48 protein-coding genes (1 of these 48 running past the window's edge) are annotated in these 57,671 nt (G+C 58.8%); 37 read left to right on the top strand and 11 right to left on the bottom strand.

Annotation, left to right across the window (positions count from 1 at the left end; translation table 11 throughout):
- Both AB1772_04435 and AB1772_04430 read right to left on the bottom strand, forming a co-directional pair.
- Positions 1–2,617, bottom strand: the 5' portion of a protein-coding gene (locus tag AB1772_04435; GenBank protein ID MEW5795590.1) for a hypothetical protein. Its footprint begins 68 nt before the window's first position; 2,617 of the gene's 2,685 nt are visible here — the first part of the coding sequence; the start codon lies at positions 2,615–2,617; the stop codon falls past the left edge of the window.
- Between the two features lie 98 nt (positions 2,618–2,715).
- Complete coding sequence (locus tag AB1772_04430) at positions 2,716–5,292, bottom strand: hypothetical protein (protein MEW5795589.1); 2,577 nt, start codon at positions 5,290–5,292, stop codon at positions 2,716–2,718.
- Positions 5,293–5,544: 252 nt separating this feature from the next.
- On the opposite strand from AB1772_04430, the gene AB1772_04425 reads away from it, so the two are divergent.
- The 14 genes from AB1772_04425 to AB1772_04360 all read left to right on the top strand — a co-directional run bounded on the left by AB1772_04425 (position 5,545) and on the right by AB1772_04360 (position 22,289).
- On the top strand, positions 5,545–6,561 hold the full coding sequence (locus tag AB1772_04425) for a DUF6599 family protein (GenBank protein MEW5795588.1): 1,017 nt from the start codon (positions 5,545–5,547) through the stop codon (positions 6,559–6,561).
- A gap of 14 nt (positions 6,562–6,575) precedes the next feature.
- Positions 6,576–7,478 carry a DUF362 domain-containing protein gene (locus tag AB1772_04420; protein MEW5795587.1) on the top strand — a complete coding sequence of 301 codons (903 nt, stop codon included), beginning with the start codon at positions 6,576–6,578 and terminating at the stop codon, positions 7,476–7,478.
- Between the two features lie 22 nt (positions 7,479–7,500).
- Positions 7,501–8,664 (top strand): dipeptidase, encoded by a 1,164-nt coding sequence (locus AB1772_04415; protein MEW5795586.1) that lies wholly within the window; start codon positions 7,501–7,503, stop codon positions 8,662–8,664.
- A 450-nt stretch (positions 8,665–9,114) separates the two neighbouring features.
- Positions 9,115–11,316, top strand: coding sequence for a cation:dicarboxylase symporter family transporter (locus tag AB1772_04410; GenBank protein MEW5795585.1), 2,202 nt, complete (start codon positions 9,115–9,117; stop codon positions 11,314–11,316).
- A gap of 182 nt (positions 11,317–11,498) precedes the next feature.
- Positions 11,499–12,359 (top strand): M48 family metalloprotease, encoded by an 861-nt coding sequence (locus tag AB1772_04405; GenBank protein MEW5795584.1) that lies wholly within the window; start codon positions 11,499–11,501, stop codon positions 12,357–12,359.
- A 62-nt stretch (positions 12,360–12,421) separates the two neighbouring features.
- Positions 12,422–13,741, top strand: coding sequence for a hemolysin family protein (locus tag AB1772_04400; protein ID MEW5795583.1), 1,320 nt, complete (start codon positions 12,422–12,424; stop codon positions 13,739–13,741).
- A 54-nt stretch (positions 13,742–13,795) separates the two neighbouring features.
- Positions 13,796–14,707, top strand: a complete 912-nt coding sequence (locus AB1772_04395) for a cation diffusion facilitator family transporter (GenBank protein MEW5795582.1) — start codon at positions 13,796–13,798, stop codon at positions 14,705–14,707.
- Positions 14,704–16,062, top strand: coding sequence for a 23S rRNA (uracil(1939)-C(5))-methyltransferase RlmD (gene rlmD / locus AB1772_04390; protein ID MEW5795581.1), 1,359 nt, complete (start codon positions 14,704–14,706; stop codon positions 16,060–16,062). The genes AB1772_04395 and rlmD overlap by 4 nt, the downstream gene beginning before the upstream one ends.
- Before the next feature lie 62 nt (positions 16,063–16,124).
- Positions 16,125–17,840: a DUF885 domain-containing protein gene (locus tag AB1772_04385; protein ID MEW5795580.1), complete on the top strand. Its 1,716-nt coding sequence runs from the start codon at positions 16,125–16,127 to the stop codon at positions 17,838–17,840.
- A gap of 394 nt (positions 17,841–18,234) precedes the next feature.
- Complete coding sequence (locus AB1772_04380) at positions 18,235–18,708, top strand: HIT domain-containing protein (GenBank protein MEW5795579.1); 474 nt, start codon at positions 18,235–18,237, stop codon at positions 18,706–18,708.
- A complete protein-coding gene (locus AB1772_04375) occupies positions 18,705–20,303 on the top strand; it encodes an aconitase family protein (protein MEW5795578.1) in 1,599 nt (532 codons plus the stop codon). Before AB1772_04380 ends, AB1772_04375 begins: the two co-directional genes overlap by 4 nt.
- A 232-nt stretch (positions 20,304–20,535) precedes the next feature.
- A complete protein-coding gene (locus AB1772_04370) occupies positions 20,536–21,192 on the top strand; it encodes an outer membrane beta-barrel protein (protein ID MEW5795577.1) in 657 nt (218 codons plus the stop codon).
- A 248-nt stretch (positions 21,193–21,440) separates the two neighbouring features.
- On the top strand, positions 21,441–21,566 hold the full coding sequence (locus AB1772_04365) for a hypothetical protein (GenBank protein ID MEW5795576.1): 126 nt from the start codon (positions 21,441–21,443) through the stop codon (positions 21,564–21,566).
- Between the two features lie 3 nt (positions 21,567–21,569).
- The gene (locus AB1772_04360) at positions 21,570–22,289 is read left to right on the top strand and encodes a site-specific DNA-methyltransferase (protein ID MEW5795575.1); all 720 of its coding nucleotides are present in this window, start codon (positions 21,570–21,572) and stop codon (positions 22,287–22,289) included.
- 308 nt (positions 22,290–22,597) lie between these two features.
- Here AB1772_04360 and AB1772_04355 read toward each other — a convergent pair whose 3' ends face one another.
- Both AB1772_04355 and purL read right to left on the bottom strand, forming a co-directional pair.
- Complete coding sequence (locus tag AB1772_04355) at positions 22,598–23,323, bottom strand: UDP-2,3-diacylglucosamine diphosphatase (GenBank protein MEW5795574.1); 726 nt, start codon at positions 23,321–23,323, stop codon at positions 22,598–22,600.
- 210 nt (positions 23,324–23,533) lie between these two features.
- On the bottom strand, positions 23,534–25,780 hold the full coding sequence (gene purL, locus AB1772_04350) for a phosphoribosylformylglycinamidine synthase subunit PurL (GenBank protein ID MEW5795573.1): 2,247 nt from the start codon (positions 25,778–25,780) through the stop codon (positions 23,534–23,536).
- Between the two features lie 231 nt (positions 25,781–26,011).
- On the opposite strand from purL, the gene tilS reads away from it, so the two are divergent.
- The 16 genes from tilS (at position 26,012) to mce (ending at position 44,470) form a co-directional block, all read left to right on the top strand.
- Positions 26,012–27,436, top strand: a complete 1,425-nt coding sequence (gene tilS / locus AB1772_04345; GenBank protein MEW5795572.1) for a tRNA lysidine(34) synthetase TilS — start codon at positions 26,012–26,014, stop codon at positions 27,434–27,436.
- On the top strand, positions 27,393–27,944 hold the full coding sequence (gene hpt / locus AB1772_04340) for a hypoxanthine phosphoribosyltransferase (protein MEW5795571.1): 552 nt from the start codon (positions 27,393–27,395) through the stop codon (positions 27,942–27,944). Before tilS ends, hpt begins: the two co-directional genes overlap by 44 nt.
- 94 nt (positions 27,945–28,038) lie before the next feature.
- On the top strand, positions 28,039–29,994 hold the full coding sequence (gene ftsH / locus AB1772_04335; protein ID MEW5795570.1) for an ATP-dependent zinc metalloprotease FtsH: 1,956 nt from the start codon (positions 28,039–28,041) through the stop codon (positions 29,992–29,994).
- A 124-nt stretch (positions 29,995–30,118) separates the two neighbouring features.
- On the top strand, positions 30,119–31,003 hold the full coding sequence (folP, locus tag AB1772_04330; GenBank protein MEW5795569.1) for a dihydropteroate synthase: 885 nt from the start codon (positions 30,119–30,121) through the stop codon (positions 31,001–31,003).
- A 3-nt stretch (positions 31,004–31,006) separates the two neighbouring features.
- A complete protein-coding gene (cdaA, locus tag AB1772_04325) occupies positions 31,007–31,756 on the top strand; it encodes a diadenylate cyclase CdaA (protein MEW5795568.1) in 750 nt (249 codons plus the stop codon).
- Between the two features lie 338 nt (positions 31,757–32,094).
- Positions 32,095–33,897 carry a translation elongation factor 4 gene (lepA, locus tag AB1772_04320; protein MEW5795567.1) on the top strand — a complete coding sequence of 601 codons (1,803 nt, stop codon included), beginning with the start codon at positions 32,095–32,097 and terminating at the stop codon, positions 33,895–33,897.
- 313 nt (positions 33,898–34,210) lie between these two features.
- Positions 34,211–35,821: a methylmalonyl-CoA mutase family protein gene (locus tag AB1772_04315; GenBank protein ID MEW5795566.1), complete on the top strand. Its 1,611-nt coding sequence runs from the start codon at positions 34,211–34,213 to the stop codon at positions 35,819–35,821.
- Positions 35,822–35,875: 54 nt separating this feature from the next.
- Positions 35,876–36,295 carry a cobalamin B12-binding domain-containing protein gene (locus tag AB1772_04310; protein ID MEW5795565.1) on the top strand — a complete coding sequence of 140 codons (420 nt, stop codon included), beginning with the start codon at positions 35,876–35,878 and terminating at the stop codon, positions 36,293–36,295.
- A gap of 38 nt (positions 36,296–36,333) precedes the next feature.
- Positions 36,334–37,476, top strand: coding sequence for an acyl-CoA dehydrogenase family protein (locus AB1772_04305; GenBank protein MEW5795564.1), 1,143 nt, complete (start codon positions 36,334–36,336; stop codon positions 37,474–37,476).
- The gene (locus AB1772_04300; GenBank protein ID MEW5795563.1) at positions 37,476–38,333 is read left to right on the top strand and encodes an MBL fold metallo-hydrolase; all 858 of its coding nucleotides are present in this window, start codon (positions 37,476–37,478) and stop codon (positions 38,331–38,333) included. Before AB1772_04305 ends, AB1772_04300 begins: the two co-directional genes overlap by 1 nt.
- Positions 38,334–38,346: 13 nt before the next feature.
- Positions 38,347–39,897, top strand: coding sequence for an acyl-CoA carboxylase subunit beta (locus AB1772_04295; protein MEW5795562.1), 1,551 nt, complete (start codon positions 38,347–38,349; stop codon positions 39,895–39,897).
- A 19-nt stretch (positions 39,898–39,916) separates the two neighbouring features.
- A complete protein-coding gene (gene accC / locus AB1772_04290; protein MEW5795561.1) occupies positions 39,917–41,446 on the top strand; it encodes an acetyl-CoA carboxylase biotin carboxylase subunit in 1,530 nt (509 codons plus the stop codon).
- Entirely contained in the window at positions 41,446–41,967 is a 522-nt protein-coding gene (locus AB1772_04285; GenBank protein ID MEW5795560.1) for a biotin/lipoyl-containing protein, read from the top strand. The genes accC and AB1772_04285 overlap by 1 nt, the downstream gene beginning before the upstream one ends.
- Positions 41,968–43,539, top strand: a complete 1,572-nt coding sequence (locus AB1772_04280) for a methylmalonyl-CoA mutase family protein (protein ID MEW5795559.1) — start codon at positions 41,968–41,970, stop codon at positions 43,537–43,539.
- Positions 43,526–44,047, top strand: coding sequence for a hypothetical protein (locus AB1772_04275; GenBank protein MEW5795558.1), 522 nt, complete (start codon positions 43,526–43,528; stop codon positions 44,045–44,047). The genes AB1772_04280 and AB1772_04275 overlap by 14 nt, the downstream gene beginning before the upstream one ends.
- A gap of 6 nt (positions 44,048–44,053) precedes the next feature.
- Positions 44,054–44,470, top strand: coding sequence for a methylmalonyl-CoA epimerase (gene mce / locus AB1772_04270; GenBank protein ID MEW5795557.1), 417 nt, complete (start codon positions 44,054–44,056; stop codon positions 44,468–44,470).
- Between the two features lie 24 nt (positions 44,471–44,494).
- Here mce and AB1772_04265 read toward each other — a convergent pair whose 3' ends face one another.
- From AB1772_04265 to AB1772_04240, 6 genes are all read right to left on the bottom strand, one after another.
- On the bottom strand, positions 44,495–45,163 hold the full coding sequence (locus tag AB1772_04265; GenBank protein ID MEW5795556.1) for a hypothetical protein: 669 nt from the start codon (positions 45,161–45,163) through the stop codon (positions 44,495–44,497).
- 117 nt (positions 45,164–45,280) lie between these two features.
- Complete coding sequence (locus AB1772_04260; protein ID MEW5795555.1) at positions 45,281–45,625, bottom strand: BlaI/MecI/CopY family transcriptional regulator; 345 nt, start codon at positions 45,623–45,625, stop codon at positions 45,281–45,283.
- 1 nt (position 45,626) lies between these two features.
- A complete protein-coding gene (locus AB1772_04255; GenBank protein MEW5795554.1) occupies positions 45,627–45,782 on the bottom strand; it encodes a DUF5668 domain-containing protein in 156 nt (51 codons plus the stop codon).
- A gap of 140 nt (positions 45,783–45,922) precedes the next feature.
- On the bottom strand, positions 45,923–46,798 hold the full coding sequence (locus tag AB1772_04250) for a hypothetical protein (protein MEW5795553.1): 876 nt from the start codon (positions 46,796–46,798) through the stop codon (positions 45,923–45,925).
- Between the two features lie 169 nt (positions 46,799–46,967).
- Positions 46,968–47,432 carry a GAF domain-containing protein gene (locus AB1772_04245; protein ID MEW5795552.1) on the bottom strand — a complete coding sequence of 155 codons (465 nt, stop codon included), beginning with the start codon at positions 47,430–47,432 and terminating at the stop codon, positions 46,968–46,970.
- Positions 47,432–48,436, bottom strand: a complete 1,005-nt coding sequence (locus AB1772_04240; protein ID MEW5795551.1) for a uroporphyrinogen decarboxylase family protein — start codon at positions 48,434–48,436, stop codon at positions 47,432–47,434. Before AB1772_04240 ends, AB1772_04245 begins: the two co-directional genes overlap by 1 nt.
- Before the next feature lie 106 nt (positions 48,437–48,542).
- Between AB1772_04240 and AB1772_04235 the strand changes: the two genes are divergently transcribed.
- The 7 genes from AB1772_04235 to AB1772_04205 all read left to right on the top strand — a co-directional run bounded on the left by AB1772_04235 (position 48,543) and on the right by AB1772_04205 (position 57,457).
- On the top strand, positions 48,543–50,048 hold the full coding sequence (locus AB1772_04235) for a sigma-54 dependent transcriptional regulator (GenBank protein MEW5795550.1): 1,506 nt from the start codon (positions 48,543–48,545) through the stop codon (positions 50,046–50,048).
- An 86-nt stretch (positions 50,049–50,134) separates the two neighbouring features.
- Entirely contained in the window at positions 50,135–50,563 is a 429-nt protein-coding gene (locus tag AB1772_04230; protein MEW5795549.1) for a prepilin-type N-terminal cleavage/methylation domain-containing protein, read from the top strand.
- Between the two features lie 630 nt (positions 50,564–51,193).
- A complete protein-coding gene (locus AB1772_04225; GenBank protein ID MEW5795548.1) occupies positions 51,194–51,568 on the top strand; it encodes a prepilin-type N-terminal cleavage/methylation domain-containing protein in 375 nt (124 codons plus the stop codon).
- Between the two features lie 128 nt (positions 51,569–51,696).
- The gene (locus AB1772_04220; protein ID MEW5795547.1) at positions 51,697–53,634 is read left to right on the top strand and encodes a hypothetical protein; all 1,938 of its coding nucleotides are present in this window, start codon (positions 51,697–51,699) and stop codon (positions 53,632–53,634) included.
- A gap of 307 nt (positions 53,635–53,941) precedes the next feature.
- Positions 53,942–54,877, top strand: coding sequence for a HEAT repeat domain-containing protein (locus AB1772_04215; protein MEW5795546.1), 936 nt, complete (start codon positions 53,942–53,944; stop codon positions 54,875–54,877).
- Positions 54,867–56,093, top strand: coding sequence for a ribonuclease H-like domain-containing protein (locus AB1772_04210; GenBank protein MEW5795545.1), 1,227 nt, complete (start codon positions 54,867–54,869; stop codon positions 56,091–56,093). The genes AB1772_04215 and AB1772_04210 overlap by 11 nt, the downstream gene beginning before the upstream one ends.
- Positions 56,094–56,149: 56 nt before the next feature.
- Positions 56,150–57,457, top strand: a complete 1,308-nt coding sequence (locus AB1772_04205) for an HDOD domain-containing protein (GenBank protein MEW5795544.1) — start codon at positions 56,150–56,152, stop codon at positions 57,455–57,457.
- Positions 57,458–57,544: 87 nt separating this feature from the next.
- Here the strand turns inward: AB1772_04205 and AB1772_04200 are convergent.
- A partial coding sequence (locus tag AB1772_04200) for an IS630 family transposase (GenBank protein ID MEW5795543.1) occupies positions 57,545–57,671 on the bottom strand: 127 nt, incomplete at its 5' end.

Genomic DNA, 57,671 nt, shown 5'->3' with positions numbered 1-57,671 from the left:
TCCCCGACACCACCAACTGCGCGTTGCGATTGATCAAATCCCAGGTGGCGTGATTGGCCAGGTAGTCATCGGGATCCACGTCGTGTTGAAGCTCGCGAACCAAGTCGCCGTCGAGTGAGAATATGCTGATCGTGCACTTGGGCGGAAGGTTGGCGAAATGCACCAGGCGTGTCTTGTCCTCCGGTATGTGCAGACGGCCACGGGCTTCGTAGCCGTTGTCACGATAGTCGCCGTCCAATCGGTACGGATTCGGGTAGACGTAGACTTGCAGACCCTGGGCGGCGATGGCATCGCTCGACGCGAGCGGATACACGATCTTGGGCAGCAGTGACGGGTTGGTTTCCAGCCCGGGCAGATCCAACTCCGGGAAGCCAAAGTCGAACGCCGTAACATTGACATAATATGCCACGGTCGGCAGCAGACCGTCGAACACATACTCGTATTCGTAGTATTTGAGATAACCGTCCTCTGTAAAATACAGTGTGTCATCGCGGTCGGGGAAGTAGTGCCGGATAGAATCAGGATCAACATACGGCGGCCTGGGGGAGTGGGGGTACACCTTGCGGATTCTCGTGGTGGGCGTTCCGCCGTCATCGATCATCACTGAGCGGTTGTAGTCCTGCGGTTCGAAGTAGTATATGAGGGGATCGTACTTCGGCCCGGCGGAGATTACCAGCGGCCGAGTTCGCGGATAGTTCTCCGGGTGCCAGGTAGTATCGCCGCAGGAGTCGCCGTAGAGACAGCGGAGCTGCTGCAACGAGAATGGTGGGTCGCGCAGTACAAAGCGCCGCGCGACGCCGTTCCAGATCCAGCGATTGTAGTTCTCGCGGTCGTACGAGTCGATTACCGAGTAGCTTGATTCGCGGTCATCACGCGCTATATACACACGATACCCCTCGAAATCGTACTCATGTGTGAACGGATCAGGCGTGGTCTCGGACATCACGCCGTTCCACACCAGGCGCACACTGCCAACCTCCGGGAAAACGCGCAACCCCCTCACGGTGTCGCCGTCGCCGTTCACAAACGTATATGTGGACGGATTAGGTGGCGGCCCGGCGCCGCGAAAGTCAGGGATGCCGTCGCCCGTACGCCAGACCGTATCGGCCACGGCGTACTCCCAACGGCATTGGACGTAATCCGTATCCGGCTCGGCCGAGGTGTCGATCAACGTGTCACACACTATTGTCGAATCCCCGCTCAGGTTGCAGATAGTAAATTCGCCGGCGTAGCCGTCGCTATCGGTATCAAATCCGGGGTTATCGTACACCCACCCCGCCCAGGTAGCGTTGGCGGTAAGGGAATCGAAATGCACGTTTTCGTACCAGAGCTCGGGGTAGTCGGGCAGGTTCTGCAGGTTGTCGGGATCGCGATGGAAGTTGGCGCCACCCACATAGGCAAATGTCAGCGGCAGAGTCTGACCCGGATCGAGCGCGAACGGCCCGAATGAGAGGAGGTAGCGGCTGTCCAGTCCGGCGACCACCGAATCGATAAACTCGAAAGGGGGAGAAACCCAGGTTGGGTCCAGGAACCCGATCGTGCCGATCATCGCCTGATCATAATCATGCTCGCCGTTCCGCAGGAAATGGTAGGCGTTGCGGTCACCCCACGGCGTGCCGAGATTGTTAAAGCCGAGATCGCGATACGACACCCGTGCCTGCGGGCCGAAATCGAGACCGGGGTTGAACCGGTTGGTCGACCACCAGTTGAAAGACACTCTGAGGGAGTCATTGGGTGTGCTGATGATTCGCGCTCCGGTGATATGCGGCAGCCGGGCATACTCTTGCGGGCGAGTCAGGTCACCGTCGTTGTCCGCCACCCACGCCAGATTCACGAGATCGCTGTCCGGGGGGCATGGCTCGTCCATGTAGAAAGCCGGCTGATACTCGCGGAAGCCGCAGAGGTCATCGCGGCCGTAATCGGCATTGCTGATCGGCAGATTGACAAAAACGTCACCGTCGACAAACAGTCCGATATACATCTCACGCAGGCGCTGGCGGCCGATGTTTTTGACGTCGTAATCGAACAACACGAAGTCCTGCGCATAGGAATATGACCAGGAATACGACCGCTGGATAACCTCGATATTCAGTGGTCGGTGGGGACGGCTGTCGACTATGTCGGTGCGTACGCCGGGGCAGTGGGTGCAGGTATCCGAGTAAACGGCGATATAGTCTTGCTCGGAAACGGCCCCCTCGAAACGCGGGCTGGTAGGATCGAGTGTCGAGCGATAGATCAGATTGCCGTAGGGGGCTTCGGCCGGATGAAACTCTCGGCTGCGTCCTACACCGTCGTCGCCGGTTGATACCAGCGTATCGCGCTCTACAACAGCGCCCACCCACAGAGCCGCCGTAGACAGGTAGACCGCATAGGAGCGCTTGGGATACTCGGCCAGCGAAACCAGCCGCCCGGTGAAACAGTCGCGCGTGTATAGTCCATCGTGGCCGCGTCCGAAGTACCCAGCGTTGGTAATCGGGATGGCGATACGGCCGACGTCGTGAATAGAGGTGCAGTACGCCGGCGACACACCGGCCGCGGCCGCCTGGTCACGGCTCGGCCTCTCATCGGACGGCTGGGCGGCAGGGCCGGACGCTATAGCCAGCCATAGCGAGCACACGGTTCTCGCAGAAAGGACAATGAACCGCGAACACAAAATGCGGGGAAACGAAAACACAGACCGAGGCATGGTGCGGCAAACGCAGTGCGAGGTGAAAGTCACAATATGAGAACGAGTTTCCCGATCTGAGTGTTTCCGGACTCCTCCTCCACGGTCCAGTAGTAAAGGCCGGAATGTGCCTGCTGGAAGTTTCGAGTGATCAGGTCCCAGGTGTCGTGGGTGGACATCGGATCGGCCGGATCGACGTCATGAAACAGCTGGCGCACGAGGTCGCCGTCCAGAGTGAAGATCCGGATCGTGCACCGGGCCGGCAGGTTGGCGAAGTGTATCCGCCGCACGCGCTCATCGTCGAAGCCGGACCGGTCGTGATCCTCAAACCCGCGCCCGCGGTAGTCCTCGTCCACCCTGTACGGATTTGGATATACGAATACTTTGAGAGACTTGGCCTCTATTTCAGAGGCCGACGGCAGAGCGTAGCAGTCTAACGACAGGAGCGTGGTGCTGGTTTCGAGCGATGCCAGGCCGGACTTGGGGGAGCCGTAGTCGAACGCGGTCACGTTGATCCAGTATGGGATAGTGGGCAAAAGGTGATCTATGACATACTCGTATTCGTAGAATTTGATGAAACCGTCGCTGGTCAAGTAAAGCGAGTCCGCACCGTTGGGGAACATTGCGCGTATCGAGTCCGGTATCGGTACCGGCGGTTTGGGCGCGCCGGGATACACTTTCCGGATATCGGTGGTGGCATTTATCGGATCGTTAGCCAGCACAGAACGGTTATAGTCCTGGGGTTCGAAGTAATAGATCTGCTCGGGGTTACCGGGCACTCTCAGTGGGTGCGTCCGCGGGTAGCTATTCGGGTGCCACGTGGTGTCGCCGCACGAATCGCCATAGAGACAGCGAAGTTCCTGCAGTGTGAACGGACTTTCCCTGAGGATGAACTCTCCGTAAGCCTCGGACCACTCCCACCGGTTGTAGTCCTCGAGATCATACGAGGTCAGCACCGTGTAGCTGGAGGGGCGATCATCGCGGGCGATCCAGACCCGGTATCCCTCGAAATCCAATTCCCGCGAGAAAACATCACGGGTCGTCTCTGACAGCACGCCGTTCCACAGCACCCGGATCTTCCCCACCTGCTGTTCGACTCGCAGGCCGCATACGAGATTGCCGTTGGCATCGGTGGTGGAATAGCTCGCCGGACTCGGAGGCGGGGTAGCACCGCGAAAGTCAGGCACGTCATCACCCTTGCGCCAGACAGTGTCGGCCAGCTCGTACTGCCAGCTGCAAATGACAGTCAAAGTGTCAGGATCGGCGCTGGTATCAATACCGGTATCACAGTAGTAGCTCGAATCGTCGCCGAGATTGCAGATCGTAAACTCGCCGGCGTAACCGTCGCTGTCGGTGTCGACCCCCGGGTTGTCGTAGACCCATTCGGCCCACGTGGAGTTGGCGCCAAGCGAATCGAAATTAACTCCGTCGTACCAGGAATCCGGGTTATTCGGCAGATTGGCGAAATTGCCCGGATCGGTGTGAAAATCCCGCCCGCAAACGTACGCCAGAGAGATCGGCAGGGTTTGGCCGGGGTCGATGTCGAACGGCCCGAACGATATCAGGTAGCGAACGTCCAACCCGGTGGCCCATCGAGCGACGCGATCCTGAGGCGGCGGAAGCCAGATCGAATCCAGCTCGCTGATCGTGGCTACCCGAGGCTGGTCGTAGTCGACCTCACCATTTCGCAGATAATGGTACTTGTTCCGGTCACCGTGCGGCTGGCCAAGACCCCCGGTCTGGAGATCCCGGTACGTGCGCCGGGCCTGGGGGCCGAAATCGAGCGCCGGATCGGTGTTCCGAATCCACCAGTTGTAGGAAACCACGAGCGTATCCGCCGGAGTGCGAACCACCCGCATGGCGGCGGCGTGAGGTACCGGACCGTACGGGCTGCCGATCAGGTCTCCGTTGTTGTCGATCGTCCACGCGAGATTGACTTCGTCGCTGTCGGGCGGGCACGGAGGCTCCAGATACAGGGCAGGCAGCGTCTTTTTGAAACCACTCAAATCGTCCTCGTAGCCCTGGCCGGAGTTGTCGCCCAGCGAGTGGATGTCGGCGTCGACATAAAACCCCATATAGACCTGCCGAAGGCGGTCGTCCCGGATATTCTTTATCCCGAAATCCATCAGCACGAAATCCTGCGCGTACGAATATGACCAGGCAAACGAACGCTGGGTCACCTCGATTCCGAGCGGCCGGTGGGAGCGACCGTCGAGATAATCGGTTCCGACACCGCGGCAGCGAAGGCAGGTGTCATAGTATACGGCGATATAGTCCTGCTCCGAAATAGCGCCCAGGTATTCCTTCTCTTTGGCGGGATCGATGTTTGAACGTCGGGTAATACCGGTGGTATCCGGGTGGTACTCGTGTCCGCCCATACCGGCGGTGGAGACCAGGGTGTCCCGGCCGACAATCGCCCCGACCCAGAGGTCGGCCCCCCACAAATACGTTGTGAAGCTCCCTTTGGGGTACTCGCATGATTTCACCTGCTCATGGGTGACGCAGTCGGTCTCGCCCCCGAGCGACCAGCCGTTGCCGAATGAGCCGTCGTTGCTGACCGACATTACGATATTGCCCACATTGTGTTCGACATTACAGTAGGCGGGGCCGGCGGCCGCCGACGACAAGGGCTCTCCCGGAGGGGCCGGTGGGGACGGCTCCGACCGCGCCCACAGACTACCGCCGGACGACACCAGAACTGCCGCTGCCAGTACGGCTACAGCGGATGCGGCGAATTGACGAACGCGGTGGGTCAACAGTGTACAGCTCCTCGGCTGGGGTCAACGGGGTCAAACTGATGACGCGCCAGCCGTTAGATTGCAAAAACATAACAGAATATTCGGCCGGAGCAAGGGGTATCTGGGGGGGCGGACTATCTCTTGACTCACGAACTGCTTAGTGGCTTTATTGAAGTTGGAATCGCCGGTCCGCAACTCGCCATGCCTATGACAACCTACCAACTCCTGCAACTACAGTTCAGACGTGTTCCAGTCTATGTGGCCGGCCTTTATCTGGTCTGCACGCTCTCGTTATTTCTCGGATCGTGCGATGAATCGGCGCGGAAGGGCAGGATAAAGTTAGAACATCACCTTCCTCCTCAGCTCAACTCCTGGCAGCGGCAGCCTGGTGTTGCCATCTTTAACCGCGAAACGATCTTCGACTATATCGACGGCGCCGGTGAGGTTTACAACTCATACGCGTTCCAAGAAGTCGCCCTGGCGCGCTATACACAGGACAATCAGCCCGAAGTTACAGTCGAATTGTTTGACATGGGTGTGCCGGAGGATGCCTACGGTGTATTCAGCTATGCGCGCGAGCAGGAAGAATCAGGTATCGGCGGCGGCTACGAGTTGCGCGGCGGCGTGCTCTGTTTCTGGCAGGCCAGGTTCTATGCCTGCGTGACAATCGAGCGAAGCGACGAGCAATCAGGTGAGCTGCTGAAGTCGATAGCGGGCGCACTTAGCGATTTCCTGCCTCGCCCATCAATTAGGCCGCCCCTTGTCGATGCTCTGCCGTCCGAGGGCATGAGTCTGTCCAGCGTCCGTTATTTTCACAATCAGCAATCGCTCAACTACCACTACTATCTGGCGCGGGAGAATATCCTCAACCTGGATTCGACCACCAGCGTGGTTCTCGCTCGCTATCAAGCGGCCTCCGCCTCTCTAATCCTGATAGCATACCGGGACGTCACGACCGCCTCGACGGCATTGGCATCGTTCCGGAGCGACTATCTATCAGCATCCGATACGAACTTCCCGGTGGAGATTAAGCCGGGGAAGTTTGCGTCTTGCGTTCAGGTCAATAAATATGTCGCCGTGGTGCTCGATGCCCCGAGCCCCCACGTCGCGGACAGCCTGCTCGATGCATCGCGTGCCAGTCTGTCCCGTCTCAATTAGGAAGGATCACCGCCATGACTCTGCTCGATGATTGTCTTACCCGACGCGATTTTATCAAAGGGGCCGGCGGTGTCGCGGTCGGCTTAGCGGTCGGGCTGCCGGCGCTCGCCGACGATATCATTCAGGATGCCGAGGTCAGGTCGCGGGTGGTGCTCATTCGCCACGAGTCGGTGGTCGGCAGCGACGGCAAGATCAACGCTGCTCTGATACAGCAGATGCTCGATGAAGCGGTAGTTGCGCTTTTCGGCAAGGAGAAACCGATTGACTGCTGGCAACAGATTATCAGGCCCTCTGACATAGTGGGCATCAAGAGCAATGAATGGAAATACCTCCCAACTCCGCCCGAGGTGGAGCAGGCGATCCGAGCGCGTCTCCTCGAAGTCGGCGTGTTAGCTGAGAATATCGCCATTGATGATCGCGGCGTACTCGACAACCCGGTGTTCCTGACGGCGACGGCACTGATCAACACGCGCCCGATGCGCACCCATGCCTGGTCGGGTGTGGGCAGCCTGATCAAGAACTACATCATGTTCGCCGAAAACCCGCCGGACTATCACGATGACGCGTGCGCCGGACTGGCAAAGCTATGGCAACTGCCCATAGTCAAGGGCAAGACACGGCTCAATGTTCTGGTGATGCTCACGCCGCAGTTCCACAGTGTCGGGCCGCACCACTTTGATCGGAGTTATATCTGGAATTACAACGGCCTGATCGTCAGTACTGACCCGGTGGCCGCCGACAGCGTGGGGCTGCGTATCATACAGCGTAAGAGGCAGGCAGTATTCGGCGAAGATCGCCCTATTCAGCCGACCGCTCATCATATCGCCCTGGCTGACATCGAGTATCATCTTGGCAACAGCCTGCCCGAGAACATCGAACTGATCCGCCTCGGCTGGGAGCGTGATATCCTCATCTGAAACTTGCAAAGGAAGCTCACTCATGCGACGATTCACTCTTGTGCTCGGGCTGGCTTTGCTGGTAACGCACTGCGCGAAGCGGAACGACCTTCACTTTGACGCGCTGGTTGCCGATTTGCACAGCGACGCAGTGCTGCGCATGATGGAAGGCGCCGATTTCGGCACGCGCGACACCGCCGGTGACATGGACATTCCGCGCCTGCGCGACGGGGGTATCGATCTTCAGGTAATGGCCTGCTGGCTGTCCACGACAACGCCGCTGGAGGAGTGTCGCCCTCACGTAGACAGCATGTTGGATTCGCTCATGGTGCAGCTTGATCGGTATCCGGATGAGGTCGCAGTGTGCCGAACGGCCGCGGACGCGGAGCGGATTATCGCTTCAAACAAAACAGCCGTCTTTATCGGCATCGAGAATGGCGTGGCCATCGCCAATGATACCGCGAACCTGCGCCACTTCTACGAGCGTGGAGTGCGGTACATGACCCTGACCCATACGGCGTCGAACGACTGGTGTATATCATCGGCCGATACCGCTCCGGCGTTTCAAGGATTGACCGATCTTGGCCGCGACATAGTGCGTAAGATGAATGAGCTCGGGATGATCGTCGATATTTCTCATGCGTCGCCGACGGCTGTCGACGAGGTCCTGGAGATTACCACTGATCCGATAATCGCGTCGCACTCGTGCGTGTATGCGCTTTGTAAGCATGATCGAAACCTCACTGACGATCAGATCAGGGCGATAGCCGCCAACGGAGGCGTGATCGGGATCAACTTCTACAATGGATACCTATCGGACGAATGGAACCGGATGGCCGATTCGTTATTCGAGGCATACGAACCGACATTTGATTCGGTTGATAGCACCTTTGTTGACGACAAGACCGGCCGTCGTGCCGCTAGGGCAGTTCTCTTTGAAGAAATTGAGCGGAAGCTCGCGCCTGTTGGGGTCAATGTCGCCACGGTAGTCGATCATATCGATTACATCGTCAAGCTGGTCGGGCCCGACCATGTCGCCCTGGGGTCTGATTTCGATGGGGTCTTTGCTCTGCCCGCGGGCCTGGACGATTGCACGGGTGTGCCGCGTATCACCGAGGAGTTACTCGCCCGAGCCTACAGCGAGGGGGATATTCGCAAAATTCTCGGCGGCAATTTCATGCGGGTATTTCGACAAGTTTGCGACTGACCCAGTTAAACTGGCGGCCCGCCGCCTTGGGCTTTTGCTGCAATTCATCTCGCACGAAAACGACCCGGAGACTCATCCTTCAGCGTGGGAATAGGAGGACAGCTCGCGTGCAATCCTTGTAGCCCACACGCGTAGGGAGGAATCCAACAGACGCTAACTTAGCTCTCGTGCGTGGTGGACGTCCTTGTGCACGACGGCCCCACTCTCGAATGCGAAGTTAGCGCTTAGGTGAGGAATCCCTTGGGCGCTTGCGAACGCGGGTGACCGGCGATTCTGGCGACCGCTATCCGCGTGCCGGTCAAACGGTTATATCTGTACCGGAATCCGCTTGCTATCTGTTGAAAATGGAGCTATAATAATTGTTTGGGTTTGAATACGTCCCGAACTCGTTGGACAGCAATCTGGTGCGCTGGTAGAGGGGTTCGGCATAATCGGAGCATGTAACACAAGATGAGTGAAAGAATCGTCAAGATGCTGCCGCTGTTGTTGCTCGGAGGCGTCCTGTTGGGGGTGCTGTTCGGGTACTTCCTGCCGCAGGTCGGTCTGGCCCTGGCATTCCTGGGCCAATTGTTCGTGGGAGGTTTGCGTTTGATCATGGTCCCGCTTCTGATCGCGGGGACCATCACCGGGGTTGCGTCGTTTGGTGAGTTGCGTAAGATCGGGGGAGCGGTTTCGACTATGCTCGCTTATTTCGCGGCAACCTCTGTCGCGGCGGTGGTTGTGGCGATCGGAGCAGCGATCGTTTTCGTGCCGCAAGCCGGTTTCGCCGGTCTGTTTGCGTCGCCGACGACCGCTCCATGGGCCTCACTTGGTGAGGTTTTCAGCGGCCTCATCCCCGGCAATCTGTTTCAAGCAGTCATTCAGGGCAAATTCCTGGGCGTGGCCGTCGGCGCGGTGCTGCTGGGCGGGGTACTGGCGTCAATGGGGCTGCGTGGCCGCACAGTGGTCACGTTTTTCAAGGGCCTCCACGAGGGCCTTCTCCAGGTAGTCAAGTACGTAATGTACTTGGCTCCGCTCGGTGTCTTCTCGCTGGTTGCGGCTGCTGTCGCGGGGAGTGTTTCGTCGCCACTTGAATTATCAGCTACGCTGGGATCGTACCTGTGGGCGGCGCTTGTCGCGACGGCGATATTCGGTGTTGTGGTTTTGCCTCTGTCGATCTGGTTCTTTGGCGGCCGCCCGATTTGGCCATTTTTTTCTGAGCTTTCACCCGCCTTGCTGACCGCGTTCGGCTCTTCATCCAAAACAGCAACCTACCCGGTAACTTACCAATGCTTGATTGAGAAGTCGCATGTCGATCACCGTTCCGTGTCGACCGTGCTTCCGGTGAGTACGGCGCTCGGGCTGGATGGCACCGCCATACTGATGACAGTCGGCACCGTATTCGCCGCCCACGCCTTTGGTCTCTCGGTCGGATTTGGTGTAGTTTTGCTGGTCGCCGGGCTTTCTGTTCTCATCGCAATAGCCGCCGCGGGCATCCCCTCGTCGACTCTGCTGGCCGCGCCGGTACTTTTCGGAGTCGTAGGCTTGTCTGCGGAGCAGGCGGCGGTGGCAGTTGCCGGCATGGCGGCTTTGGACTGGCTGGTTGACCGAGTGAAAGCGATGGTTTCTGTCGCCAGCGATGCCACTGCCTGCACGGTGGTGGCCCGGGCGCTTGAAACGCGCGCTGCAGTACGTCCCCCCCGCGCGCGACATCCCGAACGGCCCGAACGCGAAACCGGAGAAATGGTCCGCGAGCGCGTGGGCTTTCGGCCCGACAGTTTCGGCGATCGCCGTCGCCGCGGAGGCCCTGGTGGCCGTGAGCGAGTGCGACGCGACGAACCAGGCGGGGGTCGACCTGCACCGGTCGGTGGCGGGTACCGTGGCCGCGCCGAAAACGACGAACGCTCGCCCTTCCAGATGAAGGCCGGGCGCACTCCCGCGCTGGGGATCGATCGCGATCGCCCCGCGCCTGAGCGCCCGCCGCGCGAAGAGAGGCGGGACCGCGATGAGCGACGGGACCGCGACGAGCGCCGTGAGCCAAGGCGGCCGTTTGAAGGGTCGGGCGAGTCGCGCCGGCCGCGCGGTAGATTCCGCCACGGAACAGACAGGCCGGAGACCGGCCCCCCGCGCCGTCCGGCGGAAGCGTCCGCCGAAGGTACAACTGCCCCCGCCGAACCACCCCGGCTCAAGCCGGAGGTAGTCGCCAGAGAATTGTCCAGGGTGTCGGCGCAGTTGCGCGATTCAGATGCAGAGCCGACGCCTGAGCTTGAAGCCGTAGCGCCGTCCGATGATCTCAATGACGACCTGCCGCCCGGTCCGGAAGAGCCGACCCCGTTCCGCCACGGGCGCCATATTGACGATGAACTTCCCGAAAGCGACTCGGAGTCCGACGAAGGAAATCGGGATATGTTCGAGGCGCGGGATTACGAGGCCCCGGGCGCGGTGGAAGCGGCCGACGATTCGCAGGAAGGCAGCAGGGAGAGCCATGGCGATGGCGAATCTGCGGATATTGCCTTTGGACGCGGCCGTCATTTTCGGGGAGCGGCATTTCGTGGCGCCGAGGCGACACCAAAAGAAGAGTCGCCAGAGAAGCCGGAAGACGAGGTCGCGCCGCCGGGGTTTTCATCCGAAGACGTTTCTTTCGGGCGGATCAAGCGCAAGCGACCCCGCTGAGGTAGCGGAGCTCTTCATCTGTCTGTGCGACAATGAGTTGCGGCCGGCTGTCCGGTCGGGGCGGAACATTGCGGCGTTTTCGGCGATATACTGGTAGGACTGCGCGACCGGCCCACGGACGCGGAAAAAGGTTGATTGTAGTAGCCCGGCACCATATTACGTGCCGGGCAGGTAGATGAGAAATGAACAGTGTTAAAGTTACTTTCATGATGCTTGGTCTGATAGCCCTCTTCGTGGCTGTCGGATATTCAGCAGGCGGCCAGTCTGGCATGGTGATGGCTTTTGTCTTCGCCTCGATCATGAACTTCCTGGCCTATTGGTTCTCGGACAAGGTGGTGCTGGCCATGTATCGCGCTCGTCGCGTGAATGAGTCAGACCATCCGAAGTTGTTTCGCGTTGTCCGCAGGGTGGTCCAGCAGGCCATGATGCCGACCATGCCGGCGGTTTACATCGTGCCGACCCGCGCCCCCAATGCCTTTGCCACCGGCCGCAGCCTGGATCACGCCGCGGTGGCAGTGTCGGAGGGACTTCTCGAGCTGCTGACCGAAGACGAACTGGAAGGCGTGATCGGCCACGAAATAGCTCACATTCAGAATAAAGACATGCTGGTTGGTACAATCGCGGCCACGTTTGCCGGTGCGATCGGCATACTGGCGTCGATCGCCCGCTGGGGGGCGATTTTCGGAGGCGGTGGCGGCCGCGACGACAACCGCGGCGGCGCTATCGGCCTCCTTGTAGCCGCGTTCCTTGCGCCGATTGTAGCGATGATCATTCAGATGGCCATATCGCGCCAGCGTGAGTACAAAGCCGACGCTGAGAGCGGGCGGGTTACGGGCAAGTACCTTTCGCTGGCTTCGGCGCTCGAAAAACTGCATCGCTCACCGATTCGCATGAATCTCGATGATCGTCCGGCCACAGCACACCTGATGATTGCCAACCCGCTCTCGGGAAAGAGCTTTACGACCCTGTTCTCGACCCATCCGCCGGTTGAGGAGCGGATCAGCAGGCTGCGGCAGATGGCTCAGATGCCACACCATGGATGAACCGAGTGACACCGCACCCGGCTATGAACGCCGGCGCGCCTCACTGAGACCGGGGCGCTGACATGGACCGCGAACTTCTCCTGGAGTTGGCGGCCATCGTTGTCCTGGTGCTCGCCAACGGGCTTTTCGCGCTGGCGGAATTCTCCATCATTTCTAGCCGGCTGAGCCGCCTCGCTCAGAAATCCGCGGAAAAGAAATGGGGCGCCACGCGCGCGAGAAAGCTGCGCTCCGATCCGGAGCGTTTCTTGGCGTCGATTCAGGTCGGTATTACCCTGGTGACGGCGCTTATGGGCGTATTCTCCGGCGCCACGATAGTCGCCAAGATCGAGGCCGCTCTGATGCACTCGCCCTGGCAGTGGGTCGTAGAATCCGCAACCACGCTTGCCATGGGCCTGGTGGTGGTGGGCATCACGATCCTGTCCGTGGTGATCGGCGAACTGGTTCCGAAGTATATCGCGCTGAGTTACCCGGAGCGATTCGCCCGCTACGTAGCCGCACCGGCCGGCGTGTTCATCAAGCTTACGGCGCCGTTTTCGCGCATGTTGAGCTGGCAGGCCAACGCGATCGTGCGCATGCTTGGATTCAAACGCTCTGACAGTCATCATCACGTCACCGAGGAAGAGATCAATGTGATGGTCCTGGAGGGCAAGCGGCGGGGGGTATTCGACGAGACCGAGCACGAGTTCATCCGCTCGGTCTTCGATTTTGCCGACTCCACCGCGCGCCGCGCCATGACTCCGCGGCCCGATGTAATAGCCCTTGACCGTACCGCCGATCCGGAGGCGATCCTCCGCACGATCACCGAGCAGGGCTACAGCCGGTACCCCGTATATGAAGAAACCATCGATAAAGTAATCGGAGTCATTCACACCAAGGACCTGATCGAGCGGCGGGTCGACCTTGGCCGGATTGATCTGGGCGCGCTCATTCGACCGGCCCTGTTTGTGCCGGATTCCATGCCGCTCCCGCGCCTGCTCAAGGAGTTTCAGCGCGGCCGCAACCACATGGCGATAGTGCTCGACGAGTTCGGCGGTACGGCAGGGATCATCACGATCGAGGACATCCTCGAGGAACTCGTGGGAGAGATTCAGGACGAGTACGATGCCGAGCCGGCGCCGATCGCCCGGCTCTCCGAGAGTTCGCTCTTTGCCGATGGCGATGTCTGGCCGGGTGACGCCAACGAGCTGATCGATAGTCACCTGCCCGAGGATGAGCACGACACACTCGCGGGCCTGCTCTTGGAGGCTCTGGGGCGGCTGCCCGACAAGTACGAGGCGGTGAACATCGCCGACGCTCGCCTGACGGTGCTGGCCAAGAGCGAGAATCGGATTCTGCGTCTGAAGGTCGAGAAGATCAGCTCTGAGGCCACGCCGCGCGCTTAAGCGGCGACCCAAATCCCTCTACGCTCCGACGGTTCTTTTTCGTACATTACCCGTATGAATATGCGTGATCATCCGGTATCGGGCCGTCGCCTGTTCTGGACCATTGTCCTGAACTCGATCATCACGGTGGCCGAGTTTGTCGCGGGACTGATTTCCGGTTACCTGGCGTTGACCGCCGATGCCGTCCACAATTTGTCTGATGTCGCTGCGCTGGTCCTGGCCTGGCTTGGGGTCAAAGGCTCCCAGTTACCGGCCACCAAACGGTCTACCTATGGCTTCATGCGGATCGAGGTAATGACCGCGTTCATATCGGCTGTCTCCCTGGTCGTGATCGCGCTCTTCATCATCTGGGAGGCGTACCAGCGACTGATGAATCCCGTGGAAATCTCCATGCCCTGGCTGTTCCTTACCGTGACAGCGATTGGCTTATTGGGCAATCTGCTTTCGGTCGTCCTTCTGCACCGTGAGAAAGACAAGTCGCTCAACTTAAAAACCGCTTTCCTGCACATGGCCTACGACACCGCCTCTTCGGGCGTGGTGCTGATCGGCGGCGTGGTGATCCTGTTCACTGGTTTGACGGTGATCGACCCCATCCTGTCCACCGCTATCGCCCTTATGATCTTCTGGTCGTCGTATCTTGTGATCAAGGAGGCGGTGATGATCCTGATGGAGGCGGTGCCGTCGGCGGTGAATTTCGACCAGGTCCACCGCGCCATCCGGGCGGTCCCGGCGGTGTGCGACGTACACGATCTTCACATCTGGTCGCTGTCATCCTATGAAATTGCACTTTCCTGTCACGTCTGCCTCAAGGATGAAGACTACAGCCGGGGGCCGGCTATAGTCACCGAAATCGGCCGTCTCATGCGCGAGCGGTTCGGTATCGGACACTCGACCATCCAGATCGAACAGAAAGGGTGCGACCGCTCGGAACTGCTTTGCCGCCATCACGGCCATGATCTCGAATGAACTTGGATAGACCTCTCCACCAGCTCACTATTGAGGATCTCGCCTTCGACGGCAAGGCGGTGGCGCATCTCGACGGTAAAGTGGTGTTTCTCGACTCCGGCCTGCCCGGGGAAACGGTGCTGGCTGAAATCACCCGCTCGCACCCACGCTACAGCCAGGGTCTGGTGAGGGAGATTACGTCGCGCTCGCCTCAGCGAATCCAGGCGCGGTGTCTGCATTTCGGAACCTGCGGCGGCTGCTCTTGGCAGGACCTCGCCTACAGTGAACAGTTGGCTTTCAAGAAGCGGCACGTGGTCGAATGCCTGGCGCGAATCGGGGGTTTGCGCGAGGCCGCTGTTCGCGACGTACTCCCTTGCAGCAATGTCTTCGAATACCGCAACAAGATGGAGTTCTCGTTTCATGCGCTGGAGGAGGGCGGTTTTCACCTCGGGCTGCATCGACGGGGACGATTCGACGATATCTTTGATTTGCACGCCTGTCACCTCCAGGATGATATGGCCAATCGCATTGTCGGGTCCGTGCGCGATTTCGTCAAGCGCGAGCAGGTGCCGGTGTACGATGTCACCCGCCACACCGGCTATATGCGCTTTTTGATTGTCCGGCGCGGCCTCCGTACCGGCCAAACCATGGTCAACATCGTCACCAATCGGGGCCCGTTTTCTCTTGCGGAGCGCTTGGTCTCTGAGCTGCTTGAGTCGTTCCCACGAATGACGACTATTATCCATGGCCAGAACGGCTCCAAATCGAATATCGCTACGGCCGAAACCGAATCTGTTTTGTTCGGACCGGGCTATATCGAAGAAAAAATCCTCGGTCTGACTTTTCGGATCAGAGCCAATTCGTTCTTCCAGACGAACACCGAACAGGCCGAGCTGCTCTATCAGGCCGGATTCGAACTGCTGAAACCATTGCCCAGTGACCGATTGCTCGATCTGTACTGCGGTACCGGTACGATCGGACATCTGCTGGCGCCGCGAGTATCCGAGGTGGTCGGAGTCGAGATTGTTCCCGACGCGGTGACCATCGCCCGCGAAAACGCCTCGGTGAATGGCATCGTCAATGTGACTTTCCTGCAGGCCAATGTCGCCGAATACCTGCGTGGGGGGCCGGAGCACTTGCGCGACTTTGACGCTTTTATAATTGATCCGCCCCGGGCGGGGCTGCATCCCAAGGCACTCAAGCGAATACTCGCCCTGGCTCCGGCCCGGCTGCTCTACTATTCCTGCAACCCGGCGACTTTTGCCCGCGACGCCCAGGCGCTCTGTGACCGGGGCTACCGCATGTCCGAGGTCCAGCCGGTCGATATGTTTCCCCACACGCGCCATATCGAACTCGTGGCCCTGTTTTCCCGTTGAATCTTTGGTTGCGCTCGCCGGCAGTCGGCGGGTACATTGGTTTGCTCAACTTTGGAGGTTTGATGATCCGCTGGACAACCGCCCTGTTAATTCTGCTCTCCCTGACTTTACTGGCTGCCCCAGATCTTAGCGCCGCCCGGAACGAGGAATCGTTTGACAAGCTCACGGGGGAGATACTCGCCGCCCTGCAGTTGTTTTACCCCGTCCACGCCACCGAGATGGGCATCCATGATTACGATCATCGTTTGGCCGACTACTCCCCCGGCTCGGTAAGACAGATGCGCGGACGGCTCACCGGTTTCGTAGAAAAACTCCATCAATACCGCAATTATTCGTTCTCCCCGGAAGACGCGATCGATTTTAAGCTGATCCGCTCCAATGTCGAGATGACCCTGCTCGATATCAAAGAGATCAAGTGGCATGAGAAATCGCCGCAGTTGTATATCGATGAGGCGGTCAACGGAGTTTACTTCCTGCTTCTGTCGCAACATGCTCCGCTGTCGGAAAAGCTGTTGTCGATCCTGGCGCGCATGAAAGCGGTGCCGGAGCTGTTTCAGGCGGCGCGTAGCAATCTCAAGGGCCCGCCCGACGTGTATCTCGACCTCGCCGATGAATCGTTGGAGTCCGCCAACGCCTTTTACCAGGAGGTAGCGGCGGAGCTCATGAGACAGTTTCCTGAGCGGGCAGACGAGATTCTCCGCGTCTCAACCCAGGCGCGCGAGGCGATGAATGATTTCGCGGCTTTTCTCGACGGTTTAACGCCGGGGCCGGCCACCTCGTTTGCTATCGGCAAAGTGAACTTCGATTACATGCTTAGCCACGGCAGCTTTTTGAACTATGATTCCGATTCGCTGCTGCGAATGGGTGAGGCGCTGCTGGCCGCGGCGCAGGAGGAGTATCGGCTGTATCGGCAGTATGTCGACGAAAACCACCAGACCGGCCGCGATTCAGTATTCGTACCAGCCAGTTTTAGACGTAAGGACGTTCTGGACTACTACCGTTGGGAAATCGACCGAGTGCGGAGGTTTCTGGGCGATAATTCCGTTGTGTCGGTGCCTGAAGATATCGCGCCGGTTGAGGTGGTGGAGACACCCCAGTTTCTCAGATCTATGGTGGCGGGCATTGCATATCATCCGGCTGGGCCGTTCGAACGGAATCAGCGCGCGATTTTCTACGTAAGGCCGCTGCCGGACACTTTGGATCCCAGCCAGCGCGCGGCGTTCTATCGCTATGTCCACCGTCGCGGTTTCAAAGGCTCGGTCGTGCACGAGGCTTATCCCGGGCACCATTTGCAGATGCAGCTCGCCGGGAGAAATGCGTCGCTGATCCGGCGCTGGCAGTCTAACATGCTCATGGTCGAGGGTTGGGCGCTGTACTGCGAGGAACTAATGTACCACGCCGGCCTTTACGGTGAGGAAGACCCGGCCATGTGGCTGGCTATTCTCGGCGGTATCAGGTACCGCGCGGCACGGATTATCGCCGATGTCAAACTCCACACCGGGCAGTTTACTTATGAGCAGTGCGCGGACTGGATGATCAGTACGCTCGACGCCGAAAGCGAGTCCGATAAAGAGTATCATCGGAAAATGGTGCGCAAGTATACGCTGACGCCGAGCGTGTGGATGTCGTATCTGGTGGGCAAGATCGAGATCGAGAGGCTCCGCGACGAGGTCATGCAGCGCGATGGTGATGCTTTCGATGAACAAGCCTTCTACGATAAGCTGCTGTCATTCGGGTCTATTCCTCCGGCTCTGATACGCGCATCATTCGGTCTGTAGGGCCGTCTCGGTGGCCCACCGAAGCTGCTAAACTCACCGCAGGGCCAACCCCTGGGGCATCGGCGCGTCGTGGTGGACGAGGACGTCCACTACGCACGAGGTAACCCGGCAAAATGATGGGTCGCCTAAGATAAAGGCGTGCCTGGATCCCGCCCCGGTGGGTGGTCCCAAGGATCTCGGCCTGTCTCCTGTCGCACGCAAACATCTCCCCCTAAGTGCCCGCGACACAAAGAAATATGCTTCGGCCCATCTTCGCACCCTCCCGAGGCAAACACGCATAGGCCGACCGCCCACCAAGCCGCTATCGGTCAATCAGATAGCAAGAAGGGCTTTTCAATTTCGCTGTTGCGCCGTTCCACGGCACCGTATATTGACATATATGGCCGGCAATACGATGTGGGCTCCATGGCGAGCCGCGTTTATCCTGGGCAAAAAGGAGAAAGGGTGCATCTTGTGCAACCGGTTCCGCATGGAGGATTCGGTCGAGAATCTGATTCTCTATCGCGGCGAGAAGAACTTCATCATCCTCAACAAGTTCCCGTACAATACCGGTCACACCCTGATTGTCCCCAATCGCCATGTCAGCCAGTTGGAAAGTCTCAAGGCGGACGAGGCGGCCGAGTTCTTCGACCTTATCCGCATGACTGTAGTCGCGATCAAGAAGCGTCTCAAGCCCCACGCCCTGAATGTCGGCATGAACCTCGGTCGCCTTTCGGGCGCGGGCATTCCCGGGCATGTGCACATGCATGTCGTGCCGCGCTGGAACGGTGACACCAATTTCATGCCGGTTATCGGGCAGACCGCAGTGGTGTCGATCCCGCTGGAACCTGTCTACGAAGTCCTGCGACAGGAGCTGCGCCGCCAATGAAAAGGGGCAAGATTCCAACCAAATCGGAACTGCTCCGGCTTCAGAGGCTTTACAAGACTGACGAAAAGATAGGCGAGCGTCTCGGCGGCGTTCCGGCATATCTGGTTGCCTACTGGCGGCGCAAGAAAAACGTCCCCAAGTACTCGCTGCCCAAGTTCTCCGAACAGGATATTCGCAATCTGTGGGAGCGGTACGGAGACGACGAGAAAGCCGGCCTCGAACTCGGAATCTCCAAGGCGGCGTTTTACAACTGGCGCCGTCGCTACGGTTTCAGGGAAAAGCCGGCGTTTCTCAAGCTGGAACAACTGGAATTCGCTTTCCCTGGCCTGGCCCTTCCGGCGCATGCCAATTCCCTCTACGGTAAGAGGACCGCGGTACAAAAGATACTGGCCCGGGCTGCTGCGACCGACCGCGTCGATCCTGGACAGTCGATAGAGGTCGAGCCGGACCTCACTATCGCTCCCGACGGCGCCGCCGGGGTGATCAAGGAGTTCCTCAAGAACGAGGAACGGGTCTGGAATCCGTCGCGGGTAGTCCTCATGCCCGGTCACAGCCATGATGAGATCGGCGGCACGGTAGTCGAGGCGCACCGCCTGGTGCGCGAATTCGCGCGCCGCCAGGGGATCAGGGCGTTCCACGATGTCGAGGAGGGGAACTGCCCCCAGGTGGCGCTGGAAAAGGGACATCTCGTGCCGGGAAGTATGACGCTCGGTGTTGGTGGCCAGACCATCGGATTCGGCGCCATGGCCGGACTGGCGATAGCTGTCAATCCGCATGATCTGGCCGCGGTGTGGGCCGGCGGCAAGTACCGCCTCATCGTACCGGAGACGGTCCGCGTGGTCATCAGCGGCAGACGCGGCCGTGGAGTCTCGGCTATTGATATCGCCCTGTCGGTAATCAGGCAGCTCGCGTCGGAAGAGCTGGCCGGACGAGTGATCGAATACACTGGGGCGGCAGTTTCTCAGATGACCATGGGCGAGCGCTACACTCTGGCCGCGCTGAGCACCTACACCGGTGCGGTTGGTGCGCTGTGCGCGTATGACGCCACCACGCGGCGATATCTCACCGGACGCACGATGACTCGATATCAGCCGCTCGTACCGGACAAGGACGCCGAATACCGTCAACTGTACCAGATCAATATCGACCATCTTGTGCCTCAGGCGGCTCCAGTTGACAAACCGATCGAGTCCCGCGCCGTGGCGGAGATGCGTGACCTGCCGGTTCACATGGTGTTCGTGGGCGGATGCATGGCGGGACGGTTCGAGGATCTTCGAGTGGCTGCTGATATTATCAGGGGCCACGAAGTGCACGACGGTTGTCGCCTGACGGTTGTTCCTGGTTCGCGCTCTGTTTATCTCGAGGCGCTCAAGAAAGGGTTGATTCGCGTGTATATCGAGGCGGGGGCAATCGTGCAACATCCCGGCAGCTTGAGCGGATTCCCGTTGCCGGCAACAGGGGAACGCGGGCTGACCACGTTTTGGTTCGGACCCCGCTTGCGCGACGGTTCCGAGTTGTTCATCTGTTCGCCGGCGACCGCGTCGGCATCGGCGGTTAACGGCGTAATCACCGATCCAGCCGGGCACGGGCGGTGAATTAGACATATCTGTCGAATTGGCTTCAATCTATCTGATCTCCGCTCGGGGCAAACCGGAAACCTGAGTCACTTTGATGGGATTGGATTTTTTTGTTTACAAAGCCGTCTGATGGAGGCTTCTTTGCTGCCGGATTTGGCCGAGTCAAGGGACTCAAGCAAAGAAGGCAATGGCCGAATAGCGGCGATTGGTTGGACAAGTAACCGGTTACTAAACTTTACAAGGAGGTTCTATGAAGAAAGTACTGTTCCTCGCTACATGTGGCATAATCGTAATTGCCATGAGTGGCACAGTGTTCGCTGGTGAAACAAAACCCGCTGTTTATCTTGGCGGCGGACTCGGATTGCCGATGAGCCCTTCGACTTTTAGCGACTTTTGGAAGATGGGTTTCGGCGGAACCGGGCGGTTCGCGTTCGAAGTTAGCCCCGCGGTAGAGGTGGGTGCTACGATTGGGTACAGCTCGTTCTCGTTTGACGATGACAAGTTTATCGAATGGGTCGAAGCCAACTTTGGTCCTGTCGACCCGACTGCTACTGTCGACGGGCTTGGCCTTACCGCTCTGGAGTTTCTAGCTGATGTGAAGTACATGTTTAGTACTGGCCAGGAAGCGAAACCATTTGTACCCTATCTGGTAGCCACGGCCGGGATGACCAACCTCTCTTTCGATGACGCAACGGTTACCGAGGCTGGCGAAACGACGGTTATCGACATGAGCGATGTTAGTGCCACTGATCTCACTCTTGGATTCGGTGCCGGGTTCCAGTACATGCTCAGCCCGAAGACCGGACTCTGGTTCGACGGTAAGTACATGATCATCATGACTGAAGGTGAGAGCACCAGCTACGTCCCGATTCGCGCGGGCATTAAGATTATGTTCGGCGGCAATTAGTAGCTACGTTTAGTTTAAGCCAAGATAGGCCCTGCCACAGCGGGGCCTTTTCTTGTGTGTCACCTTTTTGTTGATCCCTTGACCTGCCGTCTTTCTTTGTCGTCGTGCCGAAAGTTGGTGTTCATGTTGGGGATCAGTCTGATCAGTCTGTTCGTTGTCAAAGGCTGCCATCCTGTCGCCTAAGCATAGGCGATATCTGGCGCGATCCGCTCCGCGGCCATGTAGTCGCTTGCGGCGATGCCGCCGATATGGGGTTCGTGAGATCGCTCATTATCGATCAGGCGCGCCCGACTCTCGCGGTGCATGATCCGCCCTACAACATGATCGCTTTCGAACAGAGACCGGTGGAGGATTATGTCGCCTGGTGCCGATAGTGGATCGATATCACCTATGACCTATTGGCAGAAAACAGCGCTCTCTACGTCTGGCTGGGAGCTGACCAAAAGCGCCACTTCCAACCGCTCCCGCAGTTTATGGCCATGATGGCCGAGACGCCGTTTGAATCGCGTTCATTCATCACCATGCGCAATCAGCGCGGTTACGGCACGCCGAAAAACTGGATGGCCGTCCGCCAGGAACTGCTCTACTACACGAAAGGCGAGCCGTCGTTTGAGGTCCAGTACACGGATATCCCGAAAATTCTCAGAGGGTACTATAAGGATGTAGGTGGATCCCGAACGGAGAATCTGGAGCGATCGCACTCCGAGTGCATCCGCCCCGGAAATGTCTGGGTCGATATCCAGCAGGTATTCTACCGCATGGAGGAAAACGTGCCGGGCTGCTACGCGCAGAAGCCGCTGAAGGCGATCGAGCGAATCATCGCGGCCTCATCGCAACCGGGCGGCACAGTGATAGATTTCTTCGCGCACTCGGGCACGACTTTGCTGGCCTGTGAGCGACTGGGTCGCCGCTGCATTACCATCGATATAGATCCTATCTTCGCGGAAATCACGATCCGCCGCCTCGAGCGCTTTCGCGCCACCGGCAAAACCGGCTGGCAGAGAGAGGAGCCATTTGCCGGCAAGCCGGAGCCATGTTTGATTGAGAGATGTGTCCCGTTTTTCGATCGGCAGGGCTCCGTCCCTGCCGAAGGTTGAGGGCGAACGGTTGCATCTCTCGTGTAGCGGGGCACGTGCGTCGGACGCGAGTGGCCATGGATGGCCGACCGGGTCGGGCATGACGGGGGAAGAGCAGAGTCTTTTAGTTTCGTGGGGCGGGTTTGCTTCGAGCCCGTCGACTCTCAAGTCACCCTGAGCCTGTCGAAGGCTGACTATTATGCTGGCGGCAGGCTCCGAGGCCTGCCGATCGCCACAGCGGATGTCGGGTTCGCCCGCTCAGCCGGTCAACCCGGGCGAACCCGACCTACGATCCTGAGTGATGAAGTCAAAACCGCAGGGGTTTCGACCTACAAAGCCCTCATGTACTTGAGCTCCACACCTGCATCATCCACCCGCACGTACGAAAAGTGCCGAATGAAATCGCCGGTATTCACATAGATTCCGGCGCCGAGCTTTTTATGCGTGGGAATGTGCAAATGGCCGATCATTACGACATCGTACCCTTCGCGAAGTTTGCTCTCGGCATACTGTTCATAGTCCGGAGCGAAAGTGTGATCGCGCTTCGAGGTGTGATCTCGCGATGAACCCGATACCCACTTGGCCAGAGGGATCGCCCAGTCGGGTGGGAGTTTTCGGTATAACCAGACATTAACCGGATTACGCAGCACACGCTTCAAAACGCGGTATCCCCGGTCAGCACGGGCGAGGCCGTCGCCATGGGTCATGTGAAAACGGAGGCCGGCGTGTTTCAGATCGAGTTTGTCTCGGTGCAGAAACAACCCGATCTGTCTCTCAAAGTAGTCGTCCATCCAGAAATCATGATTGCCGCTGACATAGTCAATACGGATGCCTCGCTTGACCAGATCCCGCAACATCAGCAGGACATCGGTGTGCTCTTTCGGGATAGCGTGCTTGTACTCGAACCAGAAATCGAACAGGTCGCCGAGGATCACCAGACGGTCGCCGTCCTTGCGGACCAGGGCGCAGAGTTCGCCGAGCTTAGCGACCTTCTCCGCCTCCTGCGGGGGAGAGTCGCAGCCGAGGTGAGCGTCTGAGAATACGTATAAGGCCATCTTATCCTGTTCGAACTCATTAGTAGCTCGGGATGTACGTCATCCCGACATCTTGTCGGGACCGTAAACGTCCCGACCTACACTTCACTTGGCTTGTACGTCGGGTTCCGCGCAGCATCCGATTGAGCGCGAAACCCGACACCGTTCGTTTCGCGAGTGTCACAGCCATCCCACCCGCAAGCGGGTGGGCCACCGGTTGTATCTACGCACCTAACCCTTCGTGATCTCCTGCATCATGTAGGGAAGAGCATGGTACCAGATGTCCCACAGATCACCAACAGGCATATCGACAAGCTCATTTATGACGAGTCTGCCTCCACCGACCTGGCCGATTTCCGCCACCGGCACACTCATGCGCTCGCAAAGCTCGCGGATATAGCCGACGTTTTCGGGAGCACAGGAGATTATCACGCGCGACTGAGTCTCGCCAAACAAGAGGCAGTCGGGCCGTATCCGGTCTGACAGCGTAATTGTGGCTCCGATCCGCCATTCATCATTGCTGATGCACGTCTCGGCCAGCGCCACCGCCAGGCCACCGTCGCTCACATCATGTGCCGAATTCACCCAGCCGGAGCGAATCGCAGCCAGCACGGTCTGCTGCAGCCGCTTTTCGAATTCCAGGTCAAGGTCCGGCACCGGGCCGCGCGTTTCGTTATAGACCGTGTGCAGATACTCCGATGCCCCCAATTCCTCCCGTGATTCACCCAACAACAGGATCGTGTCCCCATCGCTCTTGAACCATTGAGTGGTGATATCGTCGAGATGTTCGACCAGGCCGATCATGCCGATTGTCGGGGTCGGATATACCGCGCGTTCCGGATCTTCATTGTAGAACGAGACATTGCCGCCGGTCACGGGGGTGTCGAACACGCGGCAGGCTTCGCCCATGCCGGCCACCGCTTCGGAGAAGCCGTAATAGATTTCTGGTTTATACGGATTGCCGAAATTGAGACAGTTCGTAATCGCCAGTGGCTTGCCGCCGGAGCAGACGATATTGCGGGCCGCCTCGGCCACCGCGATACGCGCCCCTAATCGCGGATTCAGGTAGCAATACCGCCCGTTACAATCGGTAGCCGTGGCGAGCGCCTTGTCGGTTTTGCGAAGGCGAAGCACTGCCGCGTCGGAGCCGGGACCCACTGCTGTATTCGTGCGCACCTGCGAGTCGTACTGCTCATACACCCACCCTTTGTGGCAGAGATTCGGCGAGCCGAGCATGGTCAGCAGCGTCTTATTCCATTCACGATTTGTGCTGTACTTGCTTAGATCAATCCGATTGAGTTCGTCGAGATACTCCGGTCGTCGGCTCTCCCTGTGATAGACCGGCGCGCCGCCGCCGAGCACGAGCACATCCGACGGTATCTGTGAGACCAGCTCGCCCTGAAGCCGCACGGTCATGAGGCCGTCACTGGTCACGTGGCCGATAATGGTCGAATCCAGCCCCCATTTGTCAAACACCGCGCGGACCGCGTTCTCCCTGCCTTTCTTCACGCACACCAGCATCCGCTCCTGTGACTCGGAGAGAAGTATCTCGTACGGCGTCATGCCGGTTTCACGCACAGGGACTTTGTCGATATCGATGACTACGCCAGACTTTCCCTTGGCGGACATCTCCGATGACGAGCAGGTGAGTCCCGCCGCGCCCATGTCCTGGATGCCGACAATCAGGTCCTGCTCTATGATCTCGAGCGTGGCCTCAAGCAGCAGCTTCTCGGTGAAAGGGTCGCCGATCTGCACCGATGGCCGTTTCTCCTGAGACGCCTCTGAGAGCTCTTCCGACGCGAACGTGGCGCCGTGGATACCGTCGCGGCCGGTTTTCGAACCGACAATCATAATCGGGTTGCCCTCGCCTTTGGCCACCGCCGACACCATCCGGTCCTTTTTGACTATGCCCACCGCCATGGCGTTCACCAGCGGGTTGGCGGTGTACGCGTCTTCGAAAATCGTCTCGCCGGCGACGGTGGGGACCCCGAACGAATTACCGTAGTCGCCGATTCCGCGCACCACACCGTCGACCAGGTACCGCACGCGCGGGTTCTTGGGCGAGCCGAAATGGAGCGAGTCCAGCGACGCAATCGGTCGTGCGCCCATGGTGAAGATGTCGCGCATAATGCCGCCCACGCCGGTGGCCGCGCCCTGGTACGGCTCTATCGCCGACGGATGATTATGCGATTCGATCTTGAATACTACCGCGAGCCCGTCGCCGATATCGACTGCACCGGCGTTTTCCTCGCCCGCTTTGGCCAACAGCGCGGCGCCGTCGCGGGGGAGCGTCTTGAGCAGCGCAATCGAGTTCTTATAGGAGCAGTGCTCGGACCACATGACCGAGAAGATGCCCAGCTCGGTGAAATTCGGCTCGCGGCCGAGGATCTTCTTTATGCGTTCGTATTCGTCGAGTGTAAGCCCGTGCTGCTTGACCAGTTCCGGGGTGACCTTGGGCTGAGTAAAAACTGCGGACACGTGCGACCCTTTCATCGTTGAAAGGCCGAATATAGAGGCCGATTGGGGTGGGGTCAACAGGGAATGGGGAATCGCGGCAGCGTCGGAGCCCTGCCGATCAGATAGAGGGCGTGTTCTTTGATCGGCGGTCCTCTGCGCCTGCCGCGATGAACACCGGCAGGGACGGAGCCCTGCCGATCAGCGGGAGGAAGTCGCCCACGACTACTCGCCCTTTTTTGTTCCGTTTCCAACATGATTACCTATCTTCCCCTCGTGACTACGCTGGAGAAAGTCAGGCAGACCATAGAGACTCACAACCTGCTCGAAAAAGGGCAAGGAGTTCTGGTCGCGCTCTCCGGAGGCCCGGACTCTGTCGCGCTCCTGCACGTACTGTGGCGACTGCGAAAGACCTATCGCCTGACACTCGCTGCGGTCTATGTCAATCATCAGATTCGTCCCCGCGCCGCCAAAAGAGAAGAACGCTTCTGTCAGGGCCTGTGTGACAATCTCGGCGTACCCCTGACTGTCATGCGTGAAGATGTCCCCACGCTGGCGAAGAAGCGCCGTCTTGGTATCGAAGAAACCGCGCGAGAGGTTCGCTACGGAGTTTTCGCGCGATTGGCCGAGTCGCAGCGTTTTGATCGTGTCGCTTTGGGGCATCAGGCTGACGATCAGGTCGAGACAATCCTGTTTCGCCTGGTGCGCGGCACCGGACCATCGGGTCTGGCAGGGATGCCGTATCGTCGCGGGCCGTACATTCGGCCGCTGCTCGATCTGACTCGCTCCGAAATCCTGAGCTACCTTGAAAAACAGCACCTGAGCTGGTGCGAGGATGTCAGCAACCGCTCTCTTAAGTACCGCCGCAATTGGATTCGCCACAAACTTCTGCCCGAAATCAGGCGCAATCTGAATCCACAGGCGGATTCAGCCATTCGAGCCCTGGCGGACACGATCAGGGACGAAGACGAGTTTCTTGAGGGCATGGTGGCGCGTGCCGCCCGCAGGGCGACGCGAATCACTCCCGGCGGCAAGATTGAGCTTGCGTGTGCGGCTTTCAGGACTTATGCTAAGTGGAAGCGGCGCAGGCTGCTAAGGTATTGTCTGAAAGTAACTTGCCCTGGAAGCTACGGCCCTGACAAAGAGGCGCTTGATCGGCTGGACGGCCTGGCCATGACCGGAACCGGAACGCTTACGCTTCCCAATCAGGTGCGGGCCGCAGTTGCCGGTGAAACGCTGTACGTCTGGCGAAAGCGCGCGGAAAGTGTTCAGGCCGCTTTCGAGCCGGGGCGCAGGTTAGAACTCAATCGGCCCCGCCTCACTTTTGCCGGCAATGTGCGAAAGCGAAGCCGTAAAGTCATGCCCAAGCAGCGTGGCGCCAATTGCGTGGTGCTCGACTGGGATCGGCTTGCGCCGCCGCTGGAGGTACGCTCCGCGCGCCCGGGCGACCGCTTCCAGCCGCTGGGCATGAAAGGGCACAAGAAAGTCGGCGATTTTCTTACCGATCGCAAAGTACCGCGGCCGTTGCGCGACGAAATCCTCCTGCTGTGCGATCAGCACGGGCCGGTTTGGATCGTGGGACAGGAAATCGCCGATCGGGCGAAAGTGGACGACAAAACAAGAAGGACTTTGACCGTTGCCGTCAGCGTCAGAAAAAAAACCGGCGGCTCAACCGTTTGAGCTTTTGCTGGACCAGTACACGATTCACAAGCGCGTGGTAGAGTTGGGCGCCCAAATCACGAGTGACTACGCCGGGAAGACCGTCGTGCTGATCGGCGTGCTGAAGAGTTGCGTGATCTTCATGGCCGATCTCATTCGCCAGATCGGTCTGCCGATCGAGCTGGAATTCGTCTCGGCGGCGTCGTACCGGGTCGGCACCAGCCGCGAGACCGAAATCAGCTTCAGCGGCGGCTCCCAGATACCTCTCAAGGGAAAGCATGTGCTATTAGTTGACGGGGTCATCGACTCGGCGCGCACCGTCTCGACTGTCATGCAGTGGCTGCAAAAGGAGGAACCGGCCTCGCTTGAGATTGTTACTCTGCTGGATAAACCGGCCAGCCATCGTACCCGTATAAGCATTAAGTATCGGGGATTCGCGGTCGGAAATGAGTTTGTAATCGGCTATGGTCTTGACAATACGCAGAAGTACCGGAATCTGCCGTTTGTTGGGCGAATGGTCGAAAAGTAGGCTGTCCGGGAAAAGAGCCGATACTTTGAATAATAACCTTGCCGTGCGGTAACAACGAATATGCCACAGGCGGCAAGACGGAGATAGAGTGAGCATGCCCGATAACAGAGAACGTCGCCGGCCCTCGTCGCCGCGTAACCGCGACGAAAACCCGAAGCCCCAGCCGAAGCTGTGGGGCTCGGGCCGATCCATGCTCTTCTGGCTGGCGCTGTTCCTGCTGGTGTTTGTCACCTACCAGTACTTCGCCGGTTTCGATCAGGGTTCGGTCGAGATTACATACACTGAGTTTGTTCAGGAAATCGATTCGGGCAATGTCGCCGAAGTGACGTTTTCTGACCGTGAGATCGAGGGCAAGCTGCTCAAGGCCAAAACCTTTGCGGCGTCGCCCGCCAACGAACCGGCATCGAAGTTCACCACGCGTATCCCCTTTGCCGACCTCAACTATGAACTCGTGAATCGTCTCGAAGCCAAGGGCGTCAAGATCACCGCCAAGATGGAAGGCCCCGACTTCTTCTCAATACTCATCACGGTCGGTCCCTGGCTGCTGCTGATTTTGGTCTGGATATTCTTCCTTCGCCAGATGCAGGGTGGAGCGGGGGCGCGGGGTCTGTTCTCATTCGGCAAGAGCAAGGCGCGGCTTCTCACGGATGAACGTCCGCGGGTCAATTTCAACGACGTCGCCGGTGCGGAAGAAGCCAAGGAAGAACTTCAGGAGATTATCGAGTTCCTGCGCGAACCGGGCAAATTCCAGAAGCTGGGCGGCAAGATTCCCAAGGGGGCGCTTCTGCTCGGTCCTCCCGGAACGGGCAAGACGCTGCTGGCGCGGGCGGTCGCGGGAGAGGCCGATGTGCCGTTCTTTTCGATGTCCGGCTCCGATTTTGTGGAGATGTTTGTCGGTGTCGGCGCCAGCCGGGTGCGCGATCTTTTCGAGCAGGGCAAGAAAAACGCCCCGTGCATCATTTTCATCGATGAGATCGATGCGGTCGGCCGTCATCGCGGCGCCGGTTTGGGCGGCGGCCACGATGAGCGCGAGCAAACCCTCAATCAGTTGCTGGTCGAAATGGACGGTTTCGAATCGAACGAGGGCGTTATTCTGATCGCGGCGACCAACCGTCCCGATGTGCTCGACCCGGCGCTGCTTCGCCCGGGCCGATTCGATCGCCAGATCGTGGTCGATTCGCCTGACGCCAAGGGGCGCGAGGGGATTCTCAAAGTCCATTCCCGCAAGGTGAAGACTGCGGACGATGTCGACCTGTCAGTTGTGGCCCGCGGCACTCCCGGCATGACCGGGGCCGATCTGGCCAACATGGTGAACGAGGCGGCGCTTCTGGCGGCGCGGCGCAACCACGACTCCGTAAACATGCGGGACTTCGAAGACGCCAAGGACAAGGTGATGATGGGTTCGGAGCGAAAGTCGCTGGTGATCGCCGAACAGGAGAAGAAGATACTCGCTTATCATGAAGCCGGTCACACGCTCGTGTCCAAGATGCTCCCCAAAGCCGACCCGATTCACAAGGTCACGATTATCCCGCGCGGTATGGCGTTGGGAGTGACCCAGTCGCTGCCGGTCGACGAGCGCCACGTGCACTCGCGGGAATTCCTCGAGGCCCAGCTGGCGGTATTCATGGGCGGCCGGACGGCGGAACTACTCGTGTTCAACCAGATCGACACCGGAGCGGGGAACGATCTGGAACGCGCCACCAAGCTGGCCCGCAAAATGGTCTGCAACTGGGGGATGTCAGACAAGCTCGGACCGGTGACCTTTGGCCGCACCGAGGAGCATCTGTTTCTCGGACGCGAGATCCAGCGCCACCAGGACTACTCCGAGTCAACCGCAGTGATTATCGATCAGGAAATTCGCCGGTTTATAGAGCAGGCAGAAGAGACCGCGCGCGGCATCATCACACAGCACATGGAAAAGCTGCACAAGCTGGCCAAGGCGTTGCTCGAAAAAGAGATTATCGATAGCCACGAGGTCGATGAGATTATCAAGGCGCATCCAGGTGACACCGAACCCGTGGTGAACCCTACCCCTGCGCCCAGCAAATAAACTCGCTTCACTCAGCCCGATCACGATTCCGATCGGCCTTCTTTCTTCGGTTGATACAAGTAATTGTCCCACTCGAATTGCCGTTGTTTTTTCTCCGCGAGTTTCTTACTATGCGACCACGGCTATGGCTGATAGAAATGCAACGGTCAAACCCGAAGAGGCCAAACGAGTTATCCGTCTGGCTACCGGCCGTGAGTTATCCCTCGTGCGGCCGCTGGTTATGGGTGTGCTTAATGTCACGCCGGATTCATTCTCCGACGGTGGGCGGTACGTGACAATTGCGCAGGCTCTGGCGCGGGCGCATCAAATGATCGAGGAAGGTGCGGATATCGTAGACATCGGCGGGGAATCGTCGCGTCCGGGTGCGACGCCCATCGAGCCAGCCGAAGAATTACGGCGTGTAATCCCGGTGCTCAGTCAGCTCGCCGCCGAAAGCGACATATGCATTTCCATCGACACTTACCGTGCTGCCACCGCGCAAGCAGCCATTGATGCCGGCGCGGTGATAGTCAACGACATCTCGGCGCTTCGCCACGACCCGGCTATGGCTCCATTAATCGCCGCCTCCAAAGTGCCGGTAGTGCTGATGCACATGAAGGGTACGCCGCGCGATATGCAGGTGGACCCTCATTATGACAATTGTGTCGCCGAGGTAGCCTCGTTCTTCGAGGAGCGGCTACGATTTTGTGACGATCGCGGTGTTGATCGATCCAGGATCATACTCGATCCGGGGATAGGTTTCGGCAAGCGTCTTTCCGACAATCTCGAATTGCTCGCGGGGATTTCTCGGTTCAAGCGCTTCGGTGCGCCCGTAATGGTGGGGGCGTCGCGGAAGTCGTTTATTGGGATGTTGTCCAAGTCGAGTGAGACACCCGACAAGCGTCTGGGCGGGTCAATTGCCGCCACTGTAGCTGCAGTGGCTAACGGGGCCGATTTCGTAAGGGTTCATGACGTGGCGCCGACAGTCGAAGCGCTCAGAGTTTTCCAGGGTATCAGAGCGGCGGGATAAACGATGCAGTTCGAATTCCTGCATTTCGGTTTCAAAGACCTGATCGATGTCCTAATTGTCTCGTTTATCATATATCAGGTTCTCCGCCTGACCAGGGGGACACGCTCAGCGCAAATCATTGTCGGGCTGCTGCTGCTGGCCCTGATCGCGGTGGCGTCGTACTGGTTTCAACTTGAGGGGCTCGCCTGGATGTTTTCCACGCTCGCTACATTCGGCATTATCGTGCTGGTTGTAGTGTTTCAGCCGGAGCTGCGTTCGGCGCTGGCCAGTATCGGGCAAAACCGGCTCATGCGCATGCTCATTCCCCTGGAGCAGAAGAAAGTTCTGAGTGAGGTCGCCAGGGCCACGCTTCGCCTGGCCGAGCTGGGCTACGGGGCGCTGATCGTGATCCAGCGGCACACCGGCCTTCGAAATTTCGCCGAGACCGGCAAGGCGGTAAACTCGGAACTGTCCTCGGAACTCTTGATTACCCTGTTTACGCCGTACACGCCCCTGCATGACGGCGCGGTGATTATCTCCGGCGAGACAATCGAGGCCGCCGCCACTTCGCTGCCACTGACTACCAATCCTCGGTATCACAAGCTTTACGGCATGCGCCATAAAGCGGCAATCGGCGTGAGCGAGGTCTCCGACGCGGTAGTGGTAGTAGTCTCCGAGGAGACGCATCAGATATCGATTGCCGTCGACGGCGATCTTCATTCCGACATCCCCAAAGCCGAATTCCGCGACCGCCTGGCCGAGTACCTCCGTTAAGGACATGGTTGTGGGCGGCAGACCTCCTGTCCACCCCTCTGCGTGAGTACTCGTGCGCGGCAGACCTCCCGGTCTGCCCCTTCCAGATCCTTCTTCGATACACGGGCAGACGAGGACCCGCCGTCGGCGGGTCGCGCACGGAATCAGCAAATATCAGTTGTTGGAGTACCAGCCCTACCACGGTGGTGGGTCACCGGCCGCAAATGGGAGGCCACCCGCGGTGATTGCACCCCACCCGCAAGAGGGTGGGCCACCGTTTGACTTGGCGCCGGCCTTGTGTAGATTGGCGTTATGGGTCGGCGAAAGGCCGATGAGCTGGTGGACGTAGCAGAGAACCGATGTACGATTTGAAACACATCCGCAATTTTTCGATTATCGCCCATATCGATCATGGTAAATCGACTCTGGCCGATCGTCTGCTCGAAACCACCCACACTCTCGGCGCACGCCAGATGCGGGCGCAGGTGCTCGATTCTATGGACCTGGAACAGGAGCGGGGTATCACGATCAAGGCTCATGCCATCCGGCTCATTTACTCGGCCCGCAACGGCGACAAATACCAGTTCAATCTGATCGATACCCCCGGCCATGTCGATTTCACGTATGAGGTCAGCCGGTCGCTGGCGGCGTGCGAGGGGGCGATACTCGTTGTCGATGCCTCGCAGGGGATCGAGGCTCAGACTTTATCCAATCTTTACCTGGCCATGGAGAACGATCTCGAAATTCTGCCGGTCATCAACAAGATCGACCTCCCCAACGCCGATCCGGAATCGGTCCGGAACGGCCTGGTGGAATTGATCGGCTGCAAGCCCGACGAGGTGCTGCTCGTATCGGCCAAAGAAGGGAGGGGTATCGGCGAACTGCTCGAACGAATCGTGCAGGTCATTCCGCCTCCGAAGGGTGACCCGGACGCGCCGCTCCAGGCGATGGTGTTCGATTCGGTGTTCGACTGTTATCGTGGTGCGATGCCGGTCATCCGAGTGATGCAGGGTACGTTGCGCCGCGGCGACAAGGTCAGGTTCTTCTCCAATGACAATGTGTATGAAGTCGATGAGTTGGGATTTCTTCGCCTTGAACCGATGCCTCTTCAGGAACTCCACGCCGGAGAAGTAGGGTACTTCTTTGCGTCCATTCGTCGCGTACAGGACACGAAGATAGGAGACACAGTTACAACTGCCGCGCGACCGGCAGAAACCGCGCTACCCGGATTCATCAACGTGAAACCCATGGTTTTCGCAGGTATCTATCCGGCAGTGGCCGAGGATTTCGGCCAGCTTCGCGACGCGCTCGAGAAACTCCGGCTTAACGACTCGTCGCTCTCGTTCGAGCCGGAATCGTCGGCGGCCCTCGGGTTCGGATTTCGAGTCGGCTTTCTCGGACTGCTGCACATGGAGATTGTCACCGAACGATTGGCGCGGGAGTTCGGACAGACAACAGTCAATACCGTTCCGAGTGTCGAAAACCACGTCTACGGCAAGAAGGGTGAGTTGACCGTGGTCGACAACCCGGCCAAAATGCCACCGCCAGGTTTGATCGAGTACATCAAGGAGCCGTTTGTGGACGGCCAGATCATCATGCCGGCGGAGTATATCGGCGCGATCATGAAGCTGGCGTCAGACCGTCGCGGCGAGTACAAGAACACCGAGTATCTTTCGCCGACGAGAGTGAGCCTTACTTTCGCGTTTCCGCTGACCGAGATCATTTTCGATTTCTATGACAAACTCAAGTCAATCACCCGTGGCTATGCGTCGTTTGATTACGGCCTGCCGTATTATCGCCGCTCCAGCTTGGTCAAACTCGACATTCTCGTCAACGGGGACTCTGTCGATGCCCTGTCCGTGGTCATTCATCGTGACCAGGCGTACAACTACGGTCTCAAGCTGTGCGAGAAACTGCGCCAATTGATCCCTCGTCAGATGTTCGAGGTAGTGATACAGGCGGCGATCGGCAGCCGTATTATCAGCCGCGCGAGTATCCGACCGCTGCGCAAGAACGTGACCGCCCGCTGCTACGGCGGCGATATTACGCGCAAGAGAAAGCTGCTCGAGAACCAGAAGGCGGGCAAGAAGCGGATGAAGCAGATCGGCAGCGTGGAGATCCCTCAGGAGGCCTTCCTGGCCGCGCTGCAGGTGGAGCGGTAGAAATTTGGTTGGTTGTCAGGCCGCGAGTCGGCCTGACCTACTGCATCACAGTTTCTCGTAGCGCAGAACCCTTCGCCTCTTCGGCGGAGTGGTTCTGCGAATCCAGGTCATGGCAGAACCACCAAGGGCCTGTCCTTGTCGAAGGGGCGCTGCCATGTCACCTGCTTGCTTTTGACTGCCGTTTCTATTATTGTTGCCGGTCTGACCGGTCAGGAGAACCATGGCGATGTTCGATAAGAAGCACCTGGACAAGCTCAACGAACGACTCAAAACCTGGGATCAGAATGCGGCCAGAAGCCGCGTCCGAAAGTCGATGCCCCGGTTCTTTACCGTTTCAGGGGTCGATATCGACGAACTCTATACGCCACAATCACTTAAGGGCGCAAATCAGGAGTCGTTTTACTGGGATCACATCGGCCTTCCCGGAGAATTCCCGTACACCCGCGGCGTGCACCACACCATGTACCGCACCCGCCTCTGGACCATGCGCCAGTTCGCCGGCATGGGCACTCCCCGCCAGACCAACCAGCGTTTTCACATGCTCCTCAAAGAGGGGGGGACCGGCCTTTCGACCGCGTTCGACCTGCCCACCCTGATGGGCTACGACTCCGATCACCCCCGCTCGCTCGGCGAGGTCGGCAAATGCGGCGTGGCGGTCGACACTTTAGCCGATATGGAGATCATTTTCGACGGTATCGATCTCGGCAAAGTGTCAACATCGATGACCATCAACTCGCCGGCATCGATCCTGCTTGCGATGTATCTGGCGGTGGCCGAGAAGCAGGGTGTGCCCTTCACTCAGGTGAGGGGAACGTTACAGAACGACATTCTCAAAGAGTATATCGCGCAGAAAGAGTATATCTTCCCACCGAGACCCTCGGTGCGGCTGATCACCGACATGATGGCCTACTGCACCAAGCATGTTCCTCAGTACAATACGATTTCGATTTCCGGCTATCACATCCGCGAGGCGGGGGCCACCGCCTCGCAGGAGTTAGCGTTCACCCTGGCCGATGGTTTCCAGTATATCGAATCCGCGATCGCGGCCGGGCAGGATGTCGATGAATTCGCGCCGAGGTTGTCGTTCTTTTTCAATGCGCATTCGGATTTCTTCGAGGAGATCGCCAAGTATCGCGCGGCGCGACGGATCTACGCCAGGCGGATGCGCGACAAATACCGGGCCAAAGATGAAAGAAGCTGGCTGCTTCGATTCCACACTCAAACCGCTGGTGTGTCTCTGACTGCGCAGCAGCCGGAGATAAATATCGCCCGTGTGGCGCTGCAGGCGCTCTCGGCGGTGCTGGGTGGCACGCAGTCATTGCACACGAACTCGATGGACGAAACGCTGGCGCTTCCGAGCGACAAGGCGGCGCGGATAGCCCTCCGCACGCAGCAGATTATCGCCTATGAAACCGGCGCGCCGAACACGGTTGACCCACTGGGCGGGTCATGGTTTGTCGAGGCGCTGACCGACCAGATGGAAGCTGAGGCCGAGAAGATTTTTGCCGAGATCGAAGAGCGCGGCGGGGTGTTCGAGGCTATCGAAGACGGTTATTTTCAGCGGGAGATCGCCCGCTCGGCCTATCGCTATCAGCGCGAGATCGAGAAGAAAGAACGGATCGTGGTCGGCGTGAACGACTACATACTCGAAAACGAGCAGGTCGAAATCCCGGTGCTCAAGATCGACCGTGAGACCGAGCTGTCCCAGGTGAAGTTCTGCAAAAAGATCAAGGCCGAGCGCGACCTCGCCAAAGTGCAGGCGGCGCTGAACAAGCTCCGCGATGTTGCCTCCGGTACCGGCAACACGTTCCCGGCGATTCTGGATTGCGTGCGGGTGTACGCGAGCGTCGGTGAACTGTGCGACGTCTTGCGCAAGGTCTGGGGCGAGTGGTCGGAGAGCCAGTCAGCGATGCAGGTGTCGTAGATCGGACCTGCGCGGATGTCGAAATGTTCCATTGACGTATTGAGCTAAATACTTATGTCCAAAAAAATCAGAGTCCTCTTAGCGAAGCCCGGACTTGACGGGCATGACCGTGGCATCAAAGTTATCGCCGCGGCCTTTCGCGACGCCGGTTTCGAGGTCATCTACACCGGCCTTCGCCAAACCCCCGAGATGGTCGTGGATGCCGCCGTGCAGGAAGATGTCGATGCGATCGGCATTTCGATTCTATCCGGTGCGCACATGACCCTGTTTCCGGCCATTCTCGACGAAATGAAGAAGCGCGGCGCCGACGACATGCTTCTGTTCGGCGGGGGGATCATACCTGACGAAGACAAAGAGGAACTCGAGAAGATGGGGGTGGCCAAGATATTCACGCCCGGCGCAGCGACCGAAGAAGCGATCGAGTTCTTGCGCCGCGCAGTCGAGGCGAAAAAGAGCGACGAACCAATTATGTAGCACGGAAGATCATTAGAATATACGATTCAGGAGGAAAGATGCCGTTTAACGTTGACCCGAAACAACAAGCCGTCCGTGACGAAGCCAAAGCGTTTGCCGACAAATATATCTATCCCAATTCCGTCGAGTGGGATCAGAAGCCGGAGCCGCGCCCGTTCCCGCGCGACATCTATCGCAGGTTCGGCGAGGCCGGCTATATCGGCTACAATTCGCCGGTCGAGTACGGCGGCAAGGCCAAGTCAAACCTTGAGTATATCACCTTGATCGAGGATCTGTGCTATCACGATCCGGCGATGGGCCTGCTGTGTGCGGTCGGCGAACTGGCCGCCTACCCGATCGTGCATTTTGGGAGCGACGAACAGAAGAAGAAGTACCTTCCGGATATCCTCTCCGGCAAGAAGGTGGTGGCGTTCGTCCTGACTGAGCCGAACGCCGGCTCCGATGCCGCCAACGTGCAGACTAACGCGGTTGACAAAGGCGATCACTACCTGGTCAACGGCGAGAAGATTTTCATCATGCACGGCGATGTGGCCGAGATCGCGGTGCTGTTCACGCGTATCGACGGCCAGCCCAAACTGTCGGCGATGATTGTCGAAACCGACCAACCCGGCTGGCAAAAGCGGATTCTCAAGGGCAAAATGGGCATGCGCGCCGCCACGACCGGCGGGATTGTCATCAAGGATGTCAAGGTGCCGAAAGAAAACCTGCTGGGCGAGGTCGGCAAGGGATTCCGGTACGCCATGATGACACTCGACGGCGCGCGGATCGGTGTCGCCGCACAGGGTGTCGGGCTGGCGCAGCGAATGTTGGATGAGTCGGTGGCGTATTCGAAAAAGCGTATCGCGTTCGGCGCGCCGATTGCCAAGCTTCAGGCGATTCAGTGGATGATCGCCGATATGTCGACACAGCTCGAGGCGGGCCGGATGCTCTGCTACAAGGCGGCGCAACTTCAGGACGCCGGCCAGCCGTTCTCGCTGCAGGCGGCGCAGGCCAAGCTGTTCTGCGCGGAGATGTCCGGGTTCTGCGCCGACCGCGCCATGCAGATTCACGGCGGTTACGGCTATATCGGTGAGTTCTCGCCGATCGAGAAGCTCTACCGCGACCAGCGCGTGCTGGAGATCTACGAGGGCACCTCGGAGGTCCAGCGGCTGGTGATCGCCGGCAATGTCATAGGACGTTAATGAAACTAGGACAGTTTGAAATCCGTACCTTCGTCGAGCAGCATTTTAAGCTCGACGGGGGTACGATGTTCGGCGTCATCCCCAAAGTGATGTGGGATAAGTTGTGGCCATCGGATAACAACAACATGATTTCGATGGTCACTAATCTGTTCGTGCTCAAGGCGCACGGCAAGAACATGATATTCGATATCGGCCTGGGCGACGCCCTCACCGGCCGCGAGAAGAAAGTATACAACACCGACGGGGTATCAAACCTGGAGCCGGGTCTCAAATCGCTGGGGCTGGCCCCGGATGATATCGACGTTGTCATCCTCACCCACCTGCACACCGATCATTGCGGCGGTGTGGTAAAACGCGACGGGGATAAACTCAATCCCCGCTTCAAGAACGCCCGGTTCATCATCAATCGCGATGAATGGGAAGCGGCCACGCATCCGGATGAACGCACGTCGGCAGTTTACATCCCGGAACGACTATTGCCGCTCGAGCAAGCTGGGCAGGTGCAGTTTATTGACCAGGACACCGAGTTGTTTCCGGGAATCAGGGCGGTGTGCACCGGCGGACACACCGAGGATCATTTCGCGCTCGAAATCGAATCCGAGGGAAAGAAGCTCTTTTATTACGCCGATATCTTTCCGTCGCGGCATCATATGCGAGTCGCGTTTGTGCCCGCGACCGACCTCGTGCCCCGCGAAACCATGGCGGTCAAACGCGAGGCACTCAAGCGGATTGTCGATAAGGGCGTGATCATGGCATTCGACCATGATATCGAGGCGCCGCTGGCGGAATTCACCGAGCACGAGGGCAAACTCATTGCGCACGCGATCGACGAAAAAACCGGCCGACGTAAATCATAGGAGACAAGGATACATGTCTCTCAAGGAGAAGCTCGAGTATCTCGAGGCCATGCGCTCGCGCGCCAGGCTGGGCGGCGGGCAGGACCGGATTGACGACCAGCACAAGAAAGGCAAGCTGACCGCGCGGGAGCGGATCGAGCTGCTGGTCGATCCCAATTCGTTCGAAGAGTTCGATACGTTTGTCACGCACCGTTCGAGCGATTTCGGCCTGGCGGAAAAGAGAGTACTCGGTGACGGTGTGGTCACCGGCTGCGGCAAAATTCACGGCCGCCTCGTGTACATCTTCTCGCAGGATTTCACCGTGTTCGGCGGCTCGCTTTCCGAGGCGCACGCCGAAAAAGTCTGCAAGATCATGAAGATGGCGATGAAAGTGGGTGCGCCGGTGATCGGCTTGAACGACTCCGGCGGCGCGCGCATTCAGGAGGGGGTGGTCTCGCTCGGCGGATACGCGGATATCTTTCTGCTCAACACGCTGGCCTCGGGGGTCATCCCGCAGATTTCGGCTATCCTCGGCCCGTGTGCCGGCGGCGCGGTCTACAGCCCCGCCATCACCGATTTCGTCTTAATGACCAAAGGTACGTCGTACATGTTCGTCACCGGCCCAAACGTTGTCAAGACGGTAACCCACGAACAGGTGACATCAGAGGAGTTGGGGGGCGCGATGGTGCACGCCTCCAAGTCGGGCGTGGCGCATTTCGCCTGTGAGAACGAGGCGGACGTAATCGATAAACTCAAACGGCTGGTCAGCTACATTCCGCAGAACAATTGTGAAGATCCACCTTGGGTGCCGACCAACGATCCTCCCGACCGCGAGGCCGAGGCCCTGAACCAGATTATTCCTGACAATCCCAACCAACCGTACGATATAAAAGACGTTATCAGACTCGTCGTGGACGAAGGGACCTTTTTCGAAGTGCACGAGGAATTCGCGCAGAATATCGTGGTCGGATTTGCGCGGCTGGGTGGGCGATCGATCGGTATTGTCGCTAATCAACCGGCGGTCATGGCGGGCGTGCTGGATATTAACTCCTCGGCCAAGGGAGCGCGCTTCATTCGCTTCTGTGATTGTTTCAACATTCCGCTGCTGACATTCGAGGATGTCCCCGGCTTCATGCCCGGGGTCGATCAGGAGCACGGCGGCATTATCAAGAATGGCGCGAAGCTGCTCTATGCCTACTGTGAGGCAACCGTGCCGAAGATTACAGTTATAACGCGCAAGGCTTACGGCGGCGCTTACGACGTCATGAACTCCAAGCATGTGCGCGGCGATATGAACTACGCATGGCCGACTGCGGAAATTGCGGTCATGGGGCCGAAAGGGGCGGTGGAGATTATCTTCAAGAAGGACATTGCCGACGCCCCCGATCCGGAGGCCGAAACGCAGCGCAAGACCGAGGAATACCGGGAGAAGTTCGCCAATCCGTTTGTAGCGGCGGCGCGGGGGTATGTTGACGACGTGATCGAGCCGATGTCAACGCGGCCGCGTCTCATTCGCGCGTTCGAGATGCTCACGACCAAGAAAGACGCCAACCCGCCGAAGAAGCACGGGAATATACCGTTATAGGGGGCGGCGTAGTCCAATTATGCCCACGCCGATCAGGAAAATCCTCATCGCCAATCGCGGCGAAATCGCCGTCAGGATAATCCGCGCCTGCCAGGACCTGGGGATTAGGTCGGTGGCGGTCTTCTCCGACTGCGACCGCACCGCCTTCCACGTGCGCGTCGCCGATGAGGCCTACTACGTGGGACCGTCGCCGTCGACCCAGAGTTATCTTGTAATCGACAACATCATCGCCGCCGCCAAACAGTCCGGTGCCGACGCCATCCATCCCGGCTACGGTTTTCTCGCGGAGAACGCCGAATTCGCGCAGCGCTGCGCCGACGAGGGGATCATCTTCATCGGGCCCAAAGCGGAGACGGTCCGTTTGCTGGGCGACAAACTTGAGGCGCGCGCTATGGCGTTAAAGGCCGGCCTGCCGGTGGTGCCGGGGACCGATATCGGCCCGAAAGATCTCAGCACGGCGCAACTGTTCGGCGCACAGGCCGGCTATCCTATACTGGTCAAGGCCGCGGCCGGCGGCGGCGGCAAGGGTATGCGGGTGGTCGAGTCCGCTGAAGCGTTCGCGGAGGCACTCGCCACCGCCAGCCGCGAGGCACAAGCCGCGTTCGGCGATGGCCGCGTGTTTCTGGAGAAGTATCTCGACGGGCCCCGGCACATCGAAATCCAGATCCTGTGCGATCAGTACGGCAACGGCATTCATCTGGGCGAACGCGAATGTTCTATCCAGCGGCGGCATCAGAAAGTCATTGAGGAATCGCCATCGGTGGTCATGACCGACGATCTCCGGAAGCGGATGGGCGATGCCGCGGTGAGTATCGCCAGGGCGAGTGGATATGTTGGCGCCGGCACGGTTGAATTCCTGGTCGATCCGGATTTGTCGTTCTACTTCCTCGAAGTCAACACCCGCCTGCAGGTGGAGCATCCGGTCACCGAGATGGTCACCGGGATCGATCTGGTCAAAGAGCAGATTGCCGTTGCCGAGGGACACGCGCTTCGCCTGAGGCAGGAGGATATCCAGATTCGGGGCCACGCAATCGAGTGCCGTGTCTACGCCGAGGATCCCGATGCCGGGTTTATGCCCAGCACCGGCACGTTGTACAATTACCGCATTCCCGCTGGGCCGGGGGTGCGGGTAGATTCCGGGGTGGTCGTGCATTCGGAGATTCCGATCTACTATGATCCGATGATCGCCAAGTTAGTAGTTTGGGGGCGGGACCGGGTCGAGGCACTCTCTCGCACCCGGCGGGCGCTCGAGGAGTACAATATCTCCGGCGTCAAATCGACTATCAGTTTTCATCGCGCCATACTTCAGAATGAGCGTTTCATCAGGGGGGACTTCTCAACCGGGTTTCTCCAGGAAGAGTACCCGGAAAACGACTACAGCACACACGATGACTCCCTGCTCGAGACCGCCGCGCTCGCCGCGGCCGTCGACCGGATGATCACCGAGCGGCGGATTTCCTTGTCTGACCCCGCCGCCCCCACGACAGCTTCGGGCTGGACACGCTTCTATCGCGGCCACGCCCTGCGCCGGTTCGGAGGTTCGCGCTGATGCCGCGCTATATAGCCAAAATCAAGGACCGCGAGTACGACATCACGCTCGATTATCTTGCGGACCGCGTGGTGGCCAATATCAACGGCCAGAAACGCGAGGTGGTCGTGCACCGCCTTCGTGACACCCGCTCCCTGGTGCTGATTGACAACCGCTCGTACGAGGTTGATATCAGGAGTAACGGTGCGGCGGGGGCATCGGCGGAAAAAATCGTCTTTTTGCGTGGTCGTGATGTTCATGTCACTGTCGAGAATTACGCCCTCGCCCAGATGAATAAGGCGGCCGGCAAGAGTTCGCCGTCGACAAGCGAAACGAGTTTCCGCGCGCCCATGCCCGGACTGGTGGTGCAGATACGAGTGCAGCCGGAGCAGGAGATCAAGGTCGGCGACCCGCTTATCGTGATCGAGGCCATGAAAATGGAGAATATCCTCAAGGCGCGAACTGCGGGTGTAGTCAGGTCAGTCCCGGTCGCAGTCGGAAAGTCAGTCGAAAAGGGCGACATATTGGTGGAGTTCGAGTAGATGGCCGCCGCGAAACGCACGACCACGTCGGGTATCGAAATCCCGCCGGTACTGACGCGCAGGGACATTCGAGAAATCGAGCCCGAACTCCCCGGCAAGTATCCGTTCACTCGCGGTATCTACCCGGAGATGTACCGTCAGCGTCCGTGGACCATGCGCCAGTATGCCGGGTTTGGCACCGCCGAAGAAACGAATCGCCGTTTCAAGTACCTCCTGGATAGGGGCCAGACCGGTCTGTCAGTAGCGTTCGATCTGGCCACGCAGATCGGCTATGATTCGGATCACCCGATGGCGCGCGGCGAGGTGGGTCGCACCGGCGTGGCGATTGACTCACTTGCTGATATGGAGCGGCTTTTCGACGGTATCCCACTCGACAAGGTGTCCACGTCGATGACAATTAACGCCACCACGGTCATCCTGCTGGCGATGTATGTCGCGGTCGGCCGCAAGCAGGGCGTACCTCAGGACAAGCTTTCAGGCACTGTGCAGAACGACATCCTCAAGGAGTTTGTCGCGCGAGGGACCTACATTTTCCCGCCACAGCCGTCGATGCGCATCATCACTGACATCTTCGCTTTCGCAGGCGAACACCTGCCGCGCTACAACACTATATCGATCTCCGGGTATCACATCCGTGAGGCGGGCGCCACCGCGGTACAGGAAGTGGCGTTCACACTTTCAAACGCGATTGCTTATGTGGAGGCGGCGCGCGCCGCCGGCCTGGATGTCGATGACTTCGCGCCGCGGCTGTCGTTCTTTTTCGCCGCGCACAACGACCTCTTCGAGGAGGTAGCCAAGTTCAGGACCGCGCGCAGGCTCTGGGCGAAAACCATGAAGGAACGGTTCGGCGCCAAAGACGAACGCTCCTGGTTGCTCCGGTTCCACACGCAAACAGGCGGCTCGACTCTCGCCGCGCAGCAGCCGGAGAACAATATCATCCGCACGACTGTCCAGGCCCTGGCGGCGGTGCTGGGCGGCACGCAGTCGCTGCACACCAATTCGTACGATGAGGCACTCGCGCTTCCGAGCGAGAAAGCGGCCGAGATCGCGCTTCGCACTCAACAAATCCTCGCATTCGAATCGGGCGTAACCGCCACCGCCGATCCGTTGGCGGGATCGTACTATATCAAGTTCCTGAGTGAACAACTTGAGACGAAGATCACCGCGGAGATGGCCGAGATAGAGCGGTCCGGCGGAGCGGTACGCTGTGTCGAAACAGGATACTTCCGCGATGCCATAGCCCGTTCCGCGTATGAGTACCAGCGGCAGGTTGAGTCCGGACAGACCACCATAGTGGGAGTGAATAAGTTCAAAACAGACAAGCCGGAGACCCCGGCGACTCTCAAGGTCGATCCGGAACTCGAAAGCAAGCAGATCGAGCGCCTGCGCAGGCTCCGCGCCGATCGTGACCAGTCCCGGATGCGAAACGCTTTGAACGGCCTTCGCACAACCGCCGCGGGCAAAGCGAACATCGTGCCGGCAGTGATCGACGCGGTCGAGACTTATGCCACGGTGGGCGAGATCTCCGACGCTTTACGTGACGTATGGGGTGAATATCATGACAATCGCTAAGCAGTATGTTACTTTGGTGATGTTTGGGCTGGTGGTGCTCTTGTGGGGATGCTCCTCCGATGACGCCAGGTCAGGCAGCGACAGCCCGTCCCCGGAAGAGGACCGTCAGCAGATCGAGGCCACGCTCGCCGAGACCGCCGTGCGCTGGCACTACGGCGACAAGGCGGTGCTGTACGAGCAGGAGTTTGAATACGTCCAGGTCGACTTCAGCTATGACAAATATCTCGAAGTCGAAAAGATCAGGCGCATGGAAGCGGATACGGTCAAAGCGTTTCTTGTCAAAAACGTCCATTTCTTCGGCCGTGATTCGGCGCGGGTGGCGGTCGACGTAGTCTTCGTCGGGCCGTCCGGCGCTACCACGTATCTGCCGCAAGAATGGACGATGTTTTATCATCGCGGCCGCTGGATTCGCCCCACCATGAGCACGCCCGCCGGACAGCAGGAATTCGAGGAGCGCCGCCGCAGGGCCGATTCCGCAGCCGCCGCCGAAGAGGACGAGGAGTGGTAAGACGGCATGTCGGCGCTGATATCTCATGTGGGGATTGCGGTCCGCGATCTCGACGCCGCCATTGAGAAATACCGCGCCTTGCTCGGTTGCGAACCGGTATCGGTTCATGACGTTCCCGACCAGCAAGTGAGAGCGGCCTTCTTTGACAGAGCCAACTCCCGTCTCGATTCAGGAGGGCGAGTCGAGCTGCTACAAGCGACCTCCCCGGACAGCCCGATAGCGCGGTTTATCGCAAAGCGGGGCGAGGGGCTGCATCATATCTGTATCTATGTGGATGACCTTCCGGAGACCCTGGCCCGGCTCAAAAGCTCCGGCAGACGGCTTATAGACGAAGTGCCCCGGATCGGCGCGGATGGACATCGTATCGCGTTCGTCCACCCTGCCGATACCCACGGGGTGCTGTTCGAATTGGAAGAGCGCTGAGCTCGACCGGGCGTCGGGCGCGGCTTAGCTGATTGGAGCCGCCGCGGAAGTAACCGCCTTCTTGCGCCGGGGTCTTAGGAGGAGCAGACCCAATAGTCCCATAGCGACAATTGCGAGCGGCCAGTAGGACATCGCCGCACCCGCGAACACTTCGGACTCATACTCGCCGCGATACGCGAAATTGTCCTGAACGAACCTGACCTGCTCTTTTACCGCCGGATAGACGACCCCGGCTGCCTTCCCCCAGATGGTAAATAGGATCTGGCGCTGGTCCGGTGTGCGGTAAATGACTCCCTTTATGCTGTGTTCCAGCGGCACGCTGCTGAGGCTGTCGAGCGACGCAAACTCGAGCACGAAGCCGGTGCGGTACTGGTCGTAAAACCCGGTGGAAACCCGCAGTTGGCCTCCCGGGAGGGCTTCTATGACATCGTCGACCACCAGGTCGACCGATTTCCTCAGTTCGCGTTCGTTGGCGATTATTTCGCTTTCGCCCAATTCGGAGCGGAATATCAGGATTTCGGCGGAATCGTTGCAGTGCACCAATTGCGCGGGCAGGGAAGACGTATCAGACGCCAGATGCCACCCGGCAGGAACAGGGATTTCCAGCTCGCCGGCCACCCGGACAAACTGGTTGGCCGAGACGCCTCCCGCCGCCATAGCAGCCAGCGCCAAGCATCGAACCGCCGCTTTCATAGGGACATAATCGGATCAGAACAGCCCGTCGTTTACCGGTAATTCTCTCGGCCGTGCGTGGTGAAGAGTGCCCCCGACTCGATCGGGGGTCCTCGTCCACCACGACCCGGTATACGGTCAGTCGCGCTTGCGCCGGCCCTGTACAGGAAAGTTCCTTGTCAGGCAGTCTTCGACCTGACCGACTCTTGACCGAATAAACTGCTCCCTGTCAACCGCCGGGCGATAGACAAAATTCCGGCCGTCCTTGTCACGCAAGAGAAGGCCTTTTTGAACAAGCCGGTTGAGCACGGTCATCACGGTCGTATAGGCGGCAGTTTGGTTTGGTTCAAGGAGCGCCAGCGCGCTCTTGACGGTCAGGCTCTGGTGGCGCCAGGCCAGTTCCATCAAGCGGGCCTCGGTCGGCCCCATAAATACGCCGATCCCCTCGCCGGTGATATCGAAGTAGAACGGCTCGGCCGTCATCTCAGCGGTTCTTCTTGCCGCTCCTGAAAACAAAGTCCAGGCCGAGAGCAATCAGCACAGCGGGCAGGAGAAACTCCCAGGCCGAGCCTTCGAGAACGCCCGCTTTCTGAAGGATCATGAGCGTCCCGATGATCAGTAAGAGCACTCCGGTGAACATAGGCACTGTCTCCTTTCGCGAACAGGTCGGCGTAATCACATCACACCAGACCGGTGGGACAACAAAAAGGTTGTGGGGACAGTCTCGTTTGAAGCCAATTGGCGGCAGTTTCGAGTTAGCTAACCTGAAGCGCAGCCTCTTTATTCAGCAGGCCTTGCCAGGCTGAAGTTGAGCTCTATTCCCTGTTTCTCCGGCATATCCGGTCGTTCGCCACCCAGCGGGCCACCACGCATCCCGCCGCCTTGTCTGCCCCCGCCCATTCCGCCGTCCGGAATTCCGCTGGGAGGGCCACCCTCTGTTCCCCCAATCATCCCGAATCCGCCGCCGGGTCGTCCTCGATGCGCCTTCACGTCACCCCAAACCGCGCTCAGCTTGATCCTGTCGCCAATCTCGGCGCCGAGACCATAGTTAAGCACCGCCCCTTCGAGCAACGGGATTGAGAACTCATAGACAAACATTCCCTGATCCATTCCGAAATTAGCCGCGGGTCCCTCGGAACCATCTACCGGTATTTCCTTCTCTTCGATACGGTCCTTTATGTAGCAAGTAAACAAACGGTGGTCTTCCGGACCGAGGTCATCCGGTCGCTGCGCATCGGGGAAAACGGAGTCGCTTCTGTCGCTGCCCGCTCTTGGGTCGAGATGCCTCATCTGTTCCAGAGTCGGGCCGCCTCGGTAGGTAAGGACGAAAGTGCGTTTTTCTCTGGACGGTGTCTGGAGAGTCAGTTTCAGACCCGTCACTCTGATTACCCGCGCCCATTTGGCGTCGCGGAATCGCCACAGTAAATACAGTCTGGTCGAGTCGTTGGCTACACCGATTACTGCGTTTTGCTTGTCAAAGTATTTTGGTGACAGATCGGTCCAGTCTTCAGCAAGCCCGTCTACATTGACAACACCGTGAACCCAAGTCGAGTTAAGGTCAGCCTTTTCCTTGGCAGATAATTGATTAACCAGAACCATGACTACGGGTACTGCGAACGCTAGGACGGTTAGCCGGAGTCGGTTGTCAGTTTTCACGAAAGTACCTCCGCATCAGTGATGACGAGCGGCTTGCTTGTCGCCGCACGCGTGGTATGTCGTCTATCCCGCGTTAAACGCGGTCACTCACGGTTGTTGTGACACGTCCAGCGAACCAAAAGATTAATGGGAAGAAACCAATGCACGGACGCACTATTCCTCAAAGGAGTCAGTCAATCGCTTTCAGCCTTTGCACGACAACCTTAGCAATCTCCTCCAGCATCCGGCGGTCATTATCGGTGAAATTCGACGGCTTATCCGAGTCAATGTCGATCTCACCTATACAAGTCTCGCCGTCCATGAGCGGCACGACAATCTCGGAACAGGTAGTCAGGGAGCAGGCCAGAAAGCGCGGGTCGGCGTTGACGTCATCCACTATTACGGTCCTCTTCTGAGTCGCCGCCGCCCCGCATATGCCCTTATTTAGTTCGATTCGTATATGTTCAGTTACCGGTCCAATGTACGGCCCCACCTCGAGTAAGCCGTCCCGCATCATGTAAACACCGGTCCAGTTGAAATCAGGGGAGAAGGCGTCGATCAGCTCGACTGCTTTCTTTAGAATCTCATTCTCCGTTCCGAGACCGGCGACGGCGTCTTTCACCGAGTCAATCAGTCTTTGTCGTCTGAGATCCACTATAATCGCTCCCTGATAGCACGCAAATTGGCAACAGGCGTCTCTGGTGGAATCGAACAGCCCGGCCCGATAATCAGGCGGGTAGGTTCAAAGCGCTCTTTGAGTTCATCGATCTTGTACCTGATTTCCTCCGGCTCGCTCTGCTGCAGCCAGCCGTTGTGGTCGACCCCGCCCACCATGACTTTGGGGCTGAGGATATCATTGGCCTTGTCAAGCGGCAGGTTAGTCGGGTCGTTGGCCTCCCAGTTGACCAGCGCCGCGTTGTACTCCAATTGAGTCAGTTCTCGCAAGTAGTTGTTCGAGCTGCAGACGTGCAGAAGATTGAGCGCGTCTGACTCGGTCGCTTTGATAACTTCAAGGTCGTACGGCACTCCGAATTTCTGATATTCCTCCCAGGTAATCATATCGCCGCTTGCCCATTGGGTGGTGGCGAAAAAGAGGCCGTCGGCTCCGGCGTTCCGCAGCTCCGAGACGAATCCCTTGAACGTATCGGTAATGGCCCGCAGAGCCGTTTCGACCAGTTCGGGTGATTTACGAATATGCTCTACGAGCGTCTCCTGCCGTTCCACCATCCGCCCGGCGACAGCCAGGGGTGTAAAGGCAGTCATCAGAATCGGCAGCTCGGGGTCCGACTTACGCCGGATGAGCGAGACGACTTTCAAGTGCTCGACTAGTGCCGGGGTCGATATCGGCAGCGATTTGATCTTGAACCAGTCCTCGGGCCTGCTCACCGGGAAGTTGCTCTTGACGTGCTTCTTGAATTCGTCGTGGGACCACTCTTGCAGCAATCCCCAGCCCTCGACATGGTAGTCCGCCCTGGGGTTGATCTTCATGAAGTCCCAGTCGAATTCCTTCTGGAAATAGAGCATCGCCTCGGCGGTGCCCTCGGCGAAGTGCTCCCGGTGGAAGAAATGCCGCCAGAACGACGCGGCGTGGCGGTCCGGTTTCTCGCCGGCAAGGATCATCTGGAGGCGTTCACGATGAGAGTACTTTTCGCGTCTCAAGTCTCGGTTCGCTTTCTCCTGTGGTGCTGTTTCAAAGCGCAAACAAATATTGGAACGGTCCAATATAGGCGCGGTTCCGGGCGGCGTCAAACCTCCTGTAGAAAGTATGAGCAGAGTCCGTGCCCTTGGTTCACCGTCCCCAAACGCTGCCGAAAATGGTGTTTATAGAATAGAAATACGCCCCAGGAGCAGCTTTTCGGAATTGACCATACCGGCCAAGATTCTCGTGATCGACGACGAAGACTCCATGTGTCATTTCATGGAGATCATGTTGACCCGTGAAGGGTACGCCGTCGATGTCACCACCTCCCCGCGCGAGGGAGTTGCCCGCGTGCGCGACGACAATTTCGATTTGATCATTGCCGACCTTAACATGCCGGAGATGACCGGAATCGATGTGCTCAAAGAGGTGCGGTCGTTCAAGTCGGACCAGGAGTTTATCGTGATGACCGCGTTTGCCTCGGTGGACACGGCTATCGAGGCCATGAAACAGGGCGCGGCCGATTACATCACGAAGCCGTTCAAGGTCGACGAGATCAAGCTGGTTATCGAGAAATCGATCAGCCGCCGCAAGCTTATCGGCGAGAATATTACGCTGAAGAAACAGCTTCAGGGCGATCACTCGTTCGACAATTTCATCGGGCAGGCCGAGTCAATGGTCAAAGTCAAGAAGCTGGCCACCCGCATTGCGGGCTCCGACTCGACAGTGCTGATCAGGGGTGAATCGGGCACCGGCAAGGACCTTGTAGCGCGGGCGATACATTCGCTCTCGCCGCGCTGCGGCGGGCCGTTTGTAACTATCAACTGCGCTGCCCTGCCGGAGACCCTGCTCGAGACTGAACTGTTCGGCCACAAGAAGGGCTCGTTCACGGGCGCCATAAAAGACAAGGACGGCCTGTTCAAAGTGGCGTCCGGCGGGACGTTCTTTCTCGATGAGGTCGGAAACACCTCGCCGGCGATCCAGGTAAAGCTGCTGCGGGTACTCGAAGACAAGAAGATTATCCCGGTAGGCGACACCAGGCCTATCGATGTCGACGTCCGTCTTATCGCAGCGACCAACGCTGACCTCGAGGAAGACGTCCGCGACAGCCGCTTCCGCGCCGACTTGTTTTACCGGCTGAATGTGATCCCGATCGATATCCCGCCGCTGCGTGAGCGTATGGACGATCTGCCGCTGCTGGTGGATCATTTCGTGCGGATGTTTGCGGAGAAGACACGAGCGCGTCCCCGCCTGGTTTCCGATGCCGCCATGGAGGTGCTGCGGCGCTACTCGTGGCCGGGCAACGTGCGAGAACTGGAAAATGTCATCGAGCGGGCAATTCTGCTCAGCCGGTCGGCAACTCTCGAACCGAGCGACTTTCCGGAGAAGCTGATCCGTTCCGAAGAGACGCAGCTGGTTAGAGAAGTTGCGCCGGTGACACCGACACTGGAGTCGATCGAAAAGGCGTATATCCATTATGTGATGACACAGACCGATGGAAAGAAAGCCGAGGCGGCGCGAATACTCGGAATCGACACGTCGACACTGTACCGTAAAATCCAGCGTTATGATCTTCCCACGGGCGACAAGAAGAAGTCGCCGGGGCGGAAGGCGGACAATGATTCCGAGTAGTCGAATATTGAACAGCCTGCCGGAACGCGGCTTGCATGAATCCAGGGGAAACCGGACGGACGTTCTGTCCGCCCAAGAGGTGGTTTATGAATAGAAGGTTGTTCCGACAGAACGGCTTTACGCTTATTGAGTTGATGATAGTCGTTGTCATCATCGGCATTCTCGCCGCCCTGGCTATTCCGCGCTACGGGCAGTCGGCTATTCGCGCCAAGCAGGGCGAAGCCCAGTTGATTCTCAAGCAGGTCTGCACCATGCAGATGCTCTACCGGGCGTCGTCCCCGACCAACAGCTACTGGTCGACCGGCGCCACCGCCAACGCGGGCAATCCGATGGCCTTTAACGCGATCGATGTCGAGATTCCGTCCAACGCCCGCTACGACTACACGATCCAGTTGGTGGGAGCCGATTTTGAAGCCACAGCCTCGGCCAACCTCGATGAGGACGCCACTCTCGATACCTGGACCATCCACGCCGACGGCGTGATGACCTGCACCTCCAACGACGCCACCGGTTAGCTTCTAATCATTGTGCTGTCGGGCGGCTCCGCCCGACAGTCTCCGGTTTCATCCCCGGGGCCCCACCCTGTGGAGGTTGTCCCAGAAGTTAGGAAAGTTGCGGCAGAGCCTGCCCCGGACTTGATCCGGGGTCCTTGTCCCGGCCCGATGCAAGAGGGACGGGACTGAGACCGCCGCACGGTGGCCCACCCGCTTGCGGGTGGGATTGGATCGAACCCGCCGGACTGACGATGTCGGGTTTCGCGCTCAATTGGACAAGGCGCGGAACCCGGCCTACGTTTCTGCCCGGCAGTCCCTTGTTGCATCCCTGGTGCCCCACCATTCGGGTGGGACGGCTCGGCTGGTCACTTTTCGCCCACAGGACCGGTTGGGTCGGCCTAACCATTGCAGAGTGCAAAAAATCATGGCAATCTGCGGGGCGACTCAACAGCTGTCATGCTCAAGGATGGGAGAATCCGAATTGTTATGGCCGGTTCATCGGCGCGACCCTCTGTCAATCAAGAGCTTAAGATTAGGCCGGTATGTGCAATTTTCGGCGACCGGCAGGGCATAAGCATTGCCTAATGATAAAGCGAAATGCAACGGAAACCGATTATAGGATGCAATAACAACAACCTTTAAGGAGGCATGATGTTTTCCAAGTTCCACAACCGTCAGAAGGGTTTCACCCTTATCGAGCTGATGATCGTGGTTGTGATTATCGGCATCTTGGCGGCCCTGGCCATTCCGCGTTTCATGGCTGCCACGGTCAAGGCTAAGGAGTCTGAGGCCAAGACCATTCTGAAGCAGATCTTCACGCTGGAGCGGACCTATCGTCAGGAGCAGGGCGCATACTCGAACGACCTGAACGCGATCGGCTTTGATGTCCCGACCAACTCACGGTTCATCTATGCCATCGACGCCGCCGCAGCGAACACCTTTACGGCCTCGGCGACCCCGGACGGTACCGATGCTGACCTGGTGACCACGTTCACCATCAACGAAGACGGCACCATCGCTCCGTAACCCTCGCGTTCAGAGCCTGGATCAAGCGAGAGGCGTCCCGCCACGGGGCGCCTCTTTTTTGTGTGCCGAATCGGTCGCCATCATTGTGGTTGACCGCAGAACAAAAGTTGCCCTATTGTGATGTCACGATGAAATCGATTCTCGCCACAGTACTCATCGGGCTAAGCCTCGGAGCCGTCGCCGCAGGTCAGGAGACGCTGACCGATTCCGAGCAGTTCGGACTCGAACACCTGACCGAATTCCTCGGCTTGAAACCATCGGATATCGCCTTCCGGTCTGACTATACCGACCCGGATTCGCTCCGCCTCCGGTTGGTGGCCGGTCTCATGCGCAGTCCTCTGCGCGTACACGGGTATGTCGCGTCGCTGCGCAACGCCCATGTCAGGGGGCAGCCGGATATTCTCGCCGGTGTCATCCACGCCGACATGGCGCTGGAATACCAGAGAGAACGCGGTCGGCCGCACCGACCGGAACTGGCGGAAATCCGCGATCACTATACTCTGGCCTACACCAATCTGGCCCTCAACGGGCTGTTGACCAAGGCCGCCGCTTACTTGGACGCCATCTTCCCCGGCTCCACCGCGCTGGCCCTGCCGGATTTGACTGACAGGCAGCGCCGCTATCTCACCGCGGAATTCCGCGATGTTCTCGCCATGAGAGAAGATGAGGAATTTCTGTCGGTGGCGGGGGCGGATTCTCTCGAAAAGAAAGAGGAAGCGTATGTCGAGGAATTCGTGAAGTTCGCGGGCAAAATCCAAAAGGACCCGATTGTCTCTGCCGGAGTGGATTGCCTACGTGACATTCTGCCGGATATCGCGGCTGTTCGCGCCGAGGCCGCCAACAACGCAAACGTCGATAGAATTCTGGCCACCACCGGCTACGTTCCTAAGGACCTGGTGGACGCCGCGTATTTGGGGCGGCAGCCAGGCTGGAAAGTCGGTGGTCCCGGCAACGATTATTACCAGGGCGATTACAAGTTTATTCTCGACATAGGCGGCGACGATATCTACGTTCTCACCTACGATCCGTCGAATCCCCACGGCGTGATCATCATCGATCTGGCGGGAGATGATCTCTATCGCGCCGGGTCGGATTTCGCGCTTGGGTCCGGTTGTCTGTCGGTGGGGCTGCTGCTGGACTATGCCGGCGATGACCGGTATGATGCCCGTTCGTTCGGTCTCGGCTCCGGATGGTTCGGGCTGGGGTTGCTCTACGATGCCGCCGGCGATGACCGTTACGACGGTGATACCCACGTGCAGGGAGCGGGTACATTTGGGGTCGGACTCTTGATTGACGACGGCGGGCGGGACATCTACAACGCCGCCGTTTTCGCCCAGGGGTTGGGCTTTGTCGAGGGTGTCGGGCTGATATTCGAAGCCGGCGGTTCTGACTCTTACTACGCCGGCGGGAAGTACAAAGATATCAACCGGTACGAGGATCACTACCTGTCCATGTCACAGGGGATGGGATATGGCATCAGGCCGTGGATATCCGGCGGCGTGGGAGCGATTATTGATCTCGGCGGCAGCGACAACTACACGGCTGATATATACGGACAGGGGTCTGCGTACTGGTGGTCGCTGGGCGTTCTCTACGATTCCGCCGGACTCGATTCGTATCAATGCTACCAGTACGGTCAGGGCGTAGCCACCCACATGGCGATCGGTTTTCTGATGGACGAGAGCGGCAAAGACGGATACTACGGCAAAGGGGTCATGCAGGGGTGCGGACATGACTATGCCTTCGGCTGGCTGCTTGACCGCGGCGGCGATGACACCTATACCGGCTATGACAAGGTGCAGGGCGACGGCTCCGCCAACGGTATCGGGCTGCTGATGGATATCGCCGGCGCCGATCGGTACTTCAGCTCGAATCCGACTCTCAGCCAGGGGGCCGGCGATCCCCGACGGGGCTTTGGTTCTATCGGTCTGTTTATGGATTTAGGCGGGAAGGACCAGTACGACGGGAACGGTCGTGACAATTTCTATTGGGAAGCGGTCCGCGAATATGGCGGCGGGATGGATATCGAGTTGAGCCCGGTGGATTCGGTGGCGAAGGGGGATTGACGTCATGTCGTTAGAGACAACAAGAGGCCGGCTTGTGCGTGGTGGACGTCCTCGTCCACCACGGCTCAAAGACAATACTGTAGGTCGGGATGCTTGTCATCCCGACGGTCGAATCGTAGGGCAGAACCCCAGGATCGATCGGGTCAGCGAGCGACCGGCGGTTCTGCGATCATCCCTTTCCTCCTGCATCGGCACCGGCCCTGACCTGTCGCTGCTTCGCGCTCAGGGTCGACGGCGTCAGGTCACCGCTCGACCCTGTCCGCTGCGCGGAACCGGATCGAGCTCAAGACCTGACGCAAGCGTTCGCGTGAATGTGATTCTCGCGCTTGCGCTGGTTGCCATAATTGTGTCTGTGGCACTCGCTCCGGCCGTAAACGCCCAAAGCGGTTTTGAACGCACCCTCGACTCGCTTTTCGTGGTAGCGTCATCGGCCGAGATTCAGTACCAGGATATGCGTGATTCGGCCATGAATCAGATCGCAGCCTACGGCGTAAACGCCGTACCGTACCTGATCGACAAGTTGTCCACCAAGTCGAGCTGGGACCGCTGGACGCTGATCTGGATCTTCCAGCGCATAGGATCACCGGCAGTACCGTTGCTGCTCGAAGCCCTCAGGCGGCCCGACGATTTGGTGGTTCAGCGTGTTGCCTGGGCGCTGGGCGATATCAAGGATACGTCAGCGGTCGACGGACTTATCGGCGTCTGCGGACACTCGTCGTGGCAGGTGCGAGATGAGGCTATCGCCGCGCTGGGGCGCATCGGTCAGGCACGGGCATCAGGCGCTGTCTTGCGCGCGCTCGAAGACACAATTGGTCAGGTGCGGAAATCGGCGGTGGTTTCGTGTGGCCAGTTGAGAGTAGCCGAGGCGGTCGAGGAACTTGTGCATCGCCTGGGAGACGATTTCTACGGGGCACGGCTTACCGCTGCAAATTCGCTGTTGCAGTTGGATACCGCCGCAGTACTGAGAGTTCTCAAAGATTCGTTGGAATCCACAAATCCTATGGTCGGACACATGGCTTGCCGGGTGCTTGGCAGGATCGGCGGAGACGAAGCCCTTTCGCTGCTGATCGAGCAGGCCGAGTCCATCGACCTGGTGCGCCGCGCTCACGCGGCGGTTGCGCTGGCGAAAGCCGATCCCAATGATGAGTGCGCTTTTCGCCGGCAGTATCTCGAAACCGAGCCGGACCGCCTGGCCCGTCTGCAAGTGGAGTCGACTATCCGGGCAGCGCAACATGGACAATGATCGACTCACAGAACGCCTTTCTCGCGTAAAAAACCTGGTAGCCAAACCACAACACTGGGCCAAACCAACAGCGATCCCGCCCCGATATGAGCGACTGGCCGGGGCAGTCGGCGGTCAACTGGTTCCGGCGCCGTCCGGCAACTATGTCAAAGTAGTCTCGATTTATCCGTTTGGTTTCGAGTTTGGTTCGACGTGCCTTCAGCGTCCGGCGGACGGATCATCCGTAGCCGTAGCGTCATACACGGCGCTTGAATGCGAGGGAGAGGTGGCGCTGGGCAGGCTCTTGTTTATCGACACCGAGACTACCGGTCTGAGCGGCGCGGGGGCGGTACCCTTTCTGGTGGGGTGTGGTTCGCTGACCCAAGCCGGGTTCGAGATTCGGCAGTATCTGCTGCCGGAATATACCGACGAGGCCGCCATGCTGGAGCAAGTGCTGGCCGAGCTGGGCGGCGATCGGACTCTGGTCAGCTACAACGGCGCAGCGTTTGACCTCAACCTGATTCGGGATCGGTTTATCGTTAATCGGGTAGCTCGCGATGTTCCGTGCGCCGGACACTTCGACCTGCTGCACCCGGTCCGGCGTCTGTTCAAGCGTCGCCTGAATGACTGCAGCCTGACCAGTATCGAGCGCGAAATCTTCGGCTATTATCGCAGTGACGATTTACCCGGCCACTTGATTCCTTCGGTGTATTTCGACTGGCTGCAGACCGAGTCGGTTGAATTCCTTCCTGCCGTGCTCGAGCACAATAAGTTGGACATACTATCCCTCTTCTTTCTCCTTCTGCATGTCGACAGCGTTTTCCGCAGTGAGGGCGCCGTGCTCGACTTTGCTGAAGACATCTACTCGCTCTCCCGCGTTTATGGTCGTCGCAGGCGCCACCAAGCCGTGATCGCCAACTTCGAGACCCTTCGGAGGAGCATAGGGCCGCCGTTGACCGACGAAATACTGCTCTTTCACTCAATGGCGTTCAAGCGTCAGGGGGACTGGGCCGGGGCGCTCGAAATCTGGCACAAGCTGGCTGAAGGCACCGGCCCGGAAGCGGCTGTGGCCGCGCTCGAACTGGCAAAGCACTATGAGCACCGGGAGGGAGATATGGCTCTGGCCCTGGATAATGCCCGCAAGGCAGGACGGCTTGATCTGTCCAGCCGCCAGCGGAAGCTGCTGGAGCTTCGGGTGGCCCGGCTGTGTCGGAAACTGGCCGTCCGAACCAGATAACTACAACACTCATAGTCGCTTACAATCCGCCGATAAAGAGCGTAGGAGGCAGCCCTATGGTGCACGACGCTATTAAGAAGGTTCTCGACGACGGGCTCAAGCTCTACGCCCTGCCACAGACGCTAGCGGAGGTTCTTAAGGTCGTTTCAGACGAATCTACCGGGGCCGACGATCTGGCGAAAGTTCTGATGCGCGATCCGGCCATAACCGCGCGGGTGCTTCGCGTGGTCAACTCGCCGTTCTACGGGGTCGGCCGCAAGATCGGATCGGTGTCACAGGCGGTGGTCACAATCGGTATGCGCCAGGTGACGGCGCTGGCGTTGTCGACCTCGGTCTATTCCATGACCGAGCGCTGGCAGTCATCGTTCGACCGGGTCCGCTTCTGGCGGCATTCGCTCGAGGTGGCCATCGCAGCGCGTGTACTGGCTGAAAAGATCGGCTACAAAAAGGTCGAAGAGATGTTTGTCGCTGGGTTGCTCCACGATATCGGCCTGTTGGTGCTGGAACGGTCCTTCGCCGACCAGTACCAAAAACTATGGAAACAGTCGCTCGGCAACGGCTCACTGGTGGATCTCGAGGAAGAGGCCTGGGGCAGCAACCATGCGCGGGTCGGCCAGTTCCTGCTGGAACAGTGGCAATTGCCGGAGTCGATTTGCCAGGCGGTAGGCCATCACCACACGGTCTTTTCGCCCGGAGCAGCCGATGCCGAACTAATCCCAAGCCAGATTGTCAACCTGGCCAACCGGATATCTAAGTTCCGCATCGCTGACCGTCAGGCCGGCGTGGATCCGGCTGAACGAAACAACCGTGAGATCATCCGCGAGAACCTTCGCTTGTCCGTGGAGAACCTCTGCGCCATCGAGAAACAGCTCTTCGCCAGCACGGTGGAGGAGTCCAAATACCTGGAGATCGATATTGGTTCCACCGAGGAGATACTCAAAGAGGCAAACCTGCTGCTATTTCAGCAGTACTCGGCGGTCGAGACGCTTCTGGAAGAGAACCGTCGTTTCCAGACTCAGTTTGCAGGGGAACAGGTGAAGACCGGCTTTCTCGAATCACTGAAGGCGACCACATCGGCATTTACCGAGTACATAGACGGCATCACCAGCGCGATTCTGCTCCAGGTAAGCGAAGTCGAGGCCGGGATCAAGAACGGCTCGATAATTGACCCGCGCGGCCTGGTGGCCCAGTCGGCCAAGGCAATCACCAGCGAGATGCAGGCCGTCAGCGCCGTCATGGCCGAGATGAAGCGCCTGACCCGTACCGAAAGCGCTCTCTATTATGACCAGAAGGGTGTCGAGGCGGTGGAAAACAGAATCAGAAGCAAACTGAAATCGCTGGACCGCCCGGTGGGGGTGGCGTAGGCACTACTTACGATTGCAGAGTGAGACCGCTTCCCACTCACATATCCGGCGCCACAAAAGCGGTCGGTGCACCAATACAGCTTTGAGCTAGTGTCTTGTCCCGTCAATAGCTTTACATAGTCGGTTGATTTTTCCGAGGATGGAATCAGCTGTGGCGGTCCAGACAAAGGGTTTGGTCGTGGCATTGTAGTGAGCAATGAAGGTTTCGATGTGG

The organism is Candidatus Zixiibacteriota bacterium (genome assembly GCA_040752815.1).
Lineage (GTDB): Bacteria > Zixibacteria > MSB-5A5 > GN15 > FEB-12 > JAGGTI01.
The sequence above is the reverse complement of the archived record's forward strand: the minus strand, read 5'-3'. Positions and strand labels throughout refer to the sequence as shown.

Bases quoted from the DNA above. Each gene is read 5' to 3' on its own strand.
- AB1772_04280 (MEW5795559.1), top strand. From the start codon at position 41,968: ATGGCCGCCGCGAAACGCACGACCACGTCGGGTATCGAAATCCCGCCG.
- AB1772_04415 (MEW5795586.1), top strand. From the start codon at position 7,501: ATGCGACGATTCACTCTTGTGCTCGGGCTGGCTTTGCTGGTAACGCAC.
- rlmD (MEW5795581.1), top strand. From the start codon at position 14,704: ATGAACTTGGATAGACCTCTCCACCAGCTCACTATTGAGGATCTCGCC.
- AB1772_04225 (MEW5795548.1), top strand. From the start codon at position 51,194: ATGTTTTCCAAGTTCCACAACCGTCAGAAGGGTTTCACCCTTATCGAG.
- AB1772_04310 (MEW5795565.1), top strand. From the start codon at position 35,876: ATGTCCAAAAAAATCAGAGTCCTCTTAGCGAAGCCCGGACTTGACGGG.
- AB1772_04375 (MEW5795578.1), top strand. From the start codon at position 18,705: ATGAAAAGGGGCAAGATTCCAACCAAATCGGAACTGCTCCGGCTTCAG.
- AB1772_04405 (MEW5795584.1), top strand. From the start codon at position 11,499: ATGAACAGTGTTAAAGTTACTTTCATGATGCTTGGTCTGATAGCCCTC.
- AB1772_04285 (MEW5795560.1), top strand. From the start codon at position 41,446: ATGCCGCGCTATATAGCCAAAATCAAGGACCGCGAGTACGACATCACG.
- mce (MEW5795557.1), top strand. From the start codon at position 44,054: ATGTCGGCGCTGATATCTCATGTGGGGATTGCGGTCCGCGATCTCGAC.
- AB1772_04400 (MEW5795583.1), top strand. From the start codon at position 12,422: ATGGACCGCGAACTTCTCCTGGAGTTGGCGGCCATCGTTGTCCTGGTG.
- AB1772_04420 (MEW5795587.1), top strand. From the start codon at position 6,576: ATGACTCTGCTCGATGATTGTCTTACCCGACGCGATTTTATCAAAGGG.
- lepA (MEW5795567.1), top strand. From the start codon at position 32,095: ATGTACGATTTGAAACACATCCGCAATTTTTCGATTATCGCCCATATC.
- ftsH (MEW5795570.1), top strand. From the start codon at position 28,039: ATGCCCGATAACAGAGAACGTCGCCGGCCCTCGTCGCCGCGTAACCGC.
- AB1772_04385 (MEW5795580.1), top strand. From the start codon at position 16,125: ATGATCCGCTGGACAACCGCCCTGTTAATTCTGCTCTCCCTGACTTTA.
- AB1772_04370 (MEW5795577.1), top strand. From the start codon at position 20,536: ATGAAGAAAGTACTGTTCCTCGCTACATGTGGCATAATCGTAATTGCC.
- AB1772_04295 (MEW5795562.1), top strand. From the start codon at position 38,347: ATGTCTCTCAAGGAGAAGCTCGAGTATCTCGAGGCCATGCGCTCGCGC.
- folP (MEW5795569.1), top strand. From the start codon at position 30,119: ATGGCTGATAGAAATGCAACGGTCAAACCCGAAGAGGCCAAACGAGTT.
- AB1772_04275 (MEW5795558.1), top strand. From the start codon at position 43,526: ATGACAATCGCTAAGCAGTATGTTACTTTGGTGATGTTTGGGCTGGTG.
- AB1772_04365 (MEW5795576.1), top strand. From the start codon at position 21,441: ATGGGGTTCGTGAGATCGCTCATTATCGATCAGGCGCGCCCGACTCTC.
- tilS (MEW5795572.1), top strand. From the start codon at position 26,012: ATGATTACCTATCTTCCCCTCGTGACTACGCTGGAGAAAGTCAGGCAG.
- AB1772_04260 (MEW5795555.1), bottom strand. From the start codon at position 45,625: ATGACGGCCGAGCCGTTCTACTTCGATATCACCGGCGAGGGGATCGGC.
- cdaA (MEW5795568.1), top strand. From the start codon at position 31,007: ATGCAGTTCGAATTCCTGCATTTCGGTTTCAAAGACCTGATCGATGTC.
- AB1772_04210 (MEW5795545.1), top strand. From the start codon at position 54,867: ATGGACAATGATCGACTCACAGAACGCCTTTCTCGCGTAAAAAACCTG.
- AB1772_04205 (MEW5795544.1), top strand. From the start codon at position 56,150: ATGGTGCACGACGCTATTAAGAAGGTTCTCGACGACGGGCTCAAGCTC.
- AB1772_04380 (MEW5795579.1), top strand. From the start codon at position 18,235: ATGTGGGCTCCATGGCGAGCCGCGTTTATCCTGGGCAAAAAGGAGAAA.
- AB1772_04305 (MEW5795564.1), top strand. From the start codon at position 36,334: ATGCCGTTTAACGTTGACCCGAAACAACAAGCCGTCCGTGACGAAGCC.
- AB1772_04230 (MEW5795549.1), top strand. From the start codon at position 50,135: ATGAATAGAAGGTTGTTCCGACAGAACGGCTTTACGCTTATTGAGTTG.
- AB1772_04220 (MEW5795547.1), top strand. From the start codon at position 51,697: ATGAAATCGATTCTCGCCACAGTACTCATCGGGCTAAGCCTCGGAGCC.
- AB1772_04265 (MEW5795556.1), bottom strand. From the start codon at position 45,163: ATGAAAGCGGCGGTTCGATGCTTGGCGCTGGCTGCTATGGCGGCGGGA.
- AB1772_04315 (MEW5795566.1), top strand. From the start codon at position 34,211: ATGCCCCGGTTCTTTACCGTTTCAGGGGTCGATATCGACGAACTCTAT.
- AB1772_04355 (MEW5795574.1), bottom strand. From the start codon at position 23,323: ATGGCCTTATACGTATTCTCAGACGCTCACCTCGGCTGCGACTCTCCC.
- AB1772_04300 (MEW5795563.1), top strand. From the start codon at position 37,476: ATGAAACTAGGACAGTTTGAAATCCGTACCTTCGTCGAGCAGCATTTT.
- AB1772_04255 (MEW5795554.1), bottom strand. From the start codon at position 45,782: ATGTTCACCGGAGTGCTCTTACTGATCATCGGGACGCTCATGATCCTT.
- AB1772_04235 (MEW5795550.1), top strand. From the start codon at position 48,543: ATGAGCAGAGTCCGTGCCCTTGGTTCACCGTCCCCAAACGCTGCCGAA.
- accC (MEW5795561.1), top strand. From the start codon at position 39,917: ATGCCCACGCCGATCAGGAAAATCCTCATCGCCAATCGCGGCGAAATC.
- AB1772_04410 (MEW5795585.1), top strand. From the start codon at position 9,115: ATGAGTGAAAGAATCGTCAAGATGCTGCCGCTGTTGTTGCTCGGAGGC.
- AB1772_04395 (MEW5795582.1), top strand. From the start codon at position 13,796: ATGAATATGCGTGATCATCCGGTATCGGGCCGTCGCCTGTTCTGGACC.